This window comes from Flavobacterium sp. LHD-85 (genome assembly GCF_030929595.1).
Taxonomy (GTDB): domain Bacteria; phylum Bacteroidota; class Bacteroidia; order Flavobacteriales; family Flavobacteriaceae; genus Flavobacterium.
The window spans coordinates 1-57,671 of sequence record NZ_JAVFVR010000004.1 but is presented as its reverse complement, the minus strand read 5'-3'; the positions used below and the strand labels follow the sequence as shown (position 1 = coordinate 57,671).

Annotated in this window: 55 protein-coding genes (1 of these 55 running past the window's edge); 36 read left to right on the top strand and 19 right to left on the bottom strand. The window is 33.8% G+C overall.

What is annotated here, in order from left to right:
• The 7 genes from coaE to RB618_RS07980 all read left to right on the top strand — a co-directional run.
• Positions 1–295, top strand: partial view of a dephospho-CoA kinase gene (gene coaE / locus RB618_RS08010; RefSeq protein WP_308068274.1) — the 3' end only. It extends 302 nt beyond the left edge of the window; only the last 295 of its 597 coding nucleotides appear in the window; the start codon falls outside the window, past its left edge; it ends in the stop codon at positions 293–295.
• A 59-nt stretch (positions 296–354) separates the two neighbouring features.
• The gene (locus tag RB618_RS08005) at positions 355–1,941 is read left to right on the top strand and encodes a HAMP domain-containing sensor histidine kinase (RefSeq protein WP_308068273.1); all 1,587 of its coding nucleotides are present in this window, start codon (positions 355–357) and stop codon (positions 1,939–1,941) included.
• Positions 1,942–1,944: 3 nt separating this feature from the next.
• Positions 1,945–2,661, top strand: a complete 717-nt coding sequence (locus RB618_RS08000) for a response regulator transcription factor (protein ID WP_095927693.1) — start codon at positions 1,945–1,947, stop codon at positions 2,659–2,661.
• Between the two features lie 478 nt (positions 2,662–3,139).
• Positions 3,140–3,934 (top strand): hypothetical protein, encoded by a 795-nt coding sequence (locus RB618_RS07995; RefSeq protein ID WP_308068272.1) that lies wholly within the window; start codon positions 3,140–3,142, stop codon positions 3,932–3,934.
• The gene (locus RB618_RS07990) at positions 3,924–5,315 is read left to right on the top strand and encodes an RtcB family protein (protein ID WP_308068271.1); all 1,392 of its coding nucleotides are present in this window, start codon (positions 3,924–3,926) and stop codon (positions 5,313–5,315) included. The genes RB618_RS07995 and RB618_RS07990 overlap by 11 nt, the downstream gene beginning before the upstream one ends.
• 12 nt (positions 5,316–5,327) lie before the next feature.
• Positions 5,328–6,017 carry a peptide chain release factor H gene (prfH, locus tag RB618_RS07985; protein ID WP_308068270.1) on the top strand — a complete coding sequence of 230 codons (690 nt, stop codon included), beginning with the start codon at positions 5,328–5,330 and terminating at the stop codon, positions 6,015–6,017.
• Entirely contained in the window at positions 6,004–6,537 is a 534-nt protein-coding gene (locus RB618_RS07980) for a hypothetical protein (RefSeq protein ID WP_308068269.1), read from the top strand. The genes prfH and RB618_RS07980 overlap by 14 nt, the downstream gene beginning before the upstream one ends.
• Before the next feature lie 165 nt (positions 6,538–6,702).
• Here the strand turns inward: RB618_RS07980 and RB618_RS07975 are convergent, their stop codons facing one another.
• The 7 genes from RB618_RS07975 to RB618_RS07945 form a co-directional block, all read right to left on the bottom strand.
• Positions 6,703–7,449, bottom strand: coding sequence for an acyl-ACP thioesterase domain-containing protein (locus tag RB618_RS07975; protein WP_308068268.1), 747 nt, complete (start codon positions 7,447–7,449; stop codon positions 6,703–6,705).
• A gap of 51 nt (positions 7,450–7,500) precedes the next feature.
• On the bottom strand, positions 7,501–8,421 hold the full coding sequence (miaA, locus tag RB618_RS07970; RefSeq protein WP_308068267.1) for a tRNA (adenosine(37)-N6)-dimethylallyltransferase MiaA: 921 nt from the start codon (positions 8,419–8,421) through the stop codon (positions 7,501–7,503).
• 152 nt (positions 8,422–8,573) lie between these two features.
• Positions 8,574–9,413 carry an ion transporter gene (locus RB618_RS07965; protein WP_308068266.1) on the bottom strand — a complete coding sequence of 280 codons (840 nt, stop codon included), beginning with the start codon at positions 9,411–9,413 and terminating at the stop codon, positions 8,574–8,576.
• Positions 9,414–9,443: 30 nt separating this feature from the next.
• Positions 9,444–10,805: an exonuclease domain-containing protein gene (locus tag RB618_RS07960; protein WP_308068265.1), complete on the bottom strand. Its 1,362-nt coding sequence runs from the start codon at positions 10,803–10,805 to the stop codon at positions 9,444–9,446.
• 73 nt (positions 10,806–10,878) lie between these two features.
• Complete coding sequence (locus tag RB618_RS07955; RefSeq protein WP_308068264.1) at positions 10,879–11,538, bottom strand: YggS family pyridoxal phosphate-dependent enzyme; 660 nt, start codon at positions 11,536–11,538, stop codon at positions 10,879–10,881.
• 12 nt (positions 11,539–11,550) lie between these two features.
• On the bottom strand, positions 11,551–12,438 hold the full coding sequence (locus RB618_RS07950) for a 3-hydroxyacyl-CoA dehydrogenase NAD-binding domain-containing protein (RefSeq protein ID WP_308068263.1): 888 nt from the start codon (positions 12,436–12,438) through the stop codon (positions 11,551–11,553).
• A 90-nt stretch (positions 12,439–12,528) separates the two neighbouring features.
• Complete coding sequence (locus RB618_RS07945) at positions 12,529–13,494, bottom strand: Gfo/Idh/MocA family oxidoreductase (protein ID WP_308068262.1); 966 nt, start codon at positions 13,492–13,494, stop codon at positions 12,529–12,531.
• A 211-nt stretch (positions 13,495–13,705) separates the two neighbouring features.
• On the opposite strand from RB618_RS07945, the gene RB618_RS07940 reads away from it, so the two are divergent.
• Positions 13,706–14,347: a protein-L-isoaspartate(D-aspartate) O-methyltransferase gene (locus tag RB618_RS07940; RefSeq protein ID WP_260669649.1), complete on the top strand. Its 642-nt coding sequence runs from the start codon at positions 13,706–13,708 to the stop codon at positions 14,345–14,347.
• Between the two features lie 29 nt (positions 14,348–14,376).
• Here the strand turns inward: RB618_RS07940 and RB618_RS07935 are convergent, their stop codons facing one another.
• The 3 genes from RB618_RS07935 to smpB form a co-directional block, all read right to left on the bottom strand.
• Positions 14,377–15,426, bottom strand: a complete 1,050-nt coding sequence (locus RB618_RS07935) for a Fic family protein (protein WP_308068261.1) — start codon at positions 15,424–15,426, stop codon at positions 14,377–14,379.
• A gap of 86 nt (positions 15,427–15,512) precedes the next feature.
• Complete coding sequence (locus RB618_RS07930; RefSeq protein WP_308068260.1) at positions 15,513–16,151, bottom strand: hypothetical protein; 639 nt, start codon at positions 16,149–16,151, stop codon at positions 15,513–15,515.
• Between the two features lie 82 nt (positions 16,152–16,233).
• Positions 16,234–16,689: an SsrA-binding protein SmpB gene (gene smpB, locus RB618_RS07925; RefSeq protein ID WP_177209986.1), complete on the bottom strand. Its 456-nt coding sequence runs from the start codon at positions 16,687–16,689 to the stop codon at positions 16,234–16,236.
• Between the two features lie 139 nt (positions 16,690–16,828).
• On the opposite strand from smpB, the gene RB618_RS07920 reads away from it, so the two are divergent.
• Positions 16,829–17,467, top strand: a complete 639-nt coding sequence (locus RB618_RS07920) for a hypothetical protein (protein ID WP_308068259.1) — start codon at positions 16,829–16,831, stop codon at positions 17,465–17,467.
• Between the two features lie 107 nt (positions 17,468–17,574).
• Positions 17,575–17,799, top strand: a complete 225-nt coding sequence (locus RB618_RS07915) for a VF530 family DNA-binding protein (protein WP_223705570.1) — start codon at positions 17,575–17,577, stop codon at positions 17,797–17,799.
• Positions 17,800–17,802: 3 nt separating this feature from the next.
• Here RB618_RS07915 and RB618_RS07910 read toward each other — a convergent pair whose 3' ends face one another.
• The 3 genes from RB618_RS07910 to RB618_RS07900 form a co-directional block, all read right to left on the bottom strand.
• On the bottom strand, positions 17,803–18,357 hold the full coding sequence (locus RB618_RS07910) for a DUF3575 domain-containing protein (RefSeq protein ID WP_308068258.1): 555 nt from the start codon (positions 18,355–18,357) through the stop codon (positions 17,803–17,805).
• 107 nt (positions 18,358–18,464) lie between these two features.
• On the bottom strand, positions 18,465–19,013 hold the full coding sequence (locus RB618_RS07905) for a GNAT family N-acetyltransferase (RefSeq protein ID WP_308068257.1): 549 nt from the start codon (positions 19,011–19,013) through the stop codon (positions 18,465–18,467).
• A 9-nt stretch (positions 19,014–19,022) separates the two neighbouring features.
• On the bottom strand, positions 19,023–19,874 hold the full coding sequence (locus RB618_RS07900; RefSeq protein WP_308068256.1) for an aldose 1-epimerase family protein: 852 nt from the start codon (positions 19,872–19,874) through the stop codon (positions 19,023–19,025).
• Between the two features lie 185 nt (positions 19,875–20,059).
• Between RB618_RS07900 and RB618_RS07895 the strand changes: the two genes are divergently transcribed.
• Positions 20,060–22,330: a M1 family metallopeptidase gene (locus RB618_RS07895; protein WP_308068255.1), complete on the top strand. Its 2,271-nt coding sequence runs from the start codon at positions 20,060–20,062 to the stop codon at positions 22,328–22,330.
• A gap of 100 nt (positions 22,331–22,430) precedes the next feature.
• Here the strand turns inward: RB618_RS07895 and RB618_RS07890 are convergent, their stop codons facing one another.
• Complete coding sequence (locus tag RB618_RS07890; protein WP_308068254.1) at positions 22,431–22,598, bottom strand: hypothetical protein; 168 nt, start codon at positions 22,596–22,598, stop codon at positions 22,431–22,433.
• Positions 22,599–22,799: 201 nt separating this feature from the next.
• Between RB618_RS07890 and RB618_RS07885 the strand changes: the two genes are divergently transcribed.
• The 11 genes from RB618_RS07885 to argH all read left to right on the top strand — a co-directional run bounded on the left by RB618_RS07885 (position 22,800) and on the right by argH (position 34,265).
• Positions 22,800–23,435, top strand: a complete 636-nt coding sequence (locus tag RB618_RS07885; protein WP_308068253.1) for a GNAT family N-acetyltransferase — start codon at positions 22,800–22,802, stop codon at positions 23,433–23,435.
• Positions 23,436–23,497: 62 nt separating this feature from the next.
• Positions 23,498–24,691: an argininosuccinate synthase gene (locus RB618_RS07880; protein ID WP_091496939.1), complete on the top strand. Its 1,194-nt coding sequence runs from the start codon at positions 23,498–23,500 to the stop codon at positions 24,689–24,691.
• Positions 24,684–25,661 (top strand): N-acetyl-gamma-glutamyl-phosphate reductase, encoded by a 978-nt coding sequence (gene argC, locus RB618_RS07875; protein ID WP_308068252.1) that lies wholly within the window; start codon positions 24,684–24,686, stop codon positions 25,659–25,661. The genes RB618_RS07880 and argC overlap by 8 nt, the downstream gene beginning before the upstream one ends.
• Positions 25,662–25,741: 80 nt before the next feature.
• Complete coding sequence (locus RB618_RS07870) at positions 25,742–26,881, top strand: aminotransferase class III-fold pyridoxal phosphate-dependent enzyme (protein ID WP_308068251.1); 1,140 nt, start codon at positions 25,742–25,744, stop codon at positions 26,879–26,881.
• A 99-nt stretch (positions 26,882–26,980) separates the two neighbouring features.
• Positions 26,981–28,174, top strand: coding sequence for a glutamate-5-semialdehyde dehydrogenase (locus tag RB618_RS07865; RefSeq protein ID WP_111376864.1), 1,194 nt, complete (start codon positions 26,981–26,983; stop codon positions 28,172–28,174).
• A gap of 105 nt (positions 28,175–28,279) precedes the next feature.
• Positions 28,280–29,038, top strand: coding sequence for a glutamate 5-kinase (gene proB, locus RB618_RS07860; protein ID WP_308068250.1), 759 nt, complete (start codon positions 28,280–28,282; stop codon positions 29,036–29,038).
• A gap of 7 nt (positions 29,039–29,045) precedes the next feature.
• Positions 29,046–29,735 carry a hypothetical protein gene (locus RB618_RS07855; protein WP_308068249.1) on the top strand — a complete coding sequence of 230 codons (690 nt, stop codon included), beginning with the start codon at positions 29,046–29,048 and terminating at the stop codon, positions 29,733–29,735.
• Positions 29,736–29,755: 20 nt separating this feature from the next.
• Positions 29,756–30,709: an N-acetylornithine carbamoyltransferase gene (locus RB618_RS07850; protein ID WP_308068248.1), complete on the top strand. Its 954-nt coding sequence runs from the start codon at positions 29,756–29,758 to the stop codon at positions 30,707–30,709.
• Positions 30,710–30,805: 96 nt separating this feature from the next.
• Positions 30,806–31,582, top strand: a complete 777-nt coding sequence (gene argB, locus RB618_RS07845; RefSeq protein ID WP_308068247.1) for an acetylglutamate kinase — start codon at positions 30,806–30,808, stop codon at positions 31,580–31,582.
• Positions 31,583–31,853: 271 nt separating this feature from the next.
• Positions 31,854–32,924 carry a M20 family metallo-hydrolase gene (locus RB618_RS07840; RefSeq protein WP_308068246.1) on the top strand — a complete coding sequence of 357 codons (1,071 nt, stop codon included), beginning with the start codon at positions 31,854–31,856 and terminating at the stop codon, positions 32,922–32,924.
• A gap of 60 nt (positions 32,925–32,984) precedes the next feature.
• Positions 32,985–34,265, top strand: a complete 1,281-nt coding sequence (argH, locus tag RB618_RS07835) for an argininosuccinate lyase (RefSeq protein ID WP_308068245.1) — start codon at positions 32,985–32,987, stop codon at positions 34,263–34,265.
• A gap of 63 nt (positions 34,266–34,328) precedes the next feature.
• Here argH and RB618_RS07830 read toward each other — a convergent pair whose 3' ends face one another.
• Positions 34,329–35,645 carry a T9SS type A sorting domain-containing protein gene (locus RB618_RS07830; protein ID WP_308068244.1) on the bottom strand — a complete coding sequence of 439 codons (1,317 nt, stop codon included), beginning with the start codon at positions 35,643–35,645 and terminating at the stop codon, positions 34,329–34,331.
• A 250-nt stretch (positions 35,646–35,895) separates the two neighbouring features.
• On the opposite strand from RB618_RS07830, the gene RB618_RS07825 reads away from it, so the two are divergent.
• Positions 35,896–36,897 (top strand): DUF2157 domain-containing protein, encoded by a 1,002-nt coding sequence (locus RB618_RS07825; RefSeq protein ID WP_308068243.1) that lies wholly within the window; start codon positions 35,896–35,898, stop codon positions 36,895–36,897.
• Positions 36,894–38,057, top strand: a complete 1,164-nt coding sequence (locus tag RB618_RS07820; RefSeq protein WP_308068242.1) for a hypothetical protein — start codon at positions 36,894–36,896, stop codon at positions 38,055–38,057. Before RB618_RS07825 ends, RB618_RS07820 begins: the two co-directional genes overlap by 4 nt.
• 199 nt (positions 38,058–38,256) lie before the next feature.
• Here the strand turns inward: RB618_RS07820 and ytxJ are convergent, their stop codons facing one another.
• Positions 38,257–38,646: a bacillithiol system redox-active protein YtxJ gene (gene ytxJ / locus RB618_RS07815; protein WP_308068241.1), complete on the bottom strand. Its 390-nt coding sequence runs from the start codon at positions 38,644–38,646 to the stop codon at positions 38,257–38,259.
• Between the two features lie 206 nt (positions 38,647–38,852).
• Here ytxJ and clpB point away from each other — a divergent pair, with 206 nt between their 5' ends.
• The 6 genes from clpB to RB618_RS07785 all read left to right on the top strand — a co-directional run bounded on the left by clpB (position 38,853) and on the right by RB618_RS07785 (position 46,236).
• The gene (clpB, locus tag RB618_RS07810; RefSeq protein ID WP_308068240.1) at positions 38,853–41,450 is read left to right on the top strand and encodes an ATP-dependent chaperone ClpB; all 2,598 of its coding nucleotides are present in this window, start codon (positions 38,853–38,855) and stop codon (positions 41,448–41,450) included.
• A 148-nt stretch (positions 41,451–41,598) separates the two neighbouring features.
• Complete coding sequence (locus RB618_RS07805) at positions 41,599–42,090, top strand: T9SS type A sorting domain-containing protein (RefSeq protein ID WP_308068239.1); 492 nt, start codon at positions 41,599–41,601, stop codon at positions 42,088–42,090.
• A gap of 23 nt (positions 42,091–42,113) precedes the next feature.
• Positions 42,114–43,154, top strand: coding sequence for a hypothetical protein (locus RB618_RS07800; RefSeq protein WP_308068238.1), 1,041 nt, complete (start codon positions 42,114–42,116; stop codon positions 43,152–43,154).
• 390 nt (positions 43,155–43,544) lie between these two features.
• Positions 43,545–44,429 carry a DUF808 domain-containing protein gene (locus RB618_RS07795; RefSeq protein WP_308068237.1) on the top strand — a complete coding sequence of 295 codons (885 nt, stop codon included), beginning with the start codon at positions 43,545–43,547 and terminating at the stop codon, positions 44,427–44,429.
• A gap of 342 nt (positions 44,430–44,771) precedes the next feature.
• Complete coding sequence (locus RB618_RS07790; RefSeq protein WP_308068236.1) at positions 44,772–45,185, top strand: hypothetical protein; 414 nt, start codon at positions 44,772–44,774, stop codon at positions 45,183–45,185.
• A gap of 160 nt (positions 45,186–45,345) precedes the next feature.
• Positions 45,346–46,236, top strand: coding sequence for a carbon-nitrogen hydrolase (locus RB618_RS07785; RefSeq protein ID WP_111376878.1), 891 nt, complete (start codon positions 45,346–45,348; stop codon positions 46,234–46,236).
• A gap of 346 nt (positions 46,237–46,582) precedes the next feature.
• On the opposite strand, the gene RB618_RS07780 is transcribed toward RB618_RS07785, so the two are convergent.
• Both RB618_RS07780 and RB618_RS07775 read right to left on the bottom strand, forming a co-directional pair.
• Positions 46,583–47,842, bottom strand: coding sequence for an OmpA family protein (locus tag RB618_RS07780; RefSeq protein WP_308068235.1), 1,260 nt, complete (start codon positions 47,840–47,842; stop codon positions 46,583–46,585).
• 202 nt (positions 47,843–48,044) lie between these two features.
• On the bottom strand, positions 48,045–49,562 hold the full coding sequence (locus tag RB618_RS07775; protein ID WP_308068234.1) for a choice-of-anchor I family protein: 1,518 nt from the start codon (positions 49,560–49,562) through the stop codon (positions 48,045–48,047).
• Between the two features lie 184 nt (positions 49,563–49,746).
• On the opposite strand from RB618_RS07775, the gene RB618_RS07770 reads away from it, so the two are divergent.
• On the top strand, positions 49,747–50,787 hold the full coding sequence (locus tag RB618_RS07770) for an agmatine deiminase family protein (protein WP_308068233.1): 1,041 nt from the start codon (positions 49,747–49,749) through the stop codon (positions 50,785–50,787).
• A 213-nt stretch (positions 50,788–51,000) separates the two neighbouring features.
• Positions 51,001–52,185, top strand: coding sequence for an endonuclease/exonuclease/phosphatase family protein (locus RB618_RS07765; RefSeq protein ID WP_308068232.1), 1,185 nt, complete (start codon positions 51,001–51,003; stop codon positions 52,183–52,185).
• Between the two features lie 107 nt (positions 52,186–52,292).
• Here the strand turns inward: RB618_RS07765 and fahA are convergent, their stop codons facing one another.
• Complete coding sequence (gene fahA / locus RB618_RS07760; RefSeq protein WP_308068231.1) at positions 52,293–53,579, bottom strand: fumarylacetoacetase; 1,287 nt, start codon at positions 53,577–53,579, stop codon at positions 52,293–52,295.
• A gap of 109 nt (positions 53,580–53,688) precedes the next feature.
• On the opposite strand from fahA, the gene glyA reads away from it, so the two are divergent.
• The 4 genes from glyA to RB618_RS07740 all read left to right on the top strand — a co-directional run bounded on the left by glyA (position 53,689) and on the right by RB618_RS07740 (position 57,490).
• A complete protein-coding gene (glyA, locus tag RB618_RS07755) occupies positions 53,689–54,963 on the top strand; it encodes a serine hydroxymethyltransferase (RefSeq protein WP_308068230.1) in 1,275 nt (424 codons plus the stop codon).
• A gap of 149 nt (positions 54,964–55,112) precedes the next feature.
• Complete coding sequence (locus RB618_RS07750) at positions 55,113–55,706, top strand: tRNA-(ms[2]io[6]A)-hydroxylase (RefSeq protein WP_308068229.1); 594 nt, start codon at positions 55,113–55,115, stop codon at positions 55,704–55,706.
• 225 nt (positions 55,707–55,931) lie between these two features.
• Positions 55,932–56,972 (top strand): GMP reductase, encoded by a 1,041-nt coding sequence (locus RB618_RS07745; RefSeq protein WP_308068228.1) that lies wholly within the window; start codon positions 55,932–55,934, stop codon positions 56,970–56,972.
• Between the two features lie 20 nt (positions 56,973–56,992).
• Positions 56,993–57,490: a GNAT family N-acetyltransferase gene (locus tag RB618_RS07740; RefSeq protein WP_308068227.1), complete on the top strand. Its 498-nt coding sequence runs from the start codon at positions 56,993–56,995 to the stop codon at positions 57,488–57,490.
• Positions 57,491–57,671: the final 181 nt, after the last annotated feature.

Genomic DNA, 57,671 nt, shown 5'->3' with positions numbered 1-57,671 from the left:
TGAAAATTATGACTATGTGATTTATGAAGCCGCTATTTTGTTTGAAAGTGGCCGATATAAGGAATGCGACGTAATTATAACTGTTACTGCTCTGGAAGAAGTGAGGATTGACAGGGTTATAAAGCGAGATAAAACTACGAGAGAACAAGTTTTAAGTAGAATGAAAATGCAGTGGAATGATGAAAAACGAATTTCTAAGAGCAATTTCGTGATTAATAACAATAATCTTAAAAATGCTAAAGAAGAAGTTGTTAAAATTCTTAAAATTTTAAATATAAAACAAAAACAGTCTTAAATGTTAATATTTGGTTAATGTATTATTTAGTATATTGTTAAAATATTAATTTTGTTTCGATGAATAAATTATTTTTTAGAATACTTGTTTTACTGATGAGTCTGTCTTTGATAGGGATAATTCTGGTGCAAGTGTTTTGGTTCAATTCTTCGTTCAAGAATAATGAAGAGCAATTTAAATACCACGTTACTCAAGTAATTGGAAATGTTGCAGATAAACTGGAACAGCAAGAAGAGTACAGTTTCTACGACAAATATAACCGTATTAAAGACAGTACGGGTAAAATTCCAAAAAAAGAAGATTTATTAGAAGTACTTTACGTACAGAGAAATACAAAAACGAATAAAACAATCGTTTATTCAAATACATTGACATCTGAAGATTACGATATCAATGGTTCTGTTTTTAACAAAAAATTCAGTAGTGAACGTTTTAAAAATTTTAGTTCAAAAAGAGTAACAGAAGTTTATAATAACAACGCAGGGATTGATAACAATGGCTTAGGACAGAGCATTATTCCTGATCTTAGAAGTGAAAAATCAGGAAGTTTAGATATTTTAAATAAAGTTCAGCAACAGATTCAATATAAAGATATTGCCTCTTTGACTCCAATTGAAGGGAGAATTACAAAAGACAAGCTTTATAAATTATTGAAAAAAGAGCTCGAAGAATATGGTGTAAAGACCAAATTTGAATTCGGAATATACAGTAGTGGTGTTCCAACAAAAATTAAATCCGATGGATTTCATTTTGATAAAGAATCTACTTATAATATTCCAATTTATACAGATAATGAAGGAAATAGCAGGTATGAATTATCAGTTACTTTCCCGCACAAAAAGAAATTCTTATTATCTGAATTATTAAGTATTACTATTTTATCAATAGTTTTTACATTGATTATAATAGTTGCATACACAAGTGCGTTAAATCAATTATTGCGTCAGAAGCATATTTCTGAAATCAAAACAGATTTTATAAATAACATGACGCATGAATTTAAAACTCCAATTGCAACTATAAATCTTGCATTAGATGCTATTAGAAGCCCGAAAGTTATTGAAGATAAAGAAAAAGTTTATCGTTATCTTCAAATGATTCGAGACGAAAATAAAAGAATGCACGCTCAGGTTGAGAACGTTCTCCGTATTTCAAAATTAGAAAAAAGAGAACTTGATATAACCAAAGAGCCAACTGTGATAACAGATATAATTGACGATGCTATTGAGCATGTGAATCTTATTTTAGAAGATAGAAAAGGTAGCGTAGTAAGGCATTATAATGCAGCAAGAACAACTTGTTTGATAAACGAAGTTCACTTTACAAACGTATTGGTTAATATTTTAGAAAATGCTATTAAATATTCGCCAGATGCGCCAGAGATTGAAATCTTTACTGAAAACATTAAAGATATGATTCTGATTAAAGTGCGAGATCATGGAGTAGGAATGAGTAAGATAGCTCAAAAACGAGTATTTGAGAAATTTTACAGAGAGCATACAGGTGATCTTCATAATGTAAAAGGACATGGTTTGGGGCTTGCTTACGTAAAAAGAATAGTAGAGGATCACAACGGTCAAGTATATGTAGAAAGCGAAAAAGGAAAAGGTAGCACCTTTATAATAAAAATACCATTAATAAATTAAAATATGGAAAATACTAACAAAAGAATACTTTTAGTAGAAGATGACCTAAATTTTGGGGCGGTTCTTAAAGATTATCTAATGTTAAATGACTTTGAAGTTACTTTAGCTAAAAACGGTATGGAAGGTTTCGAGAAATTCAAGAAGGATGTATATGATTTATGTATTCTTGATGTAATGATGCCTTATAAAGATGGTTACACTTTAGCCAAAGAAATTAGAGAGAAGAACAGTGAAGTGCCAATTATCTTTTTAACAGCAAAATCTATGAAAGAAGATGTGTTAAAAGGATACAAAGCTGGTGCCGACGACTATTTAAATAAACCTTTTGATTCAGAAGTTCTTTTAATGAAAATTAAAGCAATCATTCAAAGAAAATCAGCTGATACAAAAGCAGAACAAGTGCAATTTGAATTTAATATTGGTAAATTCCACTTAAATTCAAAATTGAGATTCCTTACTTTCCAAGATGAAGAGCCAATCAAATTGTCTCCAAAAGAAAATGAGTTGTTAAAAATGCTTATTCTTCATGAAAATGATTTAATGCCAAGGGAATTAGCTTTGACTAAAATCTGGAGAGATGACAACTACTTTACTTCAAGAAGTATGGACGTTTACATCGCTAAATTGAGAAAATATTTAAAAGCAGATGAAGATGTTGAAATCTTAAACATTCACGGAGAAGGTTTCAGATTAGTAATAAAAAGCAAAGTTTCTGAATAATTCATTCAGCAAAAAATATATAAGCTCTGAGAAATCAGGGCTTTTTTTGTGTATAAAGCTAGAATATTTTGGCTTATTTTTATAATATAAATTTTGTTTTAATTTATTGATTTTTAGAGCAATAGTATTCTTCTTGGAAGTATAGAAAGTATTGTTGAAATTTATTTTGAAGAATTTTCTTTAAATAAATTTGGAAAATCAAAAAAGTATTATGAATATTTGCACACGAAAAAAATAATAACCCTTTAAAAACGAAGAAAAAATGTTTGTACTTACATTGACATCTCAGAGCTTTACACCAAATGTATTTGGTGAAGCAATTCTTCGTGGCTTATTTCAATCTTAGAAATATACTTTTAAATATATAAAAAAGCCCGAAGACAATAAGTTTCGGGCTTTTTTTTATTCTAGACTCTTCAAAATTTTCCCGAAAATCGATTTTTAGAATTTATCCGTCAGGATAAATAGTTTGGCCTTCATGGCTGTTAATTTAATGCACGATAATTTTTTTATGGAAAATTATACGGTAGACGAGTATGCTTTATGTGCTCGTTTTAAAAGTAAAAGAAGAAAGAAAAGAGTAGTAAAAGAAGATTTTGAAAAACAATTAATTCAGTTAAGAAAGCTTGAAGTTGAACTTTGGAAAAAAAGAAGAAACTTACCATTAGTTCCTTTAGAAATTCCTTACCAAAAAGGCTGGCAGCGCAATTTTAAATTAAGAGATGATGTTACCAGATCAAGTGAAGCCCCATTTTACAGAGAATTATTGGAAAAAATAAACACATGGCAATTTTCTCCTGAAAAATCTTTTAAGAGAAAGAAAAAAAGAAAGAGAAAACATGTTTATGTTGAAAAAATCCAAACTGTAAAAGAGTTTTCAGAATGGGAATGGAGAAGTTCAAAATTAGAATTGACCGAAAAAGAAAAAGCACATTTTTATAAAAGGGAACGTTGGTGCAGCAATTGCAAACGATACAAAATTCATTATGTATTTAACGAGCCTTGGAGATATGTGCTTCGCGTGAGCCCATATATGATAACACATACAAAAATGGTTGATTCAGATTTAGAAAGCGAAATTCAACTTATTGACAATTATATTGTTAATTGTAATCTTAGAGAAAAAACAAACAGATTAATACACGGCAGTTCTCGTAAATGGAGTTATTACGAAAAAGAAAATCCAAAAGAGATAAGTCCAATTAAAAATAAAAGTCTGCACACTTTGTATCAACAATACGCAGATGAAATGATAGAAAATCATGGGAAATAAATTATCTGGAAAAGACCTGATTAAATTAGGTTTTCCAAAGAACAATTCAATAAACATTGCCTTAGGGCAGATAAATAGATATAGAAAAAGAGAAAAAAAGGAATCTATTCTAACAGAAGCAAAAGATGTGCTTTTAAATCCTGAAAAATATGAAGGAAACGGAACTTGGGGAAAAGTTGCCGAAGGTTTAATTAAGCCAGTCCAGATAAGAATGCATCAGCTTAAAAATACTAGAGCGCCTTTTAAAATTTTTGGAGAAAATGAAATCGATGAGCAAGCAAAATTTCAATTGTATGATTCGTTAAAACTACCAATTTCAGTTGCGGGAGCTTTAATGCCAGATGCGCATTCGGGATACGGATTACCAATTGGAGGAGTGCTGGCGACTGATAATGCGGTTATTCCTTATGGTGTTGGTGTTGATATTGGTTGCAGAATGAGTCTTTCTATTTTTGATTTGCCAGCTTCTCATTTCAAGGGAAGAGAACATCAATTGGAAGCGATTTTAAGAGATAATACCAAGTTCGGAATGAACGAAGTACAATCGTCAAGAGTGGATCATGAAGTTTTTCATAAGAGCGAATTTCAGGATATTCCGTTGTTAAAGAATCTTTTGCCAAAGGCGTATAAGCAATTGGGAAGCTCGGGCGGAGGAAATCATTTTGTAGAATTTGGAATAGCTAAAATTGATAATCCAGAAAACGAATGGAAATTAGAAAAAGGAGAATATTTTGCTGTTCTCTCGCATAGCGGTTCCCGCGGATTGGGCGCAAATATTGCGAAGCATTATACTTATTTGGCAACAAAACAATGTCCGTTACCGAAAAATGTGCAGCATTTGGCTTGGCTGGATTTAAATACGCACGATGGCCAAGAATACTGGTTGGCAATGAATTTAGCAGGAGAATATGCCAAAGCTTGTCACGATGATATTCATCGAAGAATTGGCAAAGCGATTGGGAAAAGAGTAGTGGTAACTATAGAAAACCATCACAATTTTGCTTGGAAAGAAACTGTAAACGGTCAGGAATGTATAGTGCATAGAAAAGGAGCAACACCTGCAGGTGAAGGGCAATTGGGAATTATTCCAGGTTCGATGACAGCGCCAGGTTTTATTGTGAAAGGAAAAGGAAATGCGGACAGTTTAAACTCAGCCTCGCATGGTGCTGGACGTTTATTTTCGAGAGCGAAATGTAAAAGCAGTTTTACACAAAGTCAGATTAACAAAGAATTGAAGAAACATGCTGTGACTTTAATTGGCGGTAATATTGACGAGGCTCCAATGGCATACAAAGACATTAAAAAAGTAATGGCAAACCAAACCGATTTGGTTGAAGTTTTGGGAACATTTACGCCAAAGATTGTTAGAATGGACCGCTAAAAAAGATTTGAAATGGAAAGAATAATTCAGATAACAGCGGGTCGCGGACCTGCAGAATGCACTTGGGTTGTTGCCCAAGTGCTTAAAAAAGTTTTGGAAGAAGCACAAGAACACCAACTGGAAACAGTTTTACTGCAAAGAGAAGCGGGAACTGAAAATGGAACTGTGGAAACAGCATCGATCGCTATAAAAGGAAAAAATGCAGATCAATTTGTGAATTCTTGGATAGGAACGGTTCAATGGATTGGTCAGAGTCAGTTTAGGAAAATGCACAAACGTAAAAACTGGTTTATTGGAATCTTTGAAATCGAACAGCAGAGAAATAACTCGTTTTCTGAAAACGATATTCAATACCAGGCAATGCGAAGCTCGGGAGCAGGAGGGCAGCATGTGAATAAAGTTAGTTCTGCTATTCGAGCAACTCATATTCCAACAGGAATTGCCGTTGTCGCGATGGACAGCCGTTCTCAGCACCAAAACAAGAAATTGGCAACAGAAAGATTAATTAAAAAACTTGAAGACGAGAAATTGCTTCAGCTTAAAAATCACGTAGGGAAACAATGGGAAAATCAGCTTAATGTGGAGCGCGGAAATCTGGTGAGAGTTTTTACTGGAAGTGATTTTAAAAAGAATAAAGTAGAGAAAAGCTACAAAGAAACTCGTCAGAAATTAAAAAATGACCTAAGAAATGAAAACAACTGATAAATACCTTTTTCAAGCCTTGGATAATTATCCGTTTTGGTTGGAAGGAACAATTGAATCTTTAGATTATGCTTTTTCTTATGATGATAAAAACACGATGGTGTTGTGTTTGTACGGAAGAATTCAGGCAGAGCAATTAATGAATTATGAAGAAGCGAAATCTTATTTTCAGCAAGCTTTAGCGATTAATATTCATGCTCTTGAAGTATATCCGTATTATTTAAAAACGTTGATTTTAAACGAAGATTATGAAGAAGCACAGAAATTAATTGATTTTGCTTTGACAGTGAAAGGAATCAATAAATCGGAGATTTATATTAAGAAAGCAATTTTGTTAGAAGTGCAGCATAAATTTAGAGAGGCTTTAAAAGAAATTAAGCAAGCAAAATTATATTCTATTCAACATGACTATGATTCAGGAATTAGTGAAGTTGAGAAAAGAATTAAAGGTAAAATGGATTTGCTAAAAAAGGAAAAAGAGACGAAGTCTAAGAAAGGTTCTAAAAAGAAATCGAAATGATTTTCGTAAAAAAAAAGATGCAATTTGCATCTTTTTTTATTTAGTACAATTTCCCGCAAGGTTTTCAAAACCTTGTAGGTTTGTTATTTAGAATCTACCATTTTTAACTACAGTGAAATACCTACAAGGTTTTGAAAACCTTGCGGGACAGTTGCCTGTCAAGATTTATTTCCAATTTAATTCTAAAGCAAAACAAGTTTTTTCGCCTTTTGTAATGCTGAAAGTTGCTGTTGTATGATCATCATCCTCACTTTCGTGAATTACAACATTATCTTGTAATGAAAGTTCTTTCATGAAATTCATCTCGAAACTTTTTACTTCTTGTTTCATGATTCTTTTTGGATCAACATGATCAAGGCACCATTCTAAATATTTTACATTATTTACGTGATTTACAATGTCTAAATCTGATAAATAGACTGTTTTTTCGAAAACAGCTTCTTTTTCGTGATTAATGTTTATTTTTGAAAAACCTTCTTCTGTGGCTCTTTTTTCAGGAAACAATTCGAAATGTTCAAAAGGAAGTGCCAAAGCTTCTGGACGGCGGGCTTTTGTATTAAAAACAGCCCAATAAGTTTCGCTTCCAACAATCTTTTTTCCGTTTACATACATCTCAAGCGCACGAACAGAACGTGAATTTTCAAGACTATTAATCCAAGTTTTTACCGTTACAATATCTTGCCATTTCGGTAAAGCAGTAATTTCAACACGCATGCGACTTAAAACCCATGCTTGGTCAAATTCCTGCATATCTGTAAAGCTGATTCCGCCAACTTCAGAATGTGCAGCAGCTGTAAGTTGTAAAAGATTGCATAAATCGGTATATTTTAAATAGCCGTTTGGTGTGCACTGCGTGAAATTAATTTCCCAGTCTTTGCTTAGAACTGATGTGAAATTTGGTGATATAGGCATTTTTTATTTTTTTAGAGAAAAGAGTAAAGATTATAGAAAAAAGATTGGATTTTACTTTAGAAGATTCTTTATGTAATTAATAATTTCTTTTCTATCTGTTGCGTAGTCGAACCATTTTGTGTTTTCGTTTCGTTTGAACCATGTTAACTGCCTTTTGGAAAATCTTCGTGTGTTCTTTTTTATTTCTTCAATTGCGAAAGGCAAAGTGAATTCTCCGTCAAAATAACTAAATAATTCTCGATAACCGACCGTTTGTAAAGCATTTAACTCTTTGTTAGGATAAAGTGATTTGGCTTCTTCCAGCAATCCCGTATCCATCATAATATCGACACGCTGATTTATTCTATTGTAAATTATCTCTCTATCCGCATCTAAACCAACTAAAATAGGAGTAAAGTTCCTTTTGTTTTTCTTCAGATTCAAAAATGAAGAATATGGTTTTTGAGAGCCAATGCAAACTTCTACAAAGCGCATCATTCGTTGCGGGTTCTGGAGTGTTTGTGGATTTTCGGCTGTTATTTTCTGATAATATTCTGGATCTAAATTTTTCAGTTGTTCTTGAAGATATTCAATTCCAAGTTTTTCATAATTTGAATTTACTTCAGCGCGAACTTTCGGATCGATTTCTGGGAACTCGTCAAAACCTTTTAAAATAGCATCAACGTATAATCCTGAACCACCAATAAGAATTGCAAAATCATTGTTTTGAAATAATTTTTCAATTTTGGCTAAAGCTTCTTTTTCGTAATCGCCAACAGTGTAATTTTCGAAAATAGATTTGTTTTGAATGAAATGATGTTTGGCAGCATTTAGTTCTTCCTGATTGGGAACGGCAGTTCCGATGGTCATTTCTTTGAAAAACTGACGGCTATCGCAAGAAACGATTTCACATTTAAAATGTTGTGCCAAAGCAATACTCAAGGCTGTTTTGCCTATAGCTGTTGGTCCGACAATGGTAATTAGGTACTTCATATTTTTTAGCCCAGATGGAAATGGAAACCCCGGACTTATATTTGTTGCATTTTTTTGGTGTAAAAGAGCGACCAACGGAAGCTCCTTTTATGCCTTAAAAAATTACAAATATAAGGAGGAGTTGGAATGTACAGCTGGATTAGCTTCTAAAATTAATTATTTGGCAATTCAGTTCCGCATTCGTAACAATATTTGGCATTGTCAAAATGAACTTGAGACTGGCATTTTCTGCATATTTTTTTACCGCTTACAGAGTTGTTTCTTAAACTGCTTTTGGCAAATTCGGCAGTTACAATTCCGGTTGGAACGGCGATGATTCCGTAACCTAAAATCATTACAAACGCTGCTATAAACTGTCCTAACGGAGTTTGCGGTGAAATGTCTCCGTAACCAACTGTTGTTAGGGTTACAATTGTCCAGTAAATTCCCATTGGAATACTGGTAAATCCTGATTCCCGACCCTCAACCAGATACATTATTGTGCCGATGATTACGGTGCTGATTAAGACGAAATAAATGAAAACCAGAATTTTTTCTTTGCTGGCCTCTATAGCTTCTTTTAATTGCAGGGATTGATGGTTGATTTGCGGAATATGCAAAATTTTGAATAATCGGAGAAAACGCAATGCTCTTACGATTGATAGAATGCTCGCGCCAGGTAAAAAGATAGACAAATACATAGGCAAAACGGCCAGCAAATCGATGATTCCGTAAAAGCTGAAAATATATTTAACGGGTTTTTGGATTGAGATAATTCTCAGTGCATATTCTATGGTAAAAAATATGGTGATTACCCATTCGCATATCAATAATTGATCGTGATATTTAGCGCTTATGCCTTCAACGGTATCGAGCATTATTAAAAGTACGCTTAGTAAAATTAAACCCAGCAATACTAAATCGAACATTCTGCCTAATATGGTATTGGTGCCATACAGAACGATTTTGACTTTTTCTCTAAAGATTTCGTATTGTGATTTATTGTTTTTCATATCCTTAAAGATAATGAAAGTTTAGATTTGTTAAAAATGAAGTATTTTTAATGATTTGCTTTTACGGATGTAGCTCTGAATAATATTCTTTACATCGCGATTGTGTTGCATCGGAACCAGAATGTTTTTTAAGATATCGATATTTGTGATTTGATAATTAAGATCGTAATAGGCGTAACCTTTGTAAATTCCGTTTTCGATCAAGATTGCACTTCGTTCGTTTACATTTCTCCCTCTATCGATAAGAACCATGCTTTTATTCTCAAAACTATTTTCGGAGATGAATTGCTGTACTCTCAAATTGTAAATTTCTGGAGTAATTTCGCCAATACAAGCGCCATCACATTCTTTGATTTTGTACTGAAAACATTCTTTTTTGGTTTGGTATAAACCTGTCAGTTTTTGGCACAAATGATATTTTGCCGTAATCTTAAAAAGTGCATTTTTTCCTTCCTGCAAAGAAGCGTAGGAAGTAATTTCTTTTTTACGTCCGTCTGCTTTTTCCAGTTTTAAATTGATGTAGCCGTTTGCATCTTTTTCAGAATACAAGGCATATTGAAAAATGGTTTTGCGCTGTGCACGATTGTATCTTGGTCTGTTTACCTTGATTTCTTCACTTTCTTTTAAAAGAGCAATTAATTCGCTTCCGGTTTCATCGTAAGTGATGGTGAAAACTTCTGCCTGAATTCGTTTGCTTTTGGTTGTAACTCCTGTAAAATGCTGATTGACTCTTTTTTTGATGTTTTGGCTTTTGCCAATGTAAATTAAAGTTCCGTCTTCTTTGTAGATATAATAAACGCCTGTTTTAGCTGGCATTTGATTTAAAATATCCAAGAATTTTGGTGAGATCCCTTTTTCGACTTCTAGTTTTATAAAATCTTTTACGATTGTTTTCTCAGTGTCTTTTTCTAGAAGCATTTTGAAAAGCTTGGTTGTTGCCATAGCATCTCCGCTGGCGCGATGTCTATCGGCCATTGGAATTCCAAGTGAACGGACTAGTTTTCCTAAACTGTAAGATGGCTGTTCTGGAATTAGTTTTTTTGCTAATTCTACTGTACAAAGTGTTTTAGCTTCAAAATCATAGCCTAAACGTCTGAATTCTGTGCGTAGAATTCTATAGTCAAATGAAGCATTGTGAGCGACAATAACGCAATCTGTGGTAATTTCTATAATTCGTTTAGCAACTTCGTAGAATTTTGGAGCAGAACGCAACATTGCATTGTTTATTCCTGTCAGTTTTACTACAAAAGGCTGAATCGGAATTTCGGGATTGACAAGGCTGATGAATTGGTCAACTACTTCATGTCCGTCAAATTTGTAGATGGCGATTTCAGTAATTCCCTCTTCATTAAATTGTCCCCCAGTGGTTTCTATGTCTAATATCGCGTACAAATTCAGTATTCAGTGTTCAGTTTTTAGTATTCAGTTTGTAGAGGCGCACTGCAGTGCGTCTTTACGGCAGGTATTAACGCCCGCCAAAAATGCTGCTTCCAATGCGAACCATTGTGCTTCCGCATTCAATGGCTAATTGATAATCTCCAGACATTCCCATTGATATCGTGTTCAGACTGCAGTTTTCTGTTTGCAGATCTTTTATCGAATCAAAAATGGATTTTAAATGGGTAAATTCTTTTTTAATCTGGTTTTGGTCTTCTGTGAAAGTTGCCATTCCCATTAAACCTAAGATACGAATATTTTTTAATTCTTTAAACTCTGGAGAAGTTAAAAGTTCATTTAATTCGTTTTCGTCCAAACCAAATTTAGATTCTTCTTCAGCAATATAAATTTGAAGGAGACAATCTATAATTCTATTATTTTTTAAAGCTTGTTTATTGATTTCCTGCAATAATTTCAAACTGTCAACGCCGTGAATCAAAGTGACATACGGCGCCATAAATTTGACTTTATTGGACTGAACATGACCAATCATATGCCATTGAATATCTTTTGGCATTTGTTCCCATTTCTCAGTCATTTCCTGAATTTTGTTTTCTCCAAAAATACGCTGGCCGGCTTCATAAGCCTGCATCAAGTCTGAAACAGGTTTTGTTTTTGAAACGGCAACAAGAGTTACATGTTCAGGTAAAGTTGCTTTAATTGTATTTAAATTCGATTGAATCGACATGATATTTCTTTTTTATAAAAACTGCTTCGAAATTTTCTCAGCCTTTTTGCTTTCGCTGTAATCATAAAAACCTTCACCAGATTTTACTCCCAGTTTTCCAGCTCTCACCATGTTTACTAAAAGTGGGCATGGAGCATATTTGGGATTTTTGAATCCGTCGTACATTACGTTTAGAATGGCAAGACAAACGTCAAGTCCAATAAAATCTGCTAATTGCAATGGTCCCATTGGATGCCCCATTCCTAATTTCATAACCGTGTCAATTTCGTATACTCCTGCAACATCATTGTATAACGTTTCAATTGCTTCGTTTAGCATTGGCATCAAAATTCTGTTTGCCACAAAACCTGGATAGTCGTTTACTTCTACAGGAACTTTACCTAATTTTTCAGATAAATCCATGATGATTTTAGTCACTTCATCGCTTGTATTGTATCCGCGGATGATTTCTACCAATTTCATAATCGGTACCGGATTCATAAAGTGCATTCCGATAACACGTTCAGGATGCGCTACAACAGCTCCAATTTGTGTGATTGAAATTGAAGAAGTATTGGTTGCTAAAATCGTATTGTGAGAGCAATATTCATTCAGTTGCTTGAAGATGTTCAGTTTTAACTCAACGTTTTCAGTTGCTGCTTCAACTACTAAATCAACGCCAACAACTCCGTCTTTTAAGTCTGTATACGTAATAATGTTAGTAATAGTTTTAGCAACATCTTCTTGGGTGATGGTTCCTTTAGATAACATACGATCTAAGTTGGCAGCAATAGTTGCCATTCCTTTATCTAATGATTTTTCAGAAACATCGATTAGTTTTACGGTAAATCCGCTTTGCGCAAAGGTATGAGCAATTCCGTTACCCATTGTTCCTGCTCCAATTACAGCTATTGTTTTCATTTTATGCTAGATATTTTTTTATGATTTAGCCACGAATTCACCAAATAATTCGTGAATTCGTGGCTATTTATTTTGATTACTTTTTTAAAACTATTTATTGAAACAATCAATAATCTGATAAGCTACGCGCAATGCATCAGTTGCCTGCTCAAGTGTTACGACTGGAGTTGTATCATTGTTAATGGCATCTGCAAATGAATTTAACTCATCTAAAATTGCATTGTTGTGCTCTACATCAGGATTTGTGAAATAGATTTGTTTTTTAATTCCCTCGGCATTTTGCAAAATCATATCAAAATCCCCAGGAACTTCTGGCGCGTCTTTCATACGGACTACTTCACATTTTTTCTCTAAAAAGTCAACAGAAATATAAGCGTCTTTTTGAAAGAAACGTGATTTACGCATATTTTTCAACGAAATTCTACTTGCCGTTAAATTGGCAACACAGCCATTTTCGAATTCGATTCTAGCATTGGCAATATCTGGAGTATCACTAATTACAGATACACCGCTTGCGTGAATATCTTTTACTTTTGAATTAACAACGCTTAAAATAGCGTCAATATCATGAATCATTAAATCTAAAACCACAGGAACGTCTGTACCACGCGGATTAAATTCTGCCAAACGATGTGTTTCTATAAACATCGGATTTTCGATCATGTTTTTTGTAGCAATAAAAGCGGGATTAAAGCGCTCTACATGACCAACTTGTCCTTTCACATTGTATTCTTTGGCTAAAGCAATAATTTCTTCAGCTTCTTCTACCGTATTGGCAATTGGTTTTTCAATAAAGATATGTTTTCCAGATTTGATCGCAACCTTAGCACATTTGTAGTGTGAAAGAGTTGGAGTTACAATGTCAATCACGTCGACAGCGTGAATGAGTTTTGCAATTGTGCTGAAGTTTTTATAGCCAAACTCTTTTGAGATTTTTTCGGCATTTTCTTGATTTTCGTCGTAAAATCCAACTAATTCGTATTTGTCAGATTGTTGTAATAAGCGTAAATGTATTTTACCAAGATGACCAGCACCTAAAACTCCTACTTTTAACATGAGAATGTATTTTAAACAAAAATATAATTTATTTGTTTACCGTGAAAATGAATTTAGCGAATTGTGTGTCGTGAACTACGAATTGTAAATTATTGAATGTGGCTTTTGACTTTTGACTTTCGACTTTTGACCGTATTAATTTATTATTTAAAAATCAATATTTGAAATCCTGTTTTGTTTCTTATTTTTGCGAAAATAAAACCTACCAATTTTGAAAGACACTGCCAAACATCAAGGACTTCGCAATCAATTAGTAACGACTTTAGAACAAAAGGGAATTACTGATAGAGCGGTTTTGGATGCGATAAAAAAAATCCCGAGACACCTTTTTTTGAATTCAAGTTTTGAAGATTATGCTTATCAAGATAAGGCTTTTCCTATTGGCGCTGGGCAGACTATTTCGCAACCATATACAGTTGCTTTTCAGTCACAGTTATTAGAAGTAAAAAGAGATCACAAAGTTTTAGAAATCGGAACTGGTTCTGGTTATCAGACTGCTGTTTTGTTTATGCTTGGAGCTAAAGTCTATACCGTTGAAAGACAAAGTGAATTGTTTAAAACTACTTCTAATTTATTTCCAAAATTAAATATTCGTCCAAAACACGTTACTTTTGGAGATGGATATAAAGGATTGCCAAATTTTGCACCGTTTGACAGTATTATAGTTACAGCGGGTGCGCCATTTATTCCACAGCCTTTAATGGCTCAGCTGAAAATAGGAGGAAGATTGGTTATTCCGCTTGGAGAAGATGTTCAGATTATGACTTTGTTAATCAGGAAAAACGAAACTCAATTTGAAAAACATGAGTTTGGAGAATTTAGATTTGTTCCTCTATTAGAAGATAAAAATTAAAAAGAAAAGCCCGTTTGAACGGGCTTTTTTTATTGCGTAAGAATTGAAATATATCTTTCTAAGCTTTCTTTCTCTTTTTGGGCTATAAAGAGAAAAAAGTCTTCTTTGTCTTTTTTGGTTTGAGCAATTTCTAAAGACTGGTAATATTGCATTCGAGTTTCGTAATCACCTTTGATATTGGCTATTGGATAACCTTTTTGCATTAGTATTAAGTTCATTATCAATCGTGAAGTTCTTCCGTTTCCGTCAATAAATGGATGAATTGTAACTAATTTTTCATGCATTTCAGCAGCAAGAATAATGGGATGTAATTTATTTTTATTGATTTCATACCAAGTAAAATATTCTTCCATTTCTTGTGGAACCATTAAAGGTTGAGGAGGCATGTGACTGCTTCCTTGAATCATAACCTGAACTTTTCTATAACGTCCAGCATCTTCTGGAATTATGCCACGTAAGATTAAATTATGAATGGATAAAAGATCACGTTCATTTAATGAATTGTTTTTAGTCATTAACTCTTTTATAAAGCCAATAGCTTCTTGATGGTTAATGGCTTCAAGATGTTCGCGCATACTTTTTCCAGAAATTGTCAGACCTTCGTTGATAACCATATCCGTTTCACGAAGCGTCATGGTATTTCCTTCAATTCTATTGCTTTCAAAGGTATATTCTAATTCCAGAGCCTGTTTTATTTTAAAACTGTCGTACTGTCGATAAGAATCTAGTTTTTCTTTTAAAATATCAATTTCTCTTAGAATTTTCTCTAGTGAAGTAGATAACTTGAAATTTGAGACTGTTTTATTGTACCTAATTTCGTCTTCTGCAACTTTTAGCGCCTTTAAAGCAAGATCATCATCGCCAATTTCATAAAGAATCTTTTCTTTAAGCCATGCAATCATTAAGGTTTCATAATCAATTTCTAAAAGCTGAGAAAGCTTAATTATTTGATCTTTGGTAGGTTTTCTTGTTCCTGATTCAAATTTACTGATTAAGGCTTGATCAATTCCAGCAAGCTGCGCCAATTCCCGCGTTTTTAAACCTTTCTGTTCTCTCGCATTTTTTAATAATGATTTCATTTTAATGAAAGTTTTAGTCTTGACAAATTTAGTCAATTTTTAAATCAAAAGAAAAGCGATATTTTAAATATCGCCTTTCTATTTTGCTATTTAGGAGGCAAAGAGCCGTCTTTTCTCATTTCCTTAACTACAGCTTGCATGATTGCATCAACTGTCTGCCCTAAATCGGTTACATATTGTGATTCTGTTGTTCCTGTCCAGATTAATTTGTTTTGTTTTAATGAAAAAACATTGGTTTCCACCATATACGAAGTAGTTTCTTGGTAATACCCTGGGTCGTAAAAATTTGGAGAATACATTCCGTACCAGTTTCCAAAACCATATCCGTACATGCCTGTATACATTCCGTCAAAGCCTCCGTAATACATTCCTGTGTAAGTGCCAGGAACATAATTAACTTCTTTTTCTTTGCTGACCAAACGCATACTAATTACACCATCAAAATTTTCATCTTGCAAAACCTTTAGTTTTTGTTCTTGCGTTAATTGCGTGGTTGCGTTTAAATACTGATACGAAGTTTTGAATATCGGATTGCCCGCCGCAATTCTGTTTTCGGTAATTCGTCTCGAAGCTTCATCTTTGACTAAAGCTACCACCAAAACTTTTTTAAACTGTTCTTGTGTAATCGTTACATCTGGATCTCTCCAGCTGTTTACAATTGATGTATTACTGCCGCAACTTGAAAACGCTGCTATAGCGAAAAACAAAACTAAGTACTTTTTCATATTTTACAGTTAAATTATTTTGTAATAAAAATAACAAATAAAATATTATAAATGTATCATTCAGAGTAAATTAAATTTGTTTTTAATTGTAAGCTTTTTTAATACGGTCCAAATCACGTTTGGTATCTTGTTCTTTTAGAGATTCACGTTTGTCATAATTCTTTTTTCCTTTGCACAATCCGATTTGTAGTTTGGCTAAACCTTTTTCGTTTGTAAACAATTTTAAAGGAACAATAGTTAAGCCTTTCGCCTGAACATTTTTATGAAGCGTTTTTAACTCTTTTTTATTTAAAAGTAATTTCCTTTCGCTTCTCGATTTATGATTGAATTGGTTTCCAAAAGAATACTCTTCAATATAAGTATTAATGGCAAAAAGTTCCATGCCACTAAATTCACAGAAGCTTTCGGTAATATTTGCTTTTCCTAAACGGATAGATTTAATCTCTGTTCCCGCCAAAACAATTCCAGCAGTATAAGTATCGATTATTTCGTAATCGAATCGGGCTCTTTTGTTAAGTATATTGACTGATTTTATCATGGTTGCAAATGTAACGAAAATTGAAAAAATGTAGCAGTTAAAATTAATTAAAGATTTTTTTTTAATCCATGATTTAAATCATCCTTAAGCCAAAACCTTACTCATAAGTTTGTCCTGTAATTAAAAAAAACGAAATAAAATGAAAAAGATTGTAACATTAGTGAGTATGGTGTTAATCGGTTTAACAGCTAAAGCTCAAGATTCATCTCAAGGATTAAAGGGAGCTTGGTTTGCAACTTCTCAGTTTGGTTATCAGCAGACTAAAAATGAGGGTAATAAAAATACAAATTTATCTGTAATTCCAGTTATCGGTACATTTGTTACTCCGTCGGTTGCTGTTGGAGCGGGTGTGGGATATATTAATATCAAAGCACAAACAGATGCAGGAACAGCTGCTAAAACAGATTTAATCGTTGTTCAGCCTTTAATTAGAAAATACTGGAATGTAGCAGGATCGTTATATTTCTTTGGGCAGGCGGCAATACCTGTTATTACAGGGAAAGAGAAAGAGAGCGAGTTAAAAGTTAACCAAGTGGGGCTTTCAGTATCAGGAGGGTTAGATTATTTTATTACTAAAAACTTCTCTGTAGAGTTCTCTTATGATTTAGCCAATTTTACTTCAACAACACTTAAAGCTAAAGATGGGGAAAAAACAACAGTTACCAATTTTGGTTTAGCACATGTTGCTAATGTTGATCCATTTTATAATACAGAATTAGCAGGAAGTAATCCAAACTTGACTTCTCCTGTTTCTGTAGGTTTTAAATTCATATTCTAATTTATTCTTTATTTGATTAATGTAAAATTCTATTTAGTAATTTTGCGAAAAAAGAAGACCGTACTTTTTTGAAGTACGGTCTTTTGATATTATTTAAAAAGAATAAGATGCAAAATCAATCCAAAGATCCATTACACGGAATTACACTTCAAAAAATAGTCGAAACGCTAGTTGACTATTACGGTTTTGATACTTTAGGTGAATTAATTCCTATAAAGTGTTTTAACTCAAACCCAAGTGTGAAATCAAGTCTTACTTTTTTAAGAAAAACAGATTGGGCGCGCAAGAAAGTAGAAGAACTTTATATTAAAACACTCCCTAAGTTAGGCTGATTTTTATAATTTATACGAAATCATAACACCTCCGCGATACGGAAGCCATTCGCCGCTTTTATTCCAATTAACTGTTTTTTCATATCTTCCTGGAGTGCCATCGTTGTAGTATCCGTGATAAAATCCTTGGTGCCATCCGCCGCCTACAAAAAAGTCAAGCAAAAATTTATCACTTAATTTTAGGTTATAACCAACTGTAGCTCCAATTCTGTACCCAAAACCATCTTCATAGTTATTACTGTCCCAGTAATTCCATTTTTGTATTTCGTATTTATCTGCTCCTATATGCGCTCCTGCATAAAAGCCATTGTATTTTTCTTTAAAATGGTAACGAATCTCTGGAGTAACAGTAACAAATTTCATTGGGCTATGTCCATTGATGGATTCCCAGAAAGAAGCCATCACATCAGCACTAAATGTAGTTTTTTCTCCAATACTGGTTTCTATTCCAATATTTGGAACCAATAATAAAGCTGTAGCTCCGTTAAATTTTACAAATGTCTGACTTTGCAATTGTATACAAAATAAAAGAATAATTAAGGCGGGTATTTTTTTCATAAAAATGTTTTGGATTCAAACAGCTTTTTAGCTGATTTCGAGCGCAAATATAACGTATAATGCTAGAGAGCAAGTGCCTATAAGATTATTTTAACAAGAATAAAAGCTTATTTTTCTAGTAATGAATAAATTACCTTGTCAAGAAATTTTCCTTCCCAAAATTCTACTTCTCTTAAATGCGCTTCTTTAACAAAACCGCATTTCTGTAATACTTTTTCAGAGGCATGATTTTCTGGATCAATTACAGCCTCTATCGAGTGTAATTTTAAATCTTCAAAACCAAAAGCAATTAGTCTTTTCACAGCCTCTGGGACGATTCCTTTTCCATGCTGATCAGGAGAAAGTATATAGCCAATTTCTGCGCGGTAATTTTCAGGTTGCATTCTGTAATAACCAATAATTCCAAGTAGTTTCGAATTATTTTTAAATCTTATTCCCCAATTTATTCCAATATTAGTTTCGATTTTTTCATCAATCATTCTAATGTGCTCCAGTGCATCTTCATGATCTTTTACCAAAGGTCTTGGTATGTATTTCATGGTTTCAGGATTGGAGCGTAATTCAAAAACTTCTTGCACGTCTTGATTTGTAACTCGATCTAGAATTAAACGTTCGGTTTCTATTATGGGAAATGGAGTAAAGTTGAAATCTAACATTTTGTTTTGTTATAATATAGTAATACTAAATTTTGCACTGAAATTTTTGTTTTCATCCAAAACCAAAATTCCTTCTTTTTCATATAAGTCACCTGTATTTTCGTCAGTATCAGAATAGCCAAGCCAAGGTTCAATACAGACAAACGGTGCATTTTTTTTTGTCCAGATTCCTAAACTTGGAAAATCATTATAACTAACTTTTACATATGGTTTTGAATTGTTAAGAATTGTTAGGGATTTTGATTCTAATTTTTTAAAAATTAAAGCGTCATTTTTGAACAATTCATAATTTAAGGGAACTAAATCGTTTTTTTTTTCTAAAACTTTTGTTTGCGACGAAATTAAATCGTTTTCAAGAAGGTAGTATTTTAAATTTTCTTCTTTTTCAAATTCAAAAGCATAATCTTCAAAATGGTTTGGAAGTGCAATTGCAGGATGTGCTCCAATTGAAAAAGGCATTTTTTCTTTCCCACTATTTATTACATTATATTCAAGTACCAATGAGCTTTCATTAAGCGTGTAAATAAGCTGTAATTCAAAATCAAAAGGATATTTCTGTAATGTCTCTTCAGAAGATTTAAGCGAGAAAACAGCTTTACTTTCTGTTTTTTCAATCAAAGAAAACTCCAGGTCTCTGGCAAAACCATGACGAGGCAAATGATATTCTTTTTCATTGATTTTGTAAGTGTTGTTTTTTAAAGTTCCAACAATTGGAAAAAGAACAGGAGAGTGCTTACCCCAAAAATCTGGATTCCCTTGCCAGATATATTCATTGTTTAAATTGTCTTTTAAAGAAAATAATTCAGCTCCAGCGTGTTTAATTGAAGCTTTTAATATAGAATTTGAGATAGTTGTAGTCACAATGTTGAGTCTAAAATGAATGTTCTTTTGATAGATGTAAATATATTTTATAATATTTAGTTTTTTAAGAAAAAGGCTTAAATTATTTTATTGGTAAAATTTTGCTAAAATTGAATTTATGTTTTGAATTATCTCTGTAAATAGCTTTTTTTTTCATTAATTTGCTACATAAACAGCTAAAAAATATGAAAAAGCAATCTGCAAAAGCCATTTTAACCGCGGCTTTATTTTTTGGGATTTCTTCAGTATGGGCGCAGCAAACTCCGTCAGCACCAGCAGCAAATCCAGTTAACAATTACAATTATCATGATGCCTTTGGCCCGCATTTCTACACAAAAAATGGTACACCAACTCGTACTGCAAGTGGTGAGCCAGGAGTGGAATACTGGCAGAACAGAGCCGATTATCAGATTACGGCAAAACTAAATGCGACTACAAATGAAATTGTTGGTATAGATGAAATTACTTATACTAATAATAGTCCTGAAAAATTAGGGTTTCTTTGGCTGAATTTAGATCAGAACTTGTTTAAAGAGGATTCTAGAGGAAATGCTGTTGTGCCTTTAACAGGAAGCCGTAACGGAGCTCAAGGACAAGTTTTTGATGGCGGAAATAAAATTAAATCTGTAAAAGTTATTTCTGGTGGAAAAACTAAAACTGAAACAGTTGCTAAATATATAATTACTGACACAAGAATGCAGGTTTTCCTTCCGCAGGAATTAGCAGCAAAAGGCGGATCTGTAAAAATTAAAATTGAATTCTCTTTCATTGCGCCTTTTGAAGGGTCTGATAGAATGGGGGTTTTGGAAACGAAAAACGGAAAAATCTTCACAATTGCACAATGGTATCCACGTATGTGCGTGTATGATGATGTTAGAGGTTGGAACACAGCTCCTTACTTAGGTGCGTCTGAGTTTTACTTAGAATACGGTGATTTTGATGTAAAATTAACTGTTCCTGGAAATCACTTTGTAGTAGCTTCTGGTGAATTGTTAAATGGTCAAGAAGTGCTTTCTGCAGATCATTTCAAGAAATACAAAGATGCTGCAAATAGTGATAAAACGGTAACAATTCGTTCGGAGCAAGAAGTAAATTCAGCTTCAAATGCAAATGCAGGAACAGAAAAAACATGGCATTATAAAATTAAAAATGCACGTGATTTTTCTTGGGCATCATCTCCGGCTTTCATTTTAGATGGAGCAAAAATTAATCTTCCAAGCGGTAAAAAATCATTGGCATTATCTGCTTATCCTGTTGAAAGTGCAGGGCAAGGTGCTTACGGACGTTCTACAGAATATGTAAAAGCATCAATCGAACATTATTCTAAACAATGGTTTGAATATCCTTATCCAGCAGCTACGAACGTTGCAGGGAATGAAGGCGGTATGGAATATCCTGGAATCGTTTTCTGTGGTTGGAAATCTAAAGGACAAGATCTTTGGGGAGTTACAGATCACGAATTTGGTCATATTTGGTTCCCAATGATTGTGGGGTCAAACGAAAGATTGTTTGCTTGGATGGATGAAGGGTTTAACACTTTTATCAATTCACTAAGTACTGCTGCATTTAACAATGGTGAATATAAAGAAGAACCAACAAATTTGCATGACATGGCAGAACCGTTTACTAGACCTGATTTAGAAACAATTATGAGTTCTCCTGACAACATGAAGGAAGCTAATATTGGAATGTTATGCTACTTTAAACCAAGTGCAGGTTTAGTAATTTTAAGAGAGCAAATTTTAGGCAAAGAACGTTTTGATACTGCTTTTAGAACTTATATTCAGCGTTGGGCTTATAAACACCCACAGCCAGACGATTTCTTTAGATCTATGGAAAATGTAGCTGGCGAAGACTTAAGCTGGTTCTGGAGAAGCTGGTACGTAAACAACTGGCGTTTTGACCAAGGTGTTAATTCAGTAAAATATGTAAAAAATGATCCTGCTAAAGGTGCTGTAATCACAGTTGAAAATTTTGATAAAATGCCAATGCCAATTGTTTTAGATGTAAAAACAAAAAACGGAAAAGTAACGAGAGTTAATTTGCCGGTAGAAATTTGGCAAAGAAATAATTCTTGGTCTTTTAAGCACAATTCTACTGAAGAGATTGAAAGTATTACTTTAGATCCAGATCATGCTTTTCCAGATAATAATTCGTCTAATAATGTTTGGACAGCAGGAAAAGGAAAAATAGAAAAAGATATTATTTTAGATCCTTTTGTTGGTAGCTATGTTACGTCAAAATCGCCTTTGACAATTGAATTGACAGAGAAAAACAGTGTTTTAAATGCTGAACTTCCAAACTATCCTAAATTTGCATTGAAGCCTGTTGAAAACGAAAAAGATACTTTTGAATCTGCTAGAGCTGGTTTAAAAATTAAATTTAATGAAGCTAAAAACGGTTTCGATTTGATACTTACCGGAAATGGGCAAGTGATTCCGTTTAAAAAAAAATAATGTTGTTAAAATATAATGCATTAAAAACCCGATAATTAGAAATGATTATCGGGTTTTGTTTTTCTGTATATTCACAAAACGCAAAAAAAATGTTAGAATTTTAATTTTTTGTTTTGGAAATAAAAAAATAATGTACTTTTGCACCGATGAATAAAATAAGTTTACATATAACTTCTTTGTCACGGACAAACTCACCGATTACTTCTCCCGAAGTACGGACACTAGCTATATAGTGTTCACTGAGTTTTATAGCCGTATATTTATTCATATCCATTTTTCATTTTGAAATCACATAATTTGTCCATTGGACAAACACATCCTAAAACTATTTATTTTTTTGTAAATTTTCTTAATCAAGTTTTTGATTTTGAGAGTGTTACTTCTTTTATGCTTAATTTTATTGGATTCAATTCGGGATTTCAAGCGAATCAATATGCTTTAATTTTTAACTCTAACTTCAATAATTGAAATGAAGATCTCTATTGTTGTAACTCAAGAAGAACATTTTAAGTATGCGCAGGAAATCTGCGATACAATAGAATCATCTGCCTTATTAAGAGGCACGGGGATTGCTAAAAGAACTCCTGAGTACATTCAGAAAAAAATGGCAAATGGTGATGCAATGATTGCTTTGGCAGACGGAAAATTTGCAGGTTTTTGCTACATAGAAAGTTGGCAGCACGGAAAATTCGTTGCGCATTCTGGGTTAATTGTGCATCCAGATTATAGAAGTCATGGTTTGGCAAAAAAGATAAAATCGAAAGTTTTTGATTATTCTTTAAAAAGATTTCCAGATGCTAAAATCTTTGGCATTACAACGGGTTTGGCGGTTATGAAAATTAACTCTGAACTAGGATATAAACCAGTCCCTTTCTCAGAATTGACAACCGATCCAAGTTTTTGGGCAGGCTGTAAAACGTGTACAAATTATCATATTCTACAGAGCAAAGAAAACAAAATGTGCCTTTGTACAGGAATGCTATACGACCCAAAAGAAAAACAAAAAACACCGCCAAGACATCCTTTTAACGAGGCAGTTCTAAACAGGCTTAGAAAAATAAAACAAGCTTTATTTTTAAATAAAATAATTGCATTTTTTGTTTAACCAATTAATTAGAAAAAATCTCAAACTGCTACATACGAAAGTATTAGCCTAAATTATAAAAAATGAAAAAAGTAGTATTAGCTTATAGCGGAGGATTAGATACCTCGTATTGTTTGAAATATTTAAAAAATGAAAAAGGATACGAAGTTCATACTGTTCTGGTAGATACAGGAGGATTTTCTGCTGAAGAATTAACAGCTATTGAAAAAAGAGCTTATGAGTTAGGAAGTGCACAACATGCCAACTTAACAATATTAGATAAATATTACGATAAAGCTATTAAATATCTGATTTTTGGAAACGTATTAAAAAACAATACTTACCCGTTATCAGTAAGTGCAGAACGTGTTTTTCAGGCAATAGAAGCTATAAAATATGCAAAAAAAGTAGGAGCAACTGCAATCGCTCACGGAAGTACTGGTGCAGGAAATGACCAAATTCGTTTCGATTTGATTTTCCAAACGATTGCTCCAGAAATTGAAATTATTACACCAATTAGAGATTTAAAACTTTCAAGACAAGAAGAAGTGGATTATTTGGCTCAAAACGGAGTTCACTATTCTTGGGAAAAAGCGCAATATTCTATCAATAAAGGACTTTGGGGAACAAGTGTTGGTGGAAAAGAAACTTTAACTTCAAGTCAGCCATTGCCAAGTGAAGCTTATCCTTCGCAATTGCAAAAAGATGGTGAAGAAAAAGTAACGCTTCATTTTGAACAGGGAGAATTAGTTGGTTTAAACGGAAAAACAGATAAACCATCAAACAATATTGTAGCTCTTGAAAAATTGGCTAGTGCTTATGCAATTGGTAGAGATATTCACGTGGGAGATACGATTATCGGAATTAAAGGAAGAGTTGGTTTTGAAGCCGCTGCTCCGTTAATTATCATTAAAGCGCACCATTTATTAGAGAAACATACTCTTGGAAAATGGCAGCAATACTGGAAAGAACAATTAGGAAACTGGTACGGAATGTTATTTCACGAAGGTCAGTTCTTAGATCCAGTGATGAGAAACATTGAAACTTTCTTGCAAGACACTCAAAAAACAGTAAACGGAACGGTAACCGTTTCATTAAAACCATACCATTTCTCACTTGACGGAATCGAATCTGAAAACGATTTGATGAACACAGGTTTCGGTCAATACGGAGAAATGAACAATGCTTGGACATCTGACGATGCAAAAGGATTTATTAAGATTTTAGGAAATGCACAAAACATATTCTCATCTGTAAACAAATTAGATCATGATTAATGTCGGAATTATTGGTGGTTCGGGCTACACGGCTGGAGAACTCATCAGAATTTTAATGTATCACCCAAAAGTAAACATTGATTTTGTTTACAGTACCACAAACGCAGGGAAACCGCTTTCAGTAGCGCACCACGATTTGATGGGTGATATCGAAATGAATTTCACAGCTGAAATCAACCCAAATGTGAATGTTGTTTTCTTGTGTTTAGGTCACGGAAAATCGATTTCATTTTTGAAAGAAAATCAGTTTGCGAGTCATACTAAAATCATTGATTTAGGAAATGATTTCAGATTGAACAAAGATGCTCATTTTGAAGGAAAAGATTTTATTTACGGATTGCCTGAAATCAATAAAGCGGAAATCAAAAAGACAAATTATGTCGCAAATCCAGGTTGTTTTGCAACTGCTATTCAGTTGGCTCTATTGCCTTTAGCAAAACATAATTTGCTGAATAATGATGTACATATTAACGCTACAACAGGAAGCACAGGAGCAGGAGTAAGTCTTTCTGAAACTTCTCATTTCAGTTGGAGAAACAATAATATGTCGCATTATAAAGCTTTTGAACACCAGCATTTAGGAGAAATTTCAGAAAGTTTGGTGCAATTGCAGGATGATTTTGACAGCGAATTGCTTTTTATTCCGAACAGAGGAGATTTTCCAAGAGGAATTTTTGCAACATTATATACATTATGTGATGATAGTTTGGAGCAATTGGTTGCTAAATACGAAGAGTTCTATAAAAACGAACCTTTCGTAACCATCACCACAACAAACATCAACATGAAACAAGTGGTGCAAACGAATAAATGTATCATTAGTTTATTGAAAAAAGGAAACCGGGTTCTCATAACATCAATTATCGATAACTTAACCAAAGGTGCTTCAGGACAAGCAATTCAAAACATGAATTTAATGTTCGGATTAGAAGAAACCACAGGTTTACATTTGAAACCAAGCGGATTTTAGATTGTTGGTTAACCGTTTAATCGTTAATTCGGTTAATCGATTAAACAAATCAACGATTAAACAATTAAACAAAACAAAAAATGAACTTATTCAACGTTTACCCATTATACGACATAACTCCAGTAAAAGCAGTAGATTGTACCATTATTGACGACAAAGGAGTAGAATATTTAGATTTATACAGCGGACATGGTGTGATTTCTATAGGGCACACACAGCCAGATTATGTAGCAAGACTTAAAAATCAGATAGATAATTTAGGATTTTATTCTAATGCTATTCAAAATCCTTTACAGGTTGAATTGGCTCAGAAATTAGGAAAACTTTCAGGTCTTGAAGATTACGAATTGTTTTTATGCAGTTCTGGAGCTGAAGCAAACGAAAATGCATTAAAATTAGCTTCTTTCCATAACGGAAAATCAAGAGTTGTGGCTTTTGATAATTCTTTCCACGGAAGAACTTCTGCGGCAGTTGCAGTTACAGATAATAAAAAGATTGTTGCTCCAATAAATGCGCAACAAGTAGTTACTTTTTTACCCTTAAATCAAATCGAATTAGTTGAAGCTGAATTAGCTAAAGGTGATGTTACAGCAGTAATTATCGAAGGGATTCAAGGAGTTGGCGGTTTAGACCAAGGAACAACTGAATTTTTCCAAGCTTTAGAAAAAGCATGTAAAAAACATGATGTCGTTTTAATTTTAGATGAAGTTCAGTCAGGATATGGAAGAAGCGGAAAATTCTTCGCGTTCCAACATCACGGAATTAACGCTGATATTATTTCAGTTGCAAAAGGAATGGGGAACGGATTTCCGGTTGGAGCCATTTTAATCTCTCCAAAATTCGAAGCAAGTTTCGGATTATTAGGAACTACTTTTGGCGGAAGCCACTTATCTTGTGCCGCAGGAATTGCAGTTTTAGATGTAATTGAAAAGTTTGATTTACAGAAAAATGTAAACGAAGTTTATGAATATTTCTTAGAAAAAATCAAAGATGTTGAAGGCATTAAACAAGTAAAAGGAAAAGGATTAATGCTAGGAGTAGAGTTTGATTTTGATGTTGCAGCTTTAAGAAAGAAACTAATCATCGAAAAGCACATTTTTACAGGAAGCGCAAACAATAAAAATCTATTAAGAATTTTACCGCCTTTAACTGTAAAAAAAGCTGATATTGATACGTTTGTAAAAGCTTTAAAAGAAAGTTTAGAAGAATTAAAAAACTAATTCTCAATATTAAACCTGACGGGTTTCCAAAACCCGTCAGGTTTAAAATAAAGTTTCCGAAAAAGAAACAACCAAAAAACAACCAACCCACTTGAAATTATGAAACCATTATCAATTGAAACACGTAATGCGGTTTTGCGGACTATGGCAAAGCTGGTCGAGCAGGAGCGGAATCAGATAATCTTGACCAATCAAGAAGATTTATCAGATTACGACGGCTCAGATTTAGCGATGGAAGAACGCTTAAAAGTAGATGATAAAAAAGTCGATGAGATGATTTTATCATTAAATCAATTAGCTTCTCAGGAAGATCCCGTTGGCGTGGAGCGTTTTCATTTTACACATGATAATGGAATAAAAGTGGTGAATAAAACCGCTGCTTTTGGAACGATTTTAATCATTTACGAATCTCGTCCAGACGTTACAATTGAAGCGGGCGGAATTGCTTTTAAATCTGGAAATAAGATTTTATTAAAAGGAGGAAAAGAGTCTTTAAAATCGAATTTAAAAATCGTAAGTCTTTGGCATAAAGCTTTAGAAGAAAACGGAGTTTCAAAAGATTGGGTTGAATATCTGAATTACAACAGAACAGAAACTCAAGCTTTTTTAGAAAAACCAACTCAAAAAGTTGATTTAATTGTACCAAGAGGTGGAGAAAAACTAATTGAGTTTGTAAAAGCACATGCAACTTGCCCCGTAATTGTAAGCGGACGAGGGAATAATTTTGTTTACGTTCATGAAAAAGCAGATACTGATTTGGCTCTAAAAGTGATTTTGAATGCTAAAACATCTAAAATTTCGGCTTGTAATGCTCTAGATAAAGTTTTAATAGATTCTAAACTGCCCAATTTTGAAGGTTTCGCAGCGATGCTGATTGAAGAGTTAATAGAATCAAAAGTGGAGGTTATTGTAGATAAATCGTTAGAGTATTTCGAAAACACTAAAACAATCGAAAACGAAGATATTTGGTACGAAGAATTTCTGGATTATAAAATCGTAATCGGAACCATCGATTCTCAGGAACATGCTATTGATAAGATCAATAAGTACTGCGGAGGACATTCTGCAGCAATTATAACTAGAGATGATGAAGTTGCACAGCAGTTTATGGAATCAATCGATGCCGCGGCTGTTTACCAAAATGCTTCAACCCGTTTCACAGATGGCGGACAATTTGGTCTTGGTGGAGAATTAGCCATAAGTACTGATAAATTGCATCAACGTGGTCCAATTGGTCTTCAACATCTCGTAACAAACAAATGGTATGTTTACGGAGAAGGACAGATTAGGTAATTGAGATAATTAGATAATGTGTCAATTAGAGAATTAAAAAAGTTGAAGCCTTATTAGATTTTAAAAAAAACTTTGTGCCTTAGCGCCTTTGTGGCAAATTACAAGATGAAAAAACGGATTTTATTAAAAATAGGAAGTAATACTTTAACCAAAGAAACCAATCATATTTCGCGGGGAAAGATTGAAGACCTCGGAATACAGATTGCCGCTTTAAACGACGAGTATGAGTTTATCATAGTGAGTTCAGGAGCAATTGCGGCAGCAAAGCAGTTTGTAAAATTGGACAATCAAGACAAAGATGTTTTTGTAAAACAGGCTTTAGCTTCAATCGGGCAACCTCATTTAATGCGGATTTACAATGAAAACTTTAAAGATTTAGGATTAAATACTTCGCAGTGTTTACTTTCTTATTCGGATTTCGAAAAAGAACAGACCAAAAAGAACATTGTAAATACCATTAATGTACTGGTTAAAAATAATTACATTCCGATTATCAATGAAAATGATACCGTTGCAACAGATGAGATTCGGTTTGGTGATAATGACAAATTAGCGGCTTTAACAGCGGTTCTTTTAAATGTTGATATTCTGATAATTGCCACCAATACAAACGGAATTTATACGAAAGATTCAATTCACGATGAGAATCCGGAAACGATCAAATTGGTAAATGATTTGAAATCGCTTGAAAAAGAAATCGGAGATTCAAAATCATCACACGGAACAGGAGGAATGCAGTCTAAAATAGAAGCAGCCGCGATTTCAAAAGCAGCGAATATCGAAACTTGGATTGTAAATGGATTAAATGATAATTTTATTTTAAAAGCATTGAAAGATGAAATTCCTTTTACTAAGATATTGTAATTAAAATATGAAAGTAATTACCTTAATATTAGTAATCTTTTCATTGAAGCTGAATGCTCAGATTGATGGGAAATTTAGACATGAAATATGTAAGGTAGGTCCAAATTGTTTTGCTTATCAATTTTATAAAACGGGCACTTTTGAATTTCATTATAGTCAGGATATATTAGGAAGAGGAATTATAAAAGGTAAATATTTAAAGGTTAAGGATACACTGAAATTAACTCCTGATAAGGTTTATTTTTCCAGACCTACAAAAATATTAGAAACCAATGACAGAAATTTAAATTCAACTAGAATTTCGATTGTTTATCAGCAGGTTTATAAAATTGGTGAGAGTGGAGAAGATTCGAAAATACAATGGAAAGTTTCGATTAATGACGGAGAATATATTGAAACAGATCAATCTGGTGTTTTAATTTTACCTAAAATAGAAATTAAGAAAATAAAAATTAAAGATTTTTTTCATTTAGACGATGATAAGAGTGGCTTAGTTGAAAATACTTTTTATCCAAAATTAGATACAAATAATATTGAGATTTTTGTGTCAGAAAGTGATGCTGAAGATAAAAATCCTATGGTAAGCTGGATGACAAAATTATTGTTTATAAAAGGCAGAAAGTTGTATCCAATTACTTTTGAAGCTGAAGAAGCTTATCTGGGAAAAAAGAAAACATATTACAAGAAGATTGATTAAAAAAAAACAAAAGAAAACAAATGAACTATATTTCAATAAAAGATATCAACTCATTATCAAAATGGGTAAAACAAGCGATTAAAATCAAAAAAAATCCGCTTAAAAATCAAAGTTTAGGGAAAAATAAAACTCTAGGAATGTTATTCTTCAACCCGAGTTTAAGAACGCGTTTGAGTACTCAAAAAGCGGCAATGAACTTAGGAATGAACGTTATGGTAATGAACTTTACCAACGAAGGATGGACATTAGAATTCGAAGACGGAGCTGTGATGAATTCTGGTGCTTCAGAACATATTAAAGAAGCGGCAGAAGTAGTTTCTCAATACTGTGATATTATTGCAATCCGTGCTTTTGCTGGTTTGGTAGACAAAGAAAAAGATTATCAGGAAACTGTAATTTCAGGATTTTTGAAATATGCGACAGTGCCAATCGTGAATATGGAAAGCGCTATCCGTCATCCATTACAGTCGTTGGCAGATGCTATTACGATGGAAGAATTCAAACCTAGGCACAAAGATAAACCAAAGGTGGTTCTTTCTTGGGCGCCGCATCCAAAAGCGTTACCGCAGGCAGTTGCTAATTCATTTGTAGAAATGATGCAGATGCAGAAAGATATGGATTTTGTAATTACTCATCCAGAAGGTTACGAATTGAGTTCGGAAATCACACTAGATTGCAAAATAGAATACGATCAAAACAAAGCGTTTGAAAATGCCGATTTCGTTTACGTAAAAAACTGGAGTAATTTCAATGATTACGGAAAAGTAACCAACAGCGATCCAAACTGGACAGTTACTGCCGAAAAAATGGCTTTAACCAACAACGGAAAATTCATGCACTGTCTTCCAGTTCGTCGTAACGTTATTGTAAGCGATGAAGTTTTAGATGGAGAAAATTCAATCGTAATCGAACAAGCGAATAACAGAACGTATTCAGCACAATTAGTGTTGCAGAAGATTCTTAAAAAAATATAATTTACAGGTACAAAGGTTCAAAGTTGCAAAGGTTCAGAGGTTTTAAGATACTGAATCTAAACTTTGTCCCTTTGTTCCTCTGAACCTTTGAACCTCATGAAGAAAGTTACCGTAATCAAAATAGGTGGAAACATCATCGACAATCCGGCAGAATTAGAACAATTTTTAACTGATTTTTCTAAAATTGAAGGCTATAAAGTTTTAGTTCATGGCGGTGGAAAATCGGCTACAAAAATGGCGCAAAGTATTGGTTTGGTTCCTCAAATGATTGACGGACGCCGAATTACAGATGCTCCAATGCTTGACGTTGTTGTGATGATTTATGCAGGACAAATCAACAAACATATTGTAGCGCAGTTACAGGCAAAAGACAATAATGCCATTGGTTTTTCTGGAGCAGACGGAAATTTAATTCAGTCTACAAAAAGAAACCACCCAACAATCGATTACGGATTTGTAGGCGATGTAAAGCAAGTCAACACCAAATTACTGGCAACTTTGTTAGAAGCTGGAGTTGTCCCTGTTTTTTGTGCGATTACACACGATAAAAACGGACAATTATTAAACACCAATGCTGATACCATTGCAAGCGAATTGTCAATTGCATTATCAGAAGTTTTTGATGTTACACTAACATACTGTTTTGAAAAACAAGGTGTTTTACAAGATTCAGAAGACGATTCATCTGTAATAACAGAAATCAACGAACCATTATACAATAAACTAAAAGAAGAAAAAGTAATCCATTCTGGAATGATTCCGAAATTGGATAACTGTTTCAATAGTTTATCGAGAGGCGTGCAGAAAATCAAAATTGGACATCACAGAATGCTCCAAAATTCAGATGTTCCGCATACAACGATTACGTTATAAAGATATAGCCACGAATTATACAAATTGACACTAATTTTTTTCGGCTTAAAAAAGAGAAAATAATTTTAAATAGATATTAAAAAGTCTATTTTGATTTTAAATCTGTTACAAAAAGATAATTTGTGAAAATTCGTGCAATTCGTGGCAAAAAAACGGAACTGCGCAGTGCTTTTAGAATTTAATTTTAGAAATTTGCGCCAATCAAAAATGTCACAGATTTGAATTAAAAAACTTTGTGACTTCGCGCCTTCGTGGCAAAGAAACCAAACTTATGAAAAGTATAGATACGCTTACCCAAGAAGCAATTAGTTTATTAAAAAGCCTAATCGAAACCCCTTCATTTTCAAGTGAAGAAGATCAAACGGCTCTTTTAATCGAAAATTGGTTCAATCAGAATGAAATTCCTTTCAAGAGAGAAAACAACAATGTGTGGGCTTTTAACAAATATTTCGACGAAAACAAACCAACACTTTTACTAAACTCACATCACGATACTGTACGACCTAATCAGGCTTACACCAACGATCCGTTTAAAGCAATCGAAAAAGACGGAAAATTATTCGGATTAGGCAGCAATGACGCAGGAGGATGCTTGGTTTCCTTATTAGCGACATTTGTTCATTTTTACGAAAATCAAAATCTATCGCATAATATTGTAATTGTGGCTTCAGCAGAAGAAGAAAGCAGTGGAAAAAATGGTTTAAACAGCGTTTTAAAACACTTACCAGAACTAGATTGCGCGATTGTCGGAGAGCCAACTTTAATGCAATTAGCAGTTGCAGAAAAAGGTTTGTTAGTTTTAGATGTAAAAGTAAAAGGGACTGCAAGCCATGCAGCACATCAAAACGATGATAATGCTTTATACAAATCAATTCCGGTAATGGAATGGTTTAAAAACTATAAATTCGACAAAATCTCAGACGTTTTAGGTCCCGTAAAAATGACCGTAACGCAGATTAATGCAGGAAAACAGCATAACGTTGTGCCTTCAGAATGTGATTTGGTAGTAGATATTCGCGTAACTGACCGTTATACAAATGCTGAAATTCTAGAAGTTGTAAAAGCAAATGTAAACGCCGAAGTAACACCAAGATCAATGCACTTAAATGCTTCGTCTATTCCAATCGCACACGGTCTGGTTCAGGCAGGAATTGCATTAGGAAGAACAACGTATGGTTCGCCAACGCTTTCAGACCAATCGGTTTTAAGTTGCCAGTCTCTGAAATTAGGGCCTGGAGAAACGTTACGTTCGCATTCAGCAGACGAATTTATTTTTGTAAATGAAATTGAGGAAGGAATCGACTTGTATATAAAAATACTAACTGATTTCTTTAAATTATAATTAAACGAAATTAAACCCAACAGGTTTTAAAAACCTGTCGGGTTTCTAAAAAAAGTACCTATGAAACTTTGGGAAAAAGGAATACCAACAGATAAACAAATCGAACAATTCACAGTAGGAAACGACCGTGAGCTGGATTTGGTTTTAGCAAAATACGATGCTTTAGGTTCAATTGCACATGCAAAAATGTTAGGACAAATCGGTTTGTTAACTCAAGAAGAAACAACTTCTTTAGTTGATGCTTTAAATGAAATAATTGCTGATATCGTAGTAGGTAATTTCGAAATCGAAGACAGTTTTGAAGACGTGCATTCTAAAATCGAATATCTTCTAACCGTAAAACTTGGCGATGCAGGAAAGAAAATCCACACCGCGCGTTCTCGTAACGATCAAGTTTTAGTAGATGTTCATTTGTATTTAAAAGACGAATTAAAAGCAATTAAAGAACAGGTAAAAACATTGTTTGATTTGTTAATGGAATCGGCAGAAAAACATCAAAATGTATTGTTGCCAGGTTATACACATTTACAAATCGCTATGCCATCGTCATTCGGGATGTGGTTTTCTGCTTATGCTGAAAGCTTGATTGATGATATTACAATGTTGAACGCAGCTTCAAAAATTGTAGATCAGAATCCGTTAGGGTCTGCTGCAGGTTACGGAAGTTCGTTCCCAATCAACAGAACATTTACAACAAAAGAATTAGGTTTTGAAACTTTAAAATACAATGCTGTTGCAGCTCAAATGAGCCGTGGAAAAGCTGAGAAAACGATTGCTTTTGCTATGACAAGCGTTGCAGGGACATTGTCAAAATTTGCAATGGACGTTTGTCTGTATATGAGCCAGAATTTTGACTTTATAGGTCTTCCGGCGCATCTTACAACAGGTTCGAGCATCATGCCTCATAAAAAGAATCCAGACGTTTTCGAATTAATCAGAGGAAAATGTAATAAGATTCAGGCGCTTCCTTATGAAATCACATTAATTACCAATAATCTTCCAAGCGGATACCATAGAGATTTACAGCTTTTAAAAGAAGGTTTGTTTCCAGCTATTCAAAACTTAAAAGCTTGTTTGGATATTGCAATTTTCTCGATAAAAGACATCACGGTAAAAGAGCATATTTTAGAAGATAAAAAATACGATTACTTGTTTACAGTAGATACTTTAAACGAAATGGTAGTTGAAGGAATGCCGTTTAGAGATGCTTACAAAGCTGTTGCTGAACAATTGGAAGCAGGCACGTATAAATCTCCAAAAGCTACAAAGCACACGCATGAAGGAAGTATCAATAATTTATGCCTTGATGCAATTAAAGATAAAATGAAAGCGGCTTTCTAATTAAAAATAGGCTATAAAAAGTTAAAGGTCATTGAAATTAATCAATGACCTTTTTTATGAAATTTAGTTTTTTACTAATTTAAAAGTTTTGCTTCGGTTGTCTATTTGAACTTTACAGACATAAATTCCTTTTGCAAGATTTCCGACGTTTAATTCTAATTTTTCGTCAGGAGAAACACTTTTCGAATGTGAATATACTTTAGAACCATTAGAAGAAAATAAATCTACTTCTGCTATACCATTATCAGAACTTGAAAAATCAATGTTCAAAAGACGATTTATAACCGATGGATAGTATTTCAAATCCAGATTATTTGTATTGTCGTTAAGTCCCAAATTGTTGCAGCTTGTAGAAAGAACGCCTTGAGCAGTAACCTGAAGCGTTGCTCCAGCGCCACATGAAGCGTTCGAAATATATCCAGCAACATTAGCAATTGGCAAAACGCTATATGTATAAGAAGGTTTTGCTACTGTAGTTCCAGAATTTGCAGGCGCATTCAAACAATCTGTAAAAGCAACTCCAATTGTTCCGCCATCAGTACTTACGTAATTTTTAAAAGCAGTTCCGATTTTAGCAAAATCAGTCCCTTCTACATAACAAGTAGTATTGTTGCTTCCGCCGCCTAAACCAATCGCTAGTGAACCAGAAACAGATGTATTGTAATAGCAATTCAAAATATGAAGTTCGGCATTTCTAGCCCTTGGCATTCTTTCTTTGCAGCCTTCAGCCCAATAACAGTTTTTAAAAGTAATGCTGTAATGACCATCAGAAGGGGCGTCGGTTTTAGAAGAACCTACTAAATCAGAAAAACGATGATCGTCGGCTCCGCCAGAACCTCCAGCTTTTGGCGCTTTCAAATAAATGAATTTGCACCAAGAAACTGTTATGTTATCGGCAGCGCCTTTATTGTCGAAGTTTCCGTCCATTCCGTCTTGAAATTCGCAATGATCCACCCAGATATTAGTCGCTTCTGAGGTTAGATTATCACGTCCGTCAACATCGTATGCACCAGGTCCTTCAAAAATTAAGTTTCTTATGATAATATTATTAGAACCAGGTTTCAAACTTAGAATTCCTGAGCCCGCTGCAGTTTGATCAAGATTTACCAATCGTGAACCTGGAAGCCCAATTATGGTTTTGTCATTTACCTGCAAACTGGTATATGTGCAGTTTATAGTTCCTGAAACTAATATAACTTGCGGAGTGGTTAATTTTAATTTTGCAGTTAAATCGGCCAAAGTTGTAACTGTTACTGGAGTTGCACTTCCTCCGCCAGTTGCAGAAGCGGCAAATCCTTCAGGTGCGCTCATGAAATAATTTTGAGCAAATAGAAAGGAGCAAGGCAGAAGCAATGCTAGTAAAATAAGTTTTGTTTTCATTTAAGTGTGGTTTATTTGGTTTAATGTAATCGATTGCACAAATGTAAAAGATTCAGATTAATTTCAAATTAATTTATTAAATATTTATGTTTTAAAGTTTTGATTTATAGAATTGTAAATGTTGTTTTTACACTTTTAATTTTAAGGTAATCTTCAAAAACATTGTTATAAAAAAAGGAAAGGTTTTATAGTAAAAGCAGAAAATTCATGCTAAATACATATATTTGATGTGCCAGTTTAAAACAAATCAATGGAAAAATTCAAAGAACAGTCTGCTCTACATCTTTTTGAGCGAGGCTTAATTACTGAAAATCAGTTTGAAGAAGTAAAAACGTATCGGAATCTAAACATCTTTTCATTAAACGCAGAATTAAAACTGTTCCTCTATTTAGCAGTATTACTGTTTACTTCAGGAATCGGAATTTTGATTTATAAAAATATTGATACCATAGGCCATATTGCAATCCTGTCTCTGCTTCTAATTGTAATTGCGGTTTGCTTTTTTTATTGTTTCAAGCATTCTAAAGGTTTTCAGAAAACAGAAACCACTTTTGAACATCCTGTTTTAGAATATCTGGTTTTGGCGGGAAATATTTTGACCTGTATTTTCATCGGATATCTTCAATTTCAATACAAACCTTTTGGGGAGCATTACGGATTAGCAACTTTAGTGCCAACTGTAGTAAGTTTCTTTTGTGCTTATTACTTTGATAACAGGAGCGTTTTAACTATTGCGATTACCGGTTTGGCGGCTTATGTTGGGCTTTCGGTTACGCCACAAGACATATTCAATGACAGTAATAATTTGTATGCGAGCCAAAGTTTAAGCTATTCTGCAGTTATGCTAGGAGTTTTATTGGTTTTATGGACAATCTACAGTCAGCGAATTTCGCTCAAAACCCATTTTAGCTTAGTTTTTCTCACTTTTGCGCTGCATATTGTAAGTATTGCTGCCATCAGTAATCTAACAGGTTATGATACCTTAATTTGGGTAATTTTTGCTCTAATTTTAGCTGGTTCAACATACTATTTTTATAAGGTAAGCTATCAATATAAAGCCATGTCGTTATATGTATTTATGATTGTTTATGCTTACATCGGCGGGAACATTGTTTTGTTTAGAGTTTTTGAAAATGTTGACTTCTCAGATATTTGGGAATTATTAGTATTCCTATTGCCAGCGTATTTTGTCGGCTCGATTATAATGTTCATTAAACTGATTAAAAACTTCCACAAAGAAATAGCAGAATGATAGTATACAACAAACAATTATTGGACAACGAAGTTTTAGCTGATGAAGCGGATGCTTTGTATAAAGGAGGTTTCATTAGTAAAGAGCAGAAGAAATTTATAGAAAAAGAACTGCCAGTTTTAAAAAGCCAGAATAATATTCTAGTTAGAGTGGGTTTCTTTTTGCTGGGTTGCCTATTATATGGTTCAATTTGTGGTGCAATTTCTTTGTTTGGGCTAAGTGCCGAGAATACATTTTTTAAAATCTGCTGTTATATTTTTGCTGCAGTTGGGTTTGCTGGAGTAGAATTGCTTGCCAATCAGGAGTATCATAATCACGGTTTAGATGATGCTTTTATATTGAATGCGCTTTTGTGTTTAGGAGCTGCAATAGGTATAACAACAGAAGGTTACGAAATGGTAATTGCTTTTTTTGTAGCGGTTGGTGCGCTTTTTATGTTTCTTAGATATCTGCATGTGCTGTCAATGCTTGTATTCTGTATTTCGGCAACTGCATTTTTATTTTACGGAATGTTTGAATTTGGAGATATCGGAAAAGCTATTTTGCCATTTGTAGCAATGATTTTCGCGGGAGTTTTTTATTTTTTGACAAAAAAAATGATGAATCGTTTAAGCGAAGGTTATTATTACAATGGACTATTATTGGCAAATAGTTTTTGCTTAGTTTTATTTTATCTTTCTTGTAATTATTTGGTTGTAAGAGAGCTTTCTGTAGAACTTTTAGGAACAGAAGTTAAACCTGGAACAGATATTCCGTTTGCGTATTTCTTTTACGCGTTTACTTTTGTCGTTCCAGTGCTTTATTTGGTTCAGGCTTTAAAAGCAAAAGATAGAATAATGCTTTGGCTGAGTTTTTTGGCGATTGCATTTTCAATTTATACCATTCGATTTTATCATTCCGTTTTGCCAATTGAGGTTGCGCTTACACTTGGAGGTGTAGTTTTATTTGCAATTGCTTATTTTTCAATTAAAAAATTAAAAGAAAAAGAAAGCGGTATGACCTTTAAACCAGATAGAATTAACCATTCAGATAATTTATTAAATGCAGAAGCTTTAGTTGTGGCTTCAACTTTCGGAATGAAACCAGAAGTTAAAACAGATTCTCCAATGGAGTTTGGAGGAGGAGGCTTTAGCGGTGGAGGCTCTGACGGAAGTTTTTAAGTTTAATTATGAGTTGTGAATTATAAATTATGAGTTATGAATTATGAGTTGAGCGCTAATTTGAATTAAAATTGGACTTGGCGTAGAAATATGAAAGCCTGAAATTATTTGTATAATTTCAGGCTTTATAATTTTTAAATTTTGTTGTAGTGATTAAGTTGAGTAATTAACTCATAACTCATAATTCATAACTGATAACTTAGATCTTGCTTTTTAGTGTTTCAGCATCAATATCGCTGTGTGAAACATCATAAACTGCTTTTCCGTTTTTGATTAAAATCAATTGAGGAGATTCGTGATATACTCCAAATCGACTTGCAATTTCGTTTGAAATATCTCTATTTGCGATCAAATCTAAAAAGTATGGATCAACTGCTTCTTCGAGATCAAATTCTCTTTCAAATTGTTTTAAAGCCATTCGGCTGATACTGCATCTTGTGCTGTGTTTAAAAATGACAACTGGTTTTTCATTAGAAATAGCTTCGATTTCCATTAATTGAAGCATATCTGTTAATTCTGTCCAGTTTACTTTGCTTTTTGCTGCTTCTGAGTTCTCTGAACTTCCGAAGATTGAATTGAAAAAACTCATATTTGACTTAGTTTATGACTTTTTGACGTGTTAAAATAAGAAAAACTCAATTTTTTACGTCATTTTGTCTGTTTTTTTACTATGGAATATAATTTGAATATTTGAATGCAAAGTTAAATTATTTGAGTTAAAAAAGTACCTCAATAAATCGTAACTTTAATCTTATAAATTGTCAAACAAATAAAATCAATCAAAATCGTAAAAATATGAATATAAATAAGTTTACTATTAAATCGCAGGAAGCCATTCAGTTGTCGCAGCAATTAGCGCAGCGAAATGGCCAGCAGCAAATTGAAAATGAACACATTTTCAAAGCAATTTTTGAAGTTGATGAAAACGTGGCGCCATTTATTCTAAAAAAATTAAATGTAAATGTGCCGTTGTTTTTGCAAATTTTAGACAGTACAATTCAGAGTTTTCCAAAAGTTTCTGGAGGAGATGTTATGCTTTCCAGAGATGCTAATAAAGCTTTGAATGAAGCTGAAATCATTGCACAAAAAATGAACGACGAATACGTTTCGATCGAGCATTTAATTTTAGCCATTTTTGACTCAAAAAGTAAAGTTTCTCAGATTTTAAAAGATCAGGGCGTTACAGGAAAAGGTTTGAAAGCGGCTATTGAAGAATTAAGAAAAGGTGAAAGAGTAACTTCGGCTTCGGCAGAAGAAACGTATAATTCGCTAAATAAATTCGCTAAAAACTTAAACGAATTAGCACGTACAGGAAAACTAGATCCAGTTATCGGACGTGATGAAGAAATTCGTCGTGTATTGCAGATTCTGACTCGTAGAACTAAAAATAATCCAATGCTTATTGGGGAACCTGGAGTTGGTAAAACAGCAATTGCAGAAGGTTTAGCGCACAGAATTGTGGACGGAGACGTTCCAGAAAACTTAAAAGATAAAATCGTTTTCTCTCTAGATATGGGAGCTTTGATTGCAGGAGCGAAGTACAAAGGAGAGTTTGAAGAACGTTTAAAATCGGTTGTAAAAGAAGTTACAGCTGCAGATGGAGATATCGTTTTGTTTATCGATGAAATTCATACGCTTGTAGGAGCGGGTGGAGGCGAAGGCGCAATGGACGCGGCTAACATCTTGAAACCAGCTTTGGCTCGTGGTGAGTTAAGAGCAATTGGTGCTACGACTTTAGATGAATATCAAAAATATTTTGAGAAAGATAAAGCGCTTGAAAGACGTTTTCAAAAAGTATTAATTGACGAACCAGATACAGAAAGCGCGATTTCGATTCTTCGTGGAATTAAAGAGAAATACGAAACGCACCATAAAGTTCAGATTAAAGACGAAGCGATTATCGCGGCTGTTGAGCTTTCGCAAAGATATATCACAAATCGTTTTTTGCCAGATAAAGCGATTGACTTAATGGATGAGGCGGCTTCTAAACTGCGTATGGAAATCAATTCAAAACCAGAAGAATTAGACGTTTTGGATCGTAAAATTATGCAGTTGGAAATCGAAATTGAAGCCATTAAACGTGAAAAAGAAGAAAGCAAACTGAAAATTTTGGGTATGGAATTGGCCAACCTGAAAGAAGAACGAAACGAAATCTATGCAAAATGGAAACAGGAAAAAGATATCGTTGACGGAATTCAGGCTGTAAAACACGAAATCGAAGACTTTAAATACGAGGCAGAACGTGCAGAACGTGATGGAGATTACGGAAAAGTAGCCGAAATTCGTTATGGAAAAATAAAAGAAGCACAGGAACGTCAGGAAACTTTACAAAAACAATTGTTAGAATTCCAATCTGGAAATTCTTTAATTAAAGAAGAAGTTACTAGAGAAGATATCGCAGAAGTTGTAGCAAAATGGACAGGAATTCCAGTAACCAAAATGCTTCAGACAGAAAGAGAAAAACTATTGCATCTTGAAGATGAATTACACAAACGTGTAGTAGGTCAGGAAGAAGCGATAGAAGCGGTGAGTGATGCTGTTCGTAGAAGCCGTGCAGGTTTACAGGATATGAAAAAACCTGTTGGGTCATTCTTATTCTTAGGTACAACCGGAGTTGGTAAAACAGAGCTGGCAAAAGCCTTAGCAGAATATCTATTTGATGATGAAAATGCTATGACTCGTATCGATATGAGCGAATACCAAGAACGTCACAGTGTGAGCCGTTTAGTTGGTGCTCCTCCAGGATATGTAGGTTATGATGAAGGAGGTCAGTTGACAGAAGCTGTTCGTAGAAAACCATATTCTGTTGTATTGTTAGATGAGATTGAAAAAGCGCATCCAGATACTTTCAATATTTTATTGCAGGTTCTAGATGAAGGTCGTTTAACAGACAACAAAGGTCGTTTGGCCGATTTTAGAAATACGATTATTATTATGACCTCAAATATGGGTAGTAATATTATTCAGGAGAAATTTGAGAATCTTAAAGGCGGAGTGGAAGCGGCAACAGAAGCGGCTAAAAATGAAGTTTTAGGATTATTAAAACAAACTGTTCGTCCTGAGTTTATCAACCGTATCGATGAGATTGTAATGTTTACACCGCTTACGGTAGAGAACATCTCGAGAATCGTAAACTTACAGTTGAAGAGTGTTACCAAAATGCTGGCTCTGCAAGGCATTACGATGGATGCAACTCCAGAAGCTATTGGTTACTTGGCCGACAAAGGCTATGATCCGCATTTTGGTGCAAGACCAGTAAAACGTGTGGTTCAGAGAGAAGTTTTAAATCAATTGTCAAAAGAAATTTTGGCAGGAAATATTACAACAGACAGCATCATTTTACTTGATGCTTTCGATGGCAAACTGGTTTTTAGAAACCAGACAGTTAAATAATTATTTTTTTTAGTTAATCTTGAAAAAGCATCAGTGTTAAAAGCTGGTGCTTTTTTTGTTAATATTAAAAGTAAAGTTTGCTCTTTTTTACCCGTTGTATAATGTAAGAAATAGCATATATTTGATTTGAAACTATTAACTTAAATATATGAAAAGAAACCAAAGAGCATTTTTAGTTTTATTTTTTACTAGCATTTCATTTGTGACCAAATTATACTCGCAGGAAAGTATTGTCGTTACTGGCGGAAAAGGCACAGGTACTGGCGGAACTGCAAGTTATTCAATAGGACAAATTGCTGATGTACGATTACAAGGAAGTGGTGGCTCGGCACAAGAGGGAATTCAGCAGCCTTATGAAATAGCAACGCTAAATAATGAAGAATTTGATGAAATTAGTTTAGTAATGGCAGCTTTTCCAAACCCTGTTGTTGACGAGCTGAATCTTATCGTTGCAAACAACAAATTTGAATCGCTATCCTATAATTTATTTGATATCAATGGGAAAATAATAGCAAAAGCTTTAAGTATTACTTCATCAGAAACAAAAGTCTCTATGCAAGGACTAACGCAGGGAGTTTATTTTCTTGCAGTAAATAACAATTCGAAAGCAATAAAAACTTTTAAAATTATTAAAAAATAAAATCTAAAACCGTAGAAAGATATATGAAAAAAATTACTCTGGTATTACTATTATTAAGTTCTTTTACAATCTTATTTGCGCAAGCGCCACAAAAAATGAATTATCAATCTGTGATCCGTAAAACAGATGGTACTTTGCTCGCAAATACTTTAGTAGGTATAAAAACGAGTATTTTGTTAGGTTCTGCAACAGGAACAGCATCTTATGTAGAAACTCAAACCACAACAACAAATGCAAACGGATTAGCAACGATAGAAATAGGAGGAGGAACACCAGTTACAGGAACTTTCTCTGGAATAGATTGGGGAGCTGGATCTCATTTTGTTAAAACAGAAATTGACCCAGCAGGAGGAACCAATTATACAATTAGTGGCACGAGTCAGCTTTTAAGTGTTCCTTATGCTTTATATGCTGGAAGTAGCGTGAATAAAGGAAAAACAAGTATCATGTTATCTGGTGATGTAACAGATGAAGAAGCAGTAACTCAAATTGCTAGAGATTTAGGACCTCAGACAGAAAATATTTATGTAATAGGTACAACAAATTTAACCACATTAGATTTAAGTGCTGTAAAGAATCTAGTAAATTTAAATATTAGTGATAATTTAAAATTGGTAACAATTAATTTTAATAATCTAAGTGAAGTTTATAATGATTTATACATTGAAAATAATGAAAAATTAAGTGCTGTCTTGTTTCCTGTTCTTAAAACGGTATATGGGTTTGATAATTATATTTCAAGCAATGCATCGTTAACATCAATATCATTTCCTGTATTAACCAAAAGCAAACGAGTTTATTTTAATAATAATTCAATTCTTACTTCGATTGATCTGCCCTTGCTAAGTTCTGTTTATAATTATCAGACAAGTCTTGTATTTACTAAAAATGCATTACCTAGCTCTCAAATTAATTTAATTCTGAGTAGAATATTAAGTATTTCTCCTGCTGGAGGTAAATATATAGATATGAATGGTCAAAATCCGCCAGCTCCACCGACCGGACAGGGTCTTATAGATAAGGCAACATTACTAAATAAAGGGAACGCTGTTACAACAGACTAATTTTATAAAAAACAAAAGCACTTCAATTTTATTTGAGGTGTTTTTTTTTATCCGTGAATTCTGAAACTTTTTGCGTTTTTCTTATAACAACAAATTTTAAAGAAATAATCAATTTTAAAGTTTTAAAAATCAGCAAATTATTAATCAAAAAAAATCAAAATCATGAACAATATTTTCAGAGGATTATTAGCAGGATATGGCGCTAAGAAGTTAGGTGGAGGCTGTTTCGGAACTATTATAGTTTTTATTATTCTGTGGGTTCTTTTAGGACAATGCAGTTAGATTTCATCTACAGAAAAACACGAATAAAAAGAAAAATTTTGACGCTCTAATATTGGGCAGATTAAGTCAAAATGTCTAGATTCGCATCACTAAAAATAAATTTTAAAAATGGCTTCAGGTTTTTTTGTTCTATTAGATGATATCGCAGCAATTATGGATGATGTTGCAGTAATGAGTAAAGTTGCTGCAAAGAAAACTGCTGGAATTCTTGGTGACGACTTAGCTGTAAATGCAGAAAAAGCTTCTGGGTTTGCATCTTCACGAGAATTGCCTGTTTTATGGGCAATTAGTAAAGGTTCTTTACTCAATAAAATTATTATTCTACCAATTGCATTTTTGCTAAGTGCTTTTTTACCAATTGCAATCATAATAATTTTAGTGCTTGGGGGATTATTTTTAGCTTATGAAGGAGCTGAAAAAATTTATGAATTTGTTTTTCCTCATAAACACGATGAGTCAGAAGGGATAACAGACGAGGCTCTTACCGAGGAGCAGATTCTAGAACTTGAAAAAGGAAAAATAAAATCAGCGATCGTAACCGACTTTATATTATCTGTAGAAATCGTAATTATTGCGTTAGGAACAGTTATAGAGGAACCGTTAACACAACAAATTGTTGTAACATCTATAATTGCATTGGTTGCAACAATAGGAGTTTACGGAATTGTAGCCCTGATTGTCAGAATGGATGAAGCGGGTTATAAACTTATAAAATTTAGCAAAAGCGAAAAAAGTCCGTCAAGATTTATTGGAAATTTATTGGTTAAAGCTCTTCCATTGGTTATAAAGGGCTTGACAGTTGTGGGGACAATTGCACTTCTTTTAGTAGCAGGTGGAATATTTGTACATTATATTCCATTTTTTCACCATTTGTCAGAAGAAATTAAAATTCCTTCTATCATCAAAGAATTTACAGTTGGATTAGGTTTAGGTTTAGTAGTTTTACTGTTTGTGAATCTTTTCAAAAAGATTTTTAAAAAGAAAACGGCTTAGATATAACTTCAAGAAATATATTTTAAAAACATCAGTTTAGCACTGGTGTTTTTTTGTTTTAGAAGCATATCAACTCATTTTCAAAAGCACGTTTAGTCCCGCTCTCCGTTAAATCTTTTCATCCGCAAAAAAGCGGATAAAAAGGATATCACTTTGATCGGGGCTATTGAGATTTTTTTATTTTCATAAGAAATAACGGTAATTTTTAAATATTTTTTTATAAAATAAGCTATTGATTTATAGTTGTTTAATGGTTGATCAAGATTTTTTAACGTTTTTTATAAGCAACCTTTGCAACCAAGGCACGTCTTCATAGTAATTAACAATTAATTATTATTTTATATGAAAAGTTTTAGATTAAAAACAGCTTTAGTAGTATTATTTTTATCAATTGGATTTGTTTCATGCAGTAACGACGATGATAATGATAAAACACCAGTTCCAAATACAAAGGCCGCTTTGGTAACCGAAATTAAAGGACCAGCAACAGGAAAAGTAAATGATGAATTGAGCTACGATGTGACTTACACAGTTGATAATGCTTGTGCAGAATTTGATAAAATCTCAGAAGTAACAATTGGTTCTGTAAAAGGCTTGCAAGTAATTGCAAAATATCCATCAGAAGTTTGCACGCAGCAAGTGCCTGAACCAAAAAAGACAGTTTACAAATTTAAGTCTGCTACAAAAGGAACTTTCGAAATTAAATTCAAGAAATCAGAAACTGAATTTCTTACTCAAAAAGTAGTGATTGAATAACAACAAACTTAGTTGAATTTTTTTAGGTTGATAAAGCCATTTTACAGAGATTTTAAATCAATGTAAAATGGTTTTTTGTTTTTTGTATTAAGTTAGACGGAATTCTAAACTTTGGCATTCCTTTAAAATTTACTATTTTTGCACTCTTAAATTTTATGTCATGGCGAAAAGAAAGTATAAAATATCGGTTATTCAGTTAAATCTGAATGATGTTGCCGAAAACAATCTTAAAAAATGTATCAGCTGGGTAAGAGATGCTGCAAGTCAAGGTGCTGAGGTAATCTTACTTCCTGAATTATATAGCAGTCATTATTTCTGCCAAAGTGAAGATGTAGAGAATTTTGCATTAGCAGAGCCACTTTACAGTACCTCATTTATTGCATTCAGCGAATTGGCAAAAGAATTAGGAGTAGTAATTATTGTTCCTTTCTTCGAAAAAAGAATGGCTGGAATCTATCATAACAGTGCTTATATTATTGACACTGATGGAACTGAAGCAGGTTTATACCGTAAAATGCATATTCCAGACGATCCTCATTTCTATGAAAAATTCTACTTCACTCCAGGTGATTTAGGTTTCCAAGCGATAGAAACTAAAAAAGGAACTGTTGGAACGTTAATCTGCTGGGATCAATGGTATCCAGAAGCGGCTCGTATTACAGCGCTTAAAGGAGCAGAGGTTTTATTTTATCCAACAGCAATTGGATGGCATCCTAAAGAAAAAGAACAATACGGAGAAAATCAGTATGGCGCTTGGATGAACGTGATGAAAGGACATGCCGTTGCAAATGGTGTTTTCGTAGCAGCAGCTAACCGAATTGGTCTTGAAAAATACCTTGAAGGAACAGAAGGAATTCAATTCTGGGGAGCTTCTTTCATTGCTGGACCGCAAGGAGAAATTTTAGCTCAAGCATCTCATGATAAAGAAGAGATCTTAATTGCTGAGGTTGATTTAGATTTACAAGAAAATGTTCGCCAAAACTGGCCGTTTTTCAGAGACAGAAGAATTGATGCTTTTGGTGATATTACAAAAAGAGCGATTGATAAATAATTTGATTAAAATTATATTAGAAAGAGCTATCTGAAAAGATAGCTCTTTTTTTTTTTTTTTTATAAGCTTCGGAGAAGCGAAATATCAATAGAAAAGAACAGATGTATACAAAATAAAGCTCCGGAGGAGCGACATGTTCAGTCGGAAAAATATGTCGCTCCTCCGGAGCTTCTTTTATTTGTCTTATAGAAAATTCTATAAATATTTCGCTTCTCCGAAGCTTTATTCAAATTGTAAACTAATTTGAAATCATTTCATTTAAAAATTTGTCAATAATTCTATTTTATAACCAAAAAGAGCTGTCCATTGAACAGCTCTTTTTCTCATTTTTAGCTTTATATATAGATTACTTCACTTGGAAAGTAACTCGTCTCACGATCTGACGTGCCTCTTTAGAACTTTTATTAACAGAAGTATCTTCTCCGTTAGCAATTACATTCAATCTTGATGCATCAATTCCTGCATTTACGGCTACTTTTTTAACAGCCTCAGCTCTTTTTCTAGACAATTCAGTGTTGTAGTTAGAATTTCCAATTTCATCAGCATATCCAATAATGTCAGCCGATTTTCCAGGATTGTTTTTCATATATTTCACTAAGAAATCTACGCCTGATAAAGATGCATTTGTTGGTTTAGACGAATTGAAGTCGAAGTAAACATTTACATAACCACCATTGATTAATTCTTCAACTGTATTGTTTGTAGCAGTTCCAGCGCCTTTCTTCTCGTAAGTTTTATCTAGGTAGCTTTCTAACTCATCTGGAACACCATTTTGATTAGTATCAATAGATTGTCCTTTTGTATTAACAGCAACTCCTGCGATAGAATTTGGTTCTAAATCGTATAAATCAGCAACTCCATCTTTGTCTGAATCTATAAGACCAGTTTCGATTAAGTCCACTCTTTTTTCCAATTCGCCAATTCTATCTTCTTCGCCAACCCAGTCAGCATGTTTTTGGTTTTTACCCAAGTAAAACGTTAAACCTACAGAAGCATTTAATAAAACGCCATCAAATGAACCTGTGGAAGTATTGCCCATTCCGTCAAAATTCCAGTTTTGTCTCCCGTTTACAATTCCGGTAAGGTCACCTGTCAAAGCTACTCTGTCACTTAATCTAATTTGTCCAGTTAAACCAGCAATTCCGTGAGCCATATAATCCTGACCTCCAAATCCAGTTTCTGTGCTAATTTGAGAAACCCCGAAACCACCATGAGCTAAAAGACCAATTGTGTTTGTCCAAGTTTCAAAATTTAAAGCGCGTCCCACATTGATAACCCCTTGTAAACTTGCTCTCACGTAGCGGCTTTCAAAATCTGGAGTATCTTTTTTCTCTTTAAATTGATCGTAACCAACATCAAGCTTTACCCCAAACTTTGGACTAAACATATATCTAACACCTAAATCTCCGTGAAAAAAGTTTAATGATTCGGTAGTATAACCTGGAGTCATTGTTCTGGTTGGTTTGTTAACCCCGCCATTAAGTTCGATCGACCATTTGTTGAATTCTTGATCTACGTTAGGTTTTGTAGAAGTGGTAGCCATATTTTGAGCGCCTGCAGCAAATGATAGTAATAAAAGTGATACTGATACTAATTTCTTTTTCATGATATCAAAAATTAAATTGTTTTTATTTTAAACTCATGAACAAAATTAGAGGTCGAATTTTAGAATGTGTTGTATATGCTCTTACATAATTCCCATATTTTAGCTTTTAATTATGTAAATACGTTAAAATAAGTGTAATAGGAAGCATAAAAAAAGGACAAAATTCACATTTTGTCCTTTTGGCTATCCTAAAAAAGAGTTATTATTTTAAATCGGGCTGATAAATTTTAACAGATCCATCTCCTTCGCTGCTTACGACCAATAAGCTTCTTTTTGTTGGACTTTTTGAAGCCGGAATAAAAAGAATGCCTTCTGGTGCATCACCTGTTTTTACAGTTTGTAAATATTGTGGCGAAGTTGGATTTGTAGCATCATAAACCATAAAAGCATCAGATCTTTCTAAGCCAACAAATAAAATGTTTTGATTGCCCATTTTAGCTGCAACTACAGCTTCTGGCTCAGAACCTTTATCGTCACTTCTCTTATCGTCATATGTGCCTAATTCGTTTGTTTTCTTGTCAACATCATTTTTGCTGTCAAAAACGATTTTCCCAGTAGTTCCATTCCATATAGAAAAAGATCTTCCTCCAAAACTTACCATTTGGTCTAAATCTCCATCTCCATCAGTATCTCCCATGTCAGCAACAAGATTTAATCTTCCTAAATTTGCGTCTAATTTTAAAGTAGCAGCATCTGGGAAAGCTGTTGCATCAAGCGTCATGCTTTTCATGCGTTTCACATCAGTGTAAGCTGTGTATTCTCTTGCATCACCTTCATTTGCAGTAACAAAATAAGGAGTATTGTTAACTGTAAAATGGCTGATCGCATCTGGCATATAAAGCCCTTTTACCTTCCAAGGGTTAAAAGCAATTTTGCTGTCACTATCGCTTACATCAATTGCGTTTTCAGCTGTGTTGTAATCTTTTAATCCTAATGGATAAATGGAAGTAATAGTTTTAGAAGTTAAGTCAACTTTTGCAACACCATTATTTTCTTGCAATGTTACCCAAGCAGTTTTAGAATCATCAGAAATAGTAATGTATTCTGGCTCGATATCTTGCGCAAAACTTTTAGCAAATTTTGAAACCCTAAAACCATCTTTTTTCAATGTTTCTGCCTGACCTGCAAATGATGCGAAATCTAAAGTTGTCACATTATAAGTGCTAGTTTCAATAATAGAAATAGTCCCGTTTGGATCCTGTGAATAATCTGTATTTGGCTCGCCTTCATTAGCAGTCATGATATATTTTCCGTCTGGAGAAAAAGTAATCATATCTGGTAAAGCACCAACAGCCACTTGCTTGATTAAGCTATAGTCTGAAGTATTAAAAACAACTACTTTTCCATTTCCTTGTTTGTTTACAGTAGATTCTAAAGCAACCGCCAGTTTTCCGTCAAAAACAGAAACACTATTTGCAGCACCTTCGTAAGCAACTAAATCAATTTTTCCGATTTTAAGTGGTTTTGTCGGATCTGTAATATCAATAATGTCGATTTGGTTTACACCGCTGTTGTTTACAGTAAAAAGACGTTTTGTTTTTTCGCAGTAAGCAGAAATTTCAGCAGCAGCTTCTCCGCCAATTGTAACAGAACCTATTTCTTTAAAAGTTCCAGGATTTTCATTGACAACAACTTCTGGTTCGCTGTTTGAATTTTCATCATTGTTACAGCTTGCCAATATAAAAAGAGCAGCCAATAATGATAGAGATAAATTTTTCATGTGTTAGTTTTTAGTTTTGGCAAAAGTAATTCTGAGCTCTGTGTTAAATATTAAGTCTGTATTATTTAATCTTTAACTTAAATTTTGCAGGATAATTTTTGTGAAATTATTGACGAATTTCAATCAAATGTTTTATAATCCTAACGAATGCTTATCTTTGCACTTTCTAAATTAGAACCTATTTATGTCAACAAATAATAGAAGATTTCCAGCAGAATGGGAAAAGCAACAAGGAATCGTATTGTGCTTTCCGCATAATGGTAACGATTGGCCGGGAAAATATGAAGCCGTTCAATGGGCTTTTGTAGAATTTATAAAAAAAGTGGCGACTTTTGAAACTGTTTTTTTAGTGGTTGCTGATGAAAAGCTAAAAGAAAAAGTAGCTGATATGCTTGAAAGAGCGCGCGTAAACCTTAAAAATGTTTCTTATATTATTCATAAAACCAATAGAAGCTGGATGCGCGATTCTGGACCAATTATTGTGAAAAATGGTTCGAAAAGAGAAGCGTTGAATTTCAATTTCAACGGTTGGGCAAAATATAAAAATTATCAATTAGATAAATTTGTTCCAGGCAAGGTTGCTGATTTTATTGATGTTCCGTTAACGCAGGTAATGTACAAAGGAAAACCAGTAATTGTTGAAGGTGGAGCAATTGACGTAAACGGAAAGGGAACTTTACTGACTTCTGAAGAGTGTCTAATGCATCCAACAATTCAGTTGAGAAATCCTGGTTTTACTAAAGAAGATTACGAAGCAGTTTTTAAAGAATATCTTGGCGTTACCAATGTAATTTGGTTAGGCGACGGAATTGAAGGAGATGATACTCACGGACATATCGACGATTTATGCCGATTTGTAAACGAAGATACGATTGTTACAATTGTAGAAACGGATAAAAACGATTCAAACTACAAACCTTTGCAGGATAATTTGAAGCGTTTGCAAAATGCGAAATTAGAAAACGGAAAATCTCCAGTAATTGTAGCTTTGCCAATGCCAAAACGCGTTGATTTTGAAGATTTAAGATTGCCAGCAAGTTATGCTAATTTCTTGATTTTGAATAATTGTGTTTTAGTGCCAACATTTAACGATAGTAACGATAGAGTAGCATTGAATATTTTAGCAGAATGTTTCCCTGATAGAGAAGTTATCGGTATAAGTTGTATTGATTTCATTTGGGGGTTCGGAACTTTGCATTGCTTAAGTCAGCAGATTCCTGCATAAAAATAGTAGCCACAGATTATAAAATAATCGCTTTGATTTTTTTAATCTGTGATAAAATTATCAGATATACAGAGACTTTCTTGTGTCATATAAGCTGTCACCAAAAGTGGCAGCTTTTTTTGTTGTATATTTAACAGACGGATTTGTCATGTGTCCCAACATCCTTCTTATATTCGTATGTTCAACAATGCAGAAATGCAGATTTAATTTTATATGAAGAAAATATTTTTTGTCCTTTCCGTGCTTTCTTCCGGAGTTTTATTTTCACAATCTGAGTCGAAGAAAAAAACGGAACTTACATTTGCTACCTACAATGTGAGTATGGAATCTGATAATTATTCTCCAAAAGGCGCAATGGGAAAATCGGAGCAAATATTGATTTATCAGCTTAATTCAGGGCATAATACTCAAATCAGGAATATTGCCCAGATTATTCAGACCGTTAGACCAGACGTTATTTTGCTAAACGAATTTGATTATATTAAAGACCCTGAACTTGGTGTAAAGGCGTTTATTAAAAATTATTTAAATGTGAGCCAAGGCGGAGCTGCAGTAATCGATTATCCTTATTACTATTATTCAACAGTGAATACTGGCCAGCCAAGTCCTTATGATTTGAACAATGATGGAAAGTTGGATAATTTTGGAAATGATGCATGGGCATTTGGTATGTATCCTGGGCAATATGGGATGATGCTTTTGTCTAAATATCCTATTGATGTTAATGCGGTTCGCACTTTTCAACATTTTAAATGGAAAGATATGCCTGGAGCATTGATTACTAAAAAAGCAGATGGATCAGATTGGTATAGCAAGAAAGCATGGAAGGAATTTCCATTATCTTCAAAATCTCATTGGGATGTTCCTGTGCAGATTGGCAATGAAACCGTTCATATTTTAGCCAGTCATCCAACTCCTCCTACTTTTGATGGTACTGAAGATCGCAATGGAAAAAGAAATCATGATGAAATCCGATTTTGGAGAGATTATATTTCAGACAATGCGGCTTCGTATATTTATGATGATAAAGGGGTAAAAGGTGGTTTGTCTTCAAATTCTCGATTTGTCATATTGGGCGATCAAAACGCTTCACCAGTTGAGAAGGATGCTATTAGAGAAGGGATAAAGTCTTTAGTAGAGAATCCGAAAATTAATAGCGACTTTACGCCCGCCAGTAAAGGTGGTGCTGAATTTAGTCCTAAAAATCCTTTTGGAGTTAATCATACAGCCTTTTGGAGAATGCGCGCTGACTATGTATTGCCGTCCAGACTCGGATTTAAGGTTGTTAACAGCGGTGTATTCTGGCCTGCCAAAGGCGAACCAATGTCAGAATTAGTTGAAAAACGCGAATCCAGTTCAGATCATCGTTTGGTTTGGGTAAAGGTAATTTTAGAATAAATAGCTTTTTCTTTCAACTTTTTCAAGATAAATATAAAGCATAAAAAAAACCTTGGTTTATCGCCAAGGTTTTTTTATTTCTATATCTCTTCAGATTGCTCTGCTCTTCATTGTTTAATGAAAGGAGGTAGCAATTGGCTAGAAACTTCTCCAAAACCAATTCTTACTTCTGTATTTTCACAGAATCCACGAATAATTACGGTGTCATTATCTTCAATAAATTTACGTTCGCTTCCATCTTTTAACTTCAACGGATTTTTTCCTCCCCAAGTTAATTCTAGCATAGAACCAAAACTATCAGGAGTTGGACCAGAAATTGTTCCAGAACCCATCATGTCACCAGAGTTTACACGGCATCCATTAGAAGTATGATGCGCTAGCTGCTGGCTCATTGACCAGTATAAGTATTTGAAATTAGATCTTGAAACTACAGTTTCTTCTTCTTGATTTTCAGGTTTTAATGAAACTTCCAAATGAATGTCAAAAGCTTTTTTTCCTTTAGTCTGCAAATATGGAAGTGGTGTTGGGTCTTGTTTAGGTCCTTTTGTTCTAAAAGGTTCCAAAGCATCCATAGTTACAATCCAAGGTGAAATTGAAGTAGCGAAGTTTTTAGCTAAAAATGGACCAAGAGGCACATATTCCCATTTCTGAATATCGCGCGCACTCCAATCATTTAGTAAAACCATTCCGAAAATATAATCTTCAGCTTCATAAGTTGAAATATTTTCGCCCATTACATTCACATCCGTAGTAATAAAAGCGGTTTCTAATTCAAAATCGACTAAACGAGAAGCACCAAAAACAGGCGTGTCATGACCAGCAGGTAACGTTTGCCCCATTGGTCGGTGTACTGGAATTCCAGAAGGAACAATTGTAGAACTTCTTCCATGGTATCCAACCGGAATATGAAGCCAGTTTGGCAATAATGCATTGTCTGGATCACGGAACATTTTACCTACATTGGTAGCATGTTCTCTGCTTGAATAAAAGTCCGTATAATCACCAATTAAAACTGGCAATTGCATTTCTACGTCTTCGATTTTAAATATAACAATATCGCGATGTTTTGTTGTATCTCTTAACTGCGGGTTGGTTTCGTCAAAAATCTCAGCGATGCGATTTCGAACCAGACGCCATGTTTTTTTTCCATCAGAAATAAAATCATTTAGCGTATCCTGCATAAACATATCATCGGTTAATTCTATTCCTTCAAAATAGTTTAATTGCTGCAAAGCCCCTAAATCTATGGCATAATCGCCAATTCTTGTTCCTACAGTAACGACATTTTCTTTGGTAAGAAATACACCGAAAGGAATATTCTGAATAGGGAAGTCGCTATTTTGTGGCACTTCTAACCATGATTTTCTATTGGTATCGTTGGCGGTTATTGGCATGTTTAATGTTAATTGTTTGTTGAAAAATTACATGTCAAATATATCATAATCTAGCTGTTTGACAAACGTTTTTTTGTATTTTTGCGTGAAATTAACGAAAAACAAAAAAATGCAACGCGACGAACAAATTTTTGATCTTATCCAAGAGGAGAAAGAAAGACAAATTCACGGACTAGAGCTTATTGCTTCTGAGAATTTTGTAAGTGATGAAGTAATGGCAGCAGCAGGGTCTGTTTTAACTAATAAATATGCTGAGGGTTATCCTGGCAAAAGATACTACGGCGGTTGTGAAGTAGTTGACGTTATTGAGCAGATTGCTATTGACAGAGCTAAAGAATTATTTGGCGCTGAATATGCAAACGTGCAGCCTCACTCAGGTTCTCAGGCAAATACATCTGTTTACCATGCTTGTTTAAATCCTGGTGATACTATTTTAGGTTTCGATTTATCTCACGGAGGTCACTTAACTCACGGTTCTCCAGTAAACTTCTCAGGACGTTTGTATCGTCCGGTATTCTACGGTGTAGATGCTGAAACGGGTCGTTTAGATTATGATAAAATTCAAGAAATTGCAACTAAAGAACAGCCAAAATTAATCATCGCTGGAGCTTCGGCTTATTCTCGTGATATGGATTTTGCTCGTTTCAGACAAATTGCGGACAGCGTAGGGGCGATTTTATTTGCTGATATTTCACACCCAGCAGGTCTTATTGCAAAAGGATTAATGAACGATCCAATTCCACATTGTCATATTGTTTCTACAACAACTCACAAAACATTAAGAGGACCACGTGGAGGTTTGATCTTAATGGGGAAAGATTTCCCAAATCCACAGGGGTTAACAACTCCAAAAGGAGAAATTAGAATGATGTCTTCATTATTAGACTTAGCTGTTTTCCCAGGAAATCAAGGTGGGCCTTTAATGCATATTATTGCTGCTAAAGCGGTTGCTTTTGGAGAAGCACTTAAAGATGAGTTCTTTACTTATGCAATGCAATTGCAAAAAAATGCAAACGCAATGGCTGATGCTTTTGTAAAAAGAGGTTACAACATCATCTCTGGCGGAACTGATAACCACATGATGCTTATTGACTTAAGAAATAAAAATATTTCTGGTAAAGAAGCTGAAAACGCATTAGTAAAAGCTGAAATTACAGTAAACAAAAACATGGTTCCTTTTGATGATAAATCTCCATTTATCACGTCTGGAATTCGTGTTGGAACAGCTGCAATCACAACTCGTGGTTTAGTTGAAAAAGATATGGAAACTATTGTTGCACTTATTGATAAAGTTTTATCTAACCATACAGATGAAGCTGTTATCGAAGAAGTTGCTGAACAAGTAAACGATATGATGAGCGAAAGACCAATTTTTGCTTATTAAAAATTAGTCGTAAAGTCTTAAAGTCGAAGGTCAAAAGTCTAAAAAAGGAATGTGAATTTCTATGTTTAGTTTTTTGATCTTCGATTTTTCTTTTAAAGTTTTCCAATGACTTTATGACTTTTGACTTTCAAACTTTAAGACTTAAAAAAATGGGCGTATTAAGATTACAATTGCCAACCGACCCAAGATGGGTAAATATTGTTGAGAAAAACATCGAAGAAATCTTAACAGATCACGCTTGGTGCGAGCAAAAAGCAGCAACAAACGCGATTACAATTATTACAAACAATCCAGAACATCAGGATTTGGTTCAAGATTTATTGGCTTTAGTAAAAGAAGAAGTAGATCATTTTGAGCAGGTTCACAATATCATTATCAAAAAAGGATTAAAATTAGGTCGCGAACGTAAAGATGATTACGTAAACGAACTATACCAATATATGAAAAGAAGCGGAGACGGAAGCCGTGTTTCTGGATTAGTAGAAAGACTTCTTTTCTCTGCAATGATCGAAGCTAGAAGCTGCGAACGTTTTAAAGTGCTTTCAGAAAATATTCAAGACGAAGAATTAGCTGTTTTCTACAGAGAATTAATGGAAAGCGAAGCTGGACATTACACAACTTTTATCACTTACGCTCGTAAATATGGAGTTGGAATTGATGTTGAAAAACGCTGGAGAGAATGGTTAGCTTTTGAAGAATCTATCATTACCAATTACGGAAAAGGAGAAACTATTCACGGGTAGTTTTTGTTTATTTTGTTTCAAGTTTAAAGTTTCAGGTTTTGTCAGGCTGAGCGAAGTCGAAGCCCGCGCAAAGTATATTAAATAGTTCAAAATTTACTTTGAGTAGCGCTTTCGCGAAAGCGAATTGATAGCTTAATTGTTCACAAGTTCAAGTTTTTGTTAATCTAATATCTGAAATCTAAAATCAGAAATTCTTACATTTGAGAGTAACCAAAATCTCGAACTATGAGAATAGAAATGGACCTGAAATTAGGATTTAAAGGCGTAATGTTTAGACCTAAAAGATCAACGCTCAAAAGCAGATCTGAAGTTTCCTTAGAACAAAATTTCAAATTTTTGCACAGTACTGCAAATTGGACAGGAGTCCCGATTATGGCTGCCAATATGGATACCGTAGGTACTTTTGAAACAGCAAAGGTTTTGGCAAAAGAAAAACTTTTTACAGCCATTCATAAACATTACACTTTAGAAGAATGGAATAATTTCTTAAAAAATGTAACTCCAGATTTTTACGATTATATTGCTGTAAGTACAGGAACTGGAAAAGAAGATTTTGAGAAAATAGAAAAAATAATTACTGCAAATCCGTCATTGAAATTTATCTGTATTGATGTTGCCAACGGATATTCAGAGCATTTTGTGCAGTTTTTAAAGAAAACTCGAAAACAATATCCAGACAAAATAATAATCGCTGGAAATGTAGTTACAGGTGAAATGACCGAAGAACTTTTGTTAGCAGGAGCTGATATCGTAAAAGTTGGAATTGGACCAGGTTCTGTTTGTACAACTCGAGTAAAAACTGGCGTTGGTTATCCGCAATTATCTGCCATTATAGAATGTGCGGACGCAGCTCACGGTTTAGGCGGACATATTATAAGCGATGGCGGTTGTACAACTCCAGGTGATGTAGCAAAAGCTTTTGGTGCAGGAGCCGATTTTGTAATGTTGGGAGGAATGCTCGCAGGACATACAGAAAGTGGAGGAGAATTAATCGAAGTAAAAGGAGAAAAATTCAAACAGTTTTACGGAATGAGTTCAAAAACCGCAATGGATAAACATTCAGGAGGTGTTGCAGAATATCGAGCAAGTGAAGGCAAAACAGTTCAAGTTCCGTTTAAAGGAGATGTGATTCACACCGTTTTGGATATATTAGGCGGAATTAGAAGCACTTGTACTTATGTAGGGGCTTCAAGATTAAAAGAATTGACTAAACGAACAACTTTCATCCGCGTAAGCGAACAGGAAAATCAAGTTTTCACTAAATAAAATATACTTCAAAATACATTATGATTAGCATTTCAGAAGCAGGATTAGGTGATATCACTACAATTCAGAAAATTACAAACATCACTTGGCCTATTACCTACGGTGAAATTTTATCTCAATCGCAATTAGATTATATGTTAGGTTTGTTTTATTCTGATGAGGCTTTGGCAAAGCAAATTGAGAATAAAGAGCAATTATTCTATCTTATTCTAGATTCTGAATCTACAATTGGCTTTATCGGAATTGAGCATCATTATAAAAATGAAGCTATAACCAAAATTCATAAAATCTACCTTTTGCCAGAAACTCAAGGAAAAGGTTATGGAAAAAAAGTGTTTGATTTTATAGAGAGACTGGCTTTAGAAAACAATTCTAAACAATTATCATTAAACGTAAACCGATTTAATACGGCATTAGATTTCTATAAAAAAATAGGCTTTGAAATTAAAGAAACCGTTGATGTAGAAATTGGAAATGGGTATTTAATGGAGGATTATGTAATGGGGAAAAATATTTAAAAGTAGTTTTTAGTTTTGAAATGTACATTTCTTCGTTAATTTTTCCACAATCTTGTCATTTCTGTAAAAGTCATTTATTTCGGTAACGGATTTATCATTTCGATTGGCTTTTTTCCATCAATTCCCTGATGGGGTCTTTCATGATTATAGTAATATAAATATTGTAATAATTCTTCTTTTA

Coding starts and splice junctions, on each gene's coding strand:
- RB618_RS08005 (WP_308068273.1), top strand. CDS start 355: ATGAATAAATTATTTTTTAGAATACTTGTTTTACTGATGAGTCTGTCT.
- RB618_RS08000 (WP_095927693.1), top strand. CDS start 1,945: ATGGAAAATACTAACAAAAGAATACTTTTAGTAGAAGATGACCTAAAT.
- RB618_RS07995 (WP_308068272.1), top strand. CDS start 3,140: ATGGCTGTTAATTTAATGCACGATAATTTTTTTATGGAAAATTATACG.
- RB618_RS07990 (WP_308068271.1), top strand. CDS start 3,924: ATGGGAAATAAATTATCTGGAAAAGACCTGATTAAATTAGGTTTTCCA.
- prfH (WP_308068270.1), top strand. CDS start 5,328: ATGGAAAGAATAATTCAGATAACAGCGGGTCGCGGACCTGCAGAATGC.
- RB618_RS07980 (WP_308068269.1), top strand. CDS start 6,004: ATGAAAACAACTGATAAATACCTTTTTCAAGCCTTGGATAATTATCCG.
- RB618_RS07975 (WP_308068268.1), bottom strand. CDS start 7,449: ATGCCTATATCACCAAATTTCACATCAGTTCTAAGCAAAGACTGGGAA.
- miaA (WP_308068267.1), bottom strand. CDS start 8,421: ATGAAGTACCTAATTACCATTGTCGGACCAACAGCTATAGGCAAAACA.
- RB618_RS07965 (WP_308068266.1), bottom strand. CDS start 9,413: ATGAAAAACAATAAATCACAATACGAAATCTTTAGAGAAAAAGTCAAA.
- RB618_RS07955 (WP_308068264.1), bottom strand. CDS start 11,538: ATGTCGATTCAATCGAATTTAAATACAATTAAAGCAACTTTACCTGAA.
- RB618_RS07950 (WP_308068263.1), bottom strand. CDS start 12,438: ATGAAAACAATAGCTGTAATTGGAGCAGGAACAATGGGTAACGGAATT.
- RB618_RS07945 (WP_308068262.1), bottom strand. CDS start 13,494: ATGTTAAAAGTAGGAGTTTTAGGTGCTGGTCATCTTGGTAAAATACAT.
- RB618_RS07935 (WP_308068261.1), bottom strand. CDS start 15,426: ATGAAATCATTATTAAAAAATGCGAGAGAACAGAAAGGTTTAAAAACG.
- RB618_RS07930 (WP_308068260.1), bottom strand. CDS start 16,151: ATGAAAAAGTACTTAGTTTTGTTTTTCGCTATAGCAGCGTTTTCAAGT.
- smpB (WP_177209986.1), bottom strand. CDS start 16,689: ATGATAAAATCAGTCAATATACTTAACAAAAGAGCCCGATTCGATTAC.
- RB618_RS07920 (WP_308068259.1), top strand. CDS start 16,829: ATGAAAAAGATTGTAACATTAGTGAGTATGGTGTTAATCGGTTTAACA.
- RB618_RS07915 (WP_223705570.1), top strand. CDS start 17,575: ATGCAAAATCAATCCAAAGATCCATTACACGGAATTACACTTCAAAAA.
- RB618_RS07910 (WP_308068258.1), bottom strand. CDS start 18,357: ATGAAAAAAATACCCGCCTTAATTATTCTTTTATTTTGTATACAATTG.
- RB618_RS07905 (WP_308068257.1), bottom strand. CDS start 19,013: ATGTTAGATTTCAACTTTACTCCATTTCCCATAATAGAAACCGAACGT.
- RB618_RS07895 (WP_308068255.1), top strand. CDS start 20,060: ATGAAAAAGCAATCTGCAAAAGCCATTTTAACCGCGGCTTTATTTTTT.
- RB618_RS07890 (WP_308068254.1), bottom strand. CDS start 22,598: ATGAATAAATATACGGCTATAAAACTCAGTGAACACTATATAGCTAGT.
- RB618_RS07885 (WP_308068253.1), top strand. CDS start 22,800: ATGAAGATCTCTATTGTTGTAACTCAAGAAGAACATTTTAAGTATGCG.
- RB618_RS07880 (WP_091496939.1), top strand. CDS start 23,498: ATGAAAAAAGTAGTATTAGCTTATAGCGGAGGATTAGATACCTCGTAT.
- argC (WP_308068252.1), top strand. CDS start 24,684: ATGATTAATGTCGGAATTATTGGTGGTTCGGGCTACACGGCTGGAGAA.
- RB618_RS07870 (WP_308068251.1), top strand. CDS start 25,742: ATGAACTTATTCAACGTTTACCCATTATACGACATAACTCCAGTAAAA.
- RB618_RS07865 (WP_111376864.1), top strand. CDS start 26,981: ATGAAACCATTATCAATTGAAACACGTAATGCGGTTTTGCGGACTATG.
- proB (WP_308068250.1), top strand. CDS start 28,280: ATGAAAAAACGGATTTTATTAAAAATAGGAAGTAATACTTTAACCAAA.
- RB618_RS07855 (WP_308068249.1), top strand. CDS start 29,046: ATGAAAGTAATTACCTTAATATTAGTAATCTTTTCATTGAAGCTGAAT.
- RB618_RS07850 (WP_308068248.1), top strand. CDS start 29,756: ATGAACTATATTTCAATAAAAGATATCAACTCATTATCAAAATGGGTA.
- argB (WP_308068247.1), top strand. CDS start 30,806: ATGAAGAAAGTTACCGTAATCAAAATAGGTGGAAACATCATCGACAAT.
- RB618_RS07840 (WP_308068246.1), top strand. CDS start 31,854: ATGAAAAGTATAGATACGCTTACCCAAGAAGCAATTAGTTTATTAAAA.
- argH (WP_308068245.1), top strand. CDS start 32,985: ATGAAACTTTGGGAAAAAGGAATACCAACAGATAAACAAATCGAACAA.
- RB618_RS07830 (WP_308068244.1), bottom strand. CDS start 35,645: ATGAAAACAAAACTTATTTTACTAGCATTGCTTCTGCCTTGCTCCTTT.
- RB618_RS07825 (WP_308068243.1), top strand. CDS start 35,896: ATGGAAAAATTCAAAGAACAGTCTGCTCTACATCTTTTTGAGCGAGGC.
- RB618_RS07820 (WP_308068242.1), top strand. CDS start 36,894: ATGATAGTATACAACAAACAATTATTGGACAACGAAGTTTTAGCTGAT.
- ytxJ (WP_308068241.1), bottom strand. CDS start 38,646: ATGAGTTTTTTCAATTCAATCTTCGGAAGTTCAGAGAACTCAGAAGCA.
- clpB (WP_308068240.1), top strand. CDS start 38,853: ATGAATATAAATAAGTTTACTATTAAATCGCAGGAAGCCATTCAGTTG.
- RB618_RS07805 (WP_308068239.1), top strand. CDS start 41,599: ATGAAAAGAAACCAAAGAGCATTTTTAGTTTTATTTTTTACTAGCATT.
- RB618_RS07800 (WP_308068238.1), top strand. CDS start 42,114: ATGAAAAAAATTACTCTGGTATTACTATTATTAAGTTCTTTTACAATC.
- RB618_RS07795 (WP_308068237.1), top strand. CDS start 43,545: ATGGCTTCAGGTTTTTTTGTTCTATTAGATGATATCGCAGCAATTATG.
- RB618_RS07790 (WP_308068236.1), top strand. CDS start 44,772: ATGAAAAGTTTTAGATTAAAAACAGCTTTAGTAGTATTATTTTTATCA.
- RB618_RS07785 (WP_111376878.1), top strand. CDS start 45,346: ATGGCGAAAAGAAAGTATAAAATATCGGTTATTCAGTTAAATCTGAAT.
- RB618_RS07780 (WP_308068235.1), bottom strand. CDS start 47,842: ATGAAAAAGAAATTAGTATCAGTATCACTTTTATTACTATCATTTGCT.
- RB618_RS07775 (WP_308068234.1), bottom strand. CDS start 49,562: ATGAAAAATTTATCTCTATCATTATTGGCTGCTCTTTTTATATTGGCA.
- RB618_RS07770 (WP_308068233.1), top strand. CDS start 49,747: ATGTCAACAAATAATAGAAGATTTCCAGCAGAATGGGAAAAGCAACAA.
- RB618_RS07765 (WP_308068232.1), top strand. CDS start 51,001: ATGAAGAAAATATTTTTTGTCCTTTCCGTGCTTTCTTCCGGAGTTTTA.
- fahA (WP_308068231.1), bottom strand. CDS start 53,579: ATGCCAATAACCGCCAACGATACCAATAGAAAATCATGGTTAGAAGTG.
- glyA (WP_308068230.1), top strand. CDS start 53,689: ATGCAACGCGACGAACAAATTTTTGATCTTATCCAAGAGGAGAAAGAA.
- RB618_RS07750 (WP_308068229.1), top strand. CDS start 55,113: ATGGGCGTATTAAGATTACAATTGCCAACCGACCCAAGATGGGTAAAT.
- RB618_RS07745 (WP_308068228.1), top strand. CDS start 55,932: ATGAGAATAGAAATGGACCTGAAATTAGGATTTAAAGGCGTAATGTTT.
- RB618_RS07740 (WP_308068227.1), top strand. CDS start 56,993: ATGATTAGCATTTCAGAAGCAGGATTAGGTGATATCACTACAATTCAG.